Source organism: Variovorax sp. H27-G14, from assembly GCF_046156345.1.
Taxonomy (GTDB): Bacteria; Pseudomonadota; Gammaproteobacteria; order Burkholderiales; family Burkholderiaceae_C; genus Variovorax.
Window position 1 is genome coordinate 110844 of record NZ_JAYLVN010000001.1, and the last position, 54850, is coordinate 165693.

Consider the following 54850-nt stretch of genomic DNA (forward strand, 5'->3'; position numbering starts at 1 on the left):
CCTTGTCCACCTTGCCCGCCCTGCTCTTGCACGGCGCCGAACGCCAGCGCCAGCAGGCTGCCCAACTGGTCGCTCAGCAGCTCCGCTGGCAGCGGCGGCCTGGCGGCCACCTGCGGTGTCAGCTGCCGCACGAAGCCGCTCAGCACGCCGCCCCAGCCGGCCTGCCCGTCGATGCGCCGTGCCACCTGATTGCCCGCGTCGGGCAGCCAGGCGTCGAGCCAGGCGGTCGGCAGCTCCAGCGACAGCGTGTCGGCCGATGGCAGAAAGTGAAACTCATAGCGCCGGCGCGAGTCGACCAGCACCACGTCGCCCGGCAGCAGCCGAGCGCAGCGCTCGTCCTGCGCCATCGACCAGGCCGCGTCGGTCTTGCACAGCAGGTAGTAATAGTTGTGACGGCTGTGCGCAATGGCGCGGCCGGTGCGGTACACGTCCTGCGCGCTGCCGCGCACTTGGTTGACCACAAGGGGCCCGAGCGGCGCCGACTCCAGCGTGGCGCCAAAGCTGCCACCCGCCCCACTGGTCACGTCCATCTCCAGAAAGCCCTCGCAGACCGCGCCCACCCAGTAGTCCAGCCGCTGCGCGGGCGGCACGGCGTCGGTGGACCAGCGTTGAATGGTGTGCGTCATGCGCGTCAACATACCCAAGCCGAACCTGCTTGCCAAGCGGGAATAGCCCCTCTCCCACGGCGCGCGGCGCCCGACACCGGCAGAATGGCTCGCGAACCAACCCGTGCGCGGGGCATTCCGGCGCACGCACATGAAAGAAGGGTAAGACGGGTCATGAGCAACCAAAGCGATTTCGGATTGATCGGCCTGGCCGTGATGGGCCAGAACCTTGTGCTGAACGTGGAGAGCCGCGGCTTCCAGGTCAGCGTCTACAACCGCACCGAAGCCACCACAGAAGCCTTCGTGGCGGCCAACCCCGGCAAGAAGCTGGTGGGCGCCAAGACGCTGGAGGAGTTTGTGCAGAGCCTGTCCAAGCCGCGCAAGATCCAGATCATGGTGAAGGCCGGCGCACCGGTCGACCAGGTCATCGAGCAACTCATTCCGCTGCTGGACAAGGACGACATCGTCATCGACGGCGGCAACAGCCTCTACACAGACACCGAGCGCCGCGACGCCTACCTGAGCAGCAAGGGCCTGCGCTTCATTGGCGCCGGCGTGTCCGGCGGTGAAGAAGGCGCGCGCAAGGGCCCGTCGATCATGCCGGGCGGACCGCTGTCGACCTGGGAGGTGATGAAGCCGATTTTCGAGAGCATCGCGGCCAAGGTGGACGGCGAGCCCTGCGTCATTCACATCGGCCCCGGCGGCGCCGGCCACTACGTGAAGATGGTGCACAACGGCATCGAGTACGGCGACATGCAGCTCATCTGCGAGGCCTACAGCCTGTTCAAGGCGGCCGGCTTCAGCACCGACGAGATGGCCGCCATCTTCAACGAGTGGAACGAAGGCGAACTGCAGAGCTACCTGATCCAGATCACCGCCAAGGCGCTGGAGCAGAAGGACCCCGAGACTGGCAAACCCATCGTCGACGTCATTCTGGACAAGGCCGGCCAGAAGGGCACGGGCCAGTGGACGCTGATCAACGCGGCCGAGAACGCGGTGGTCATCAGCACCATCAACGCCGCCGTGGAAGCGCGCGTGCTGTCTTCGCAGAAGAAGGCACGCGTGGGTGCCAGCAAGGTGCTGCAGGGCCCGAAGATCGAACTCTCGCTCGACAAGAAAGCGCTGGTGGCCAAGGTGCACGACGCGCTGTATGCCTCCAAGGTCATCAGCTACACGCAGGGCTTCGACCTCATCAAGACGATGGGCGACAAGAAGGAATGGAAGCTAGACCTGGGCGGCATTGCATCGATCTGGCGCGGCGGCTGCATCATTCGCGCACGTTTTCTGAACCGCATCACAGACGCTTTCCGCACCGACCCGGCGCTGAACAACCTGATGCTCGACCCCTTCTTCAAGGACCTGCTGAACCGCACGCAGCAGAACTGGCGCGAGGTGGTGGCGCTGGCGGTGAGCAACGGCATTCCGGTGCCGGCGTTCAGCGCGTCGCTGGCCTACTACGACAGCTACCGCACCGAGCGTCTGCCGGCGAACCTGTTGCAGGCGCAGCGCGACTTTTTTGGCGCGCACACCTACGAGCGCACCGACAAGCCCGAAGGCCAGTTCTTCCACACCGACTGGCCCGAGGTGATCGGCTGACCAGCCGACGGGCTGTGCAGTGCCATGCCGGCCCTCGACTACCCCAGCCACCTGGTCGAGGACTGGCAACTGAGTGACGGCACGCCGGTGCGGATCCGCCCGATCCGCGCCGACGACCTGGCCCTTCACACTGCTTTTGTGGCGGACCTGTCGAACGAGACGGGCTACCGCCGGCTGCTGTCCCCGCGCAAGCCCCAGCCCGACGAGCTGCGGCACATGACCGACATCGACTACCACCACGAGCTTGCGCTGATCGCGACGACCGAGGTCGACGGCAACGAACTCCAACTGGGCGTGGTGCGTTACGTGCGCGGCGAGACGCCCGAGACAGTGGATATTGCCGAATTTGCGGTGGTCATCGCCGACGCATGGCAACACCACGGCATAGCGGCCCGGCTCATGCACAAGCTGATCGACGCAGCCAGGCAGGCGGGCGTGAAGCAGTTGGCGGACATCACGCTCTATGACAACCTTGGCATGCTGGGCCTGGCGCGCAAGCTGGGGTTCAGGGTGCAGCGGGATCCGGGGAATGCCAACGTCACGCGGCTGAACTTGGATTTGCCTGCGCGCTGAGGCTGTTTCTGTTTAGGGCGACGCTCACGCCGACGGGGTGCCTTGCTCCGCGAATGTCCTCCGGCCTGCGGCCTCCCCCTTTATTTCGCTGCGCAAGGCACCCCATCGGCGTGAGCGTTGCACAAAGCAGTGGTTGATCGTGCGATCACCCAGAGCGTGCCCAGGTGCACAGGGCGTCGGGTGCTCCCCGCAGCGAAATAAAGGAGGAGGGGCGAAGCCCCGGGGGACATTCGCGGAGGGGAGCACCCGGCGGCCTGTGCACACGCCCTGAACAAAGTGCCCAGAACGACAGAACCCAGAACTGCGGCAAGCAATCAGCCAGCAGCAAGCCACGCCTCGACCTGAGACACGGCAGACCCCAACGGTGCAGTCGCATCGACCTCCAACACCCCCACCTCCCCGACAGGCGACTCCAGCGTAGCGAACTGATTGGCGACCAGGCTGGCCGGAAACATGTGCTCCCCCGCCCCAGCCCGCGCCGCCACCCGGCGCTCAGACTCCGCCCGCTCGATTGCCATGAACACGAAACGCAGCCCCGGCGCCGCCGCGCGCAACTGGTCGCGGTACAGCCGCTTGAGCGCCGAACAGGTCAGCACCGCGCCCTGTGGTGCATCGGCCAGCGCGCGGCCCAGCGTGGCCAGCCAACCGGCGCGGTCGGCATCGGTCAACGCAATGCCATGGCTCATCTTCTCGACGTTGCCCGCCGGATGGTGGTCGTCGCCTTCTATCAACGGCACCCCGAGGGCTGCAGCCAGCGCCGCGCCCAGACTCGACTTGCCGCAACCCGACACCCCCATCACCACCAGCCTGACCCTGTCCATATGCACCCTTTTGGTAAAGCACCACACCGTGTTTCACGGCACCAGCAAACTTAAATCTACTTCCTTATGATGCGAAACCTTTTTCCGTCGGAAGCAGAGAGCCCGCGCCATGGTCCAGCTTGCGTTGCGTCGCCCGTACACCTTCATCGTCATGGCGATGCTGATCGTGCTGGCCACGCCTTTTGTCCTGGCGCGCATGGCCACCGACATCTTCCCGGAAATCAACATTCCGGTGGTCAGCGTCATCTGGAACTACACCGGCCTGCCGGCCCAGGAAATGGGCCAGCGCATCTCGGGCCAGGTGGAGCGCGGCCTCACCACCACGGTGAGCGACATCGAACACATCGAGTCGCAGTCGCTCGCGGGCGTGTCGATCATCAAGGTGTTCTTCCAGCCCACCGCCAACATCGAAATGGCCATCTCGCAGGTGGTGGCCTCCATGCAGGCGCAGGTGCGCCAGCTGCCGCCGGGCATCACGCCGCCGCTGGTCATCAAGTATTCGGCCTCCAGCGTGCCGGTGATCCAGCTGGCGCTTTCCAGCCCCACGCGCTCTGAAAACTCGCTGTTCGACGCCACCGTCAACCAGCTGCGCCCGCAGCTCATCACCGTGCCGGGCGCGGCCATTCCGTTTCCGTACGGTGGCAAGAACCGGCTGATTTCGGTCGACCTCGACACCCAGGCGCTGCAGGCGCGCGGCCTCTCCCCGGCCGACGTGGTGAACGCGGTGAACACGCAGAACCTGATTCTTCCCTCGGGCACGGCCAAGTTCGGCGGTACCGAATACAACGTGAAGATGAACGGCTCGCCCGACGCCATCTCGGGCCTGAACGACCTGCCGGTGCGCACCGTGAACGGCGCCACCACCTACCTGCGCGACGTGGCCTACGTGCGCGACGGCTTCTCCCCGCAGACCAACGTGGTGCGCCAGGACGGCGTGCGCGGCGTGCTGCTGTCGGTGCTGAAGAACGGCGGGGCGTCCACGCTGGACATCGTGTCGAACATTCGCGCCATGCTGCCCATCGCCGCGCAGACGATGCCGGAAGACATCAAGATCACGCCGCTGTTCGACCAGTCGGTGTTCGTGAAGGCGGCGGTGAAGGGCGTGGTGTTCGAAGCCATTCTGGCCGCCGCGCTCACCGCCGCCATGGTGCTGCTGTTTCTGGGCAACTGGCGCAGCACGCTGATCATTGCGCTGACCATTCCGCTGTCGATTCTGGCGTCGATTCTGGTGCTGTATTCGCTGGGCGAAACGCTCAACCTCATGACGCTGGGCGGGCTGGCGCTGTCGGTGGGCATTCTGGTCGACCAGGCGATCGTGACCATCGAGAACATCGAGAGGCACCTGCACATGGGCACGCCGCTGAAAGAGGCGATAGAGGTGGGCGCGGGCGAGATCGGCTCGGCGGCCTTTGTGTCCACGCTGTGCATCTGCATCGTGTTCGTGCCGATGTTCTTTCTGTCGGGCGTGGCGCGCTTTCTGTTCGTGCCGCTGGCCGAGGCGGTGGTGTTTGCCATGCTGGCCTCCTACCTGCTCTCGCGCACGCTGGTGCCCACGCTGGTGATGCTGCTGATGAGCGGCTCGCACGGCCAGCAGGCACCGCCGGCCGACGCAAAGCCGAGCGCCCTGCAGCGCCTGTACCGCGCTTTCGACCGCCGCTTCGAGCGCGTGCGCCGGGCCTACACGCTGGTGCTGTCGGCGGTGCTGTCGAAGCGGGCCGGCTTCATCGGCCTGTTCCTGGGCTTTTGCCTGCTGTCGTGCCTGCTGTACCCGGCGCTGGGCCGCGACTTCTTCCCGACGGTGGACGCGGGCCAGATTCGCCTGCACCTGCGCGCGCCCACCGGCACGCGCATCGAGGAAACCGCGCGCCTCACCGACCAGGTGGAAGCCGCCATCCGCGAGCTGGTGCCGCCAGACCAGCTCGAGACCATTCTGGACAACCTGGGCGTGCCCAACAGCGGCATCAACCTGTCGTACAGCAACGCCGGCACCATCGGCACCTTCGACGGCGAGCTGCTGCTGTCCTTGAAAGAAGGCCACAAGCCGACCGAGCACTTCGTGTCGATCCTGCGCGCGGAGCTGCCCAAGCGCTTTGCGGGCATCGAGTTCTTCTTTCAGCCCGCGGACATCGTCACGCAAATCCTGAACTTCGGCCTGCCCGCGGCCATCGACGTGCAGTTCAGCGGCAACGACATGGCCGGCAACGCGGTGCGCGCGGCCGAGCTGACCAAGGCCATTCGGCAGATTCCGGGCGCGGTCGACGCCCATGTGCACCAGCGCCTGGACGGCCCCGCGCTCAGCCTGCAGATGGACCGCTCGCGGCTGCAGCAGTACGGGCTGACGGCGGCGAACGTGGGGCAGAACGTGCTCATCGCGTTGTCGGGCAGCTCGCAGACGGCGCCGGCCTTCTGGCTCAACCCGGTGAACGGCGTGGTCTACAGCATTGCGGTGCAGTCGCCGCAGTACGTGGTCGACTCGCTCGACGCGCTGCTGAACATTCCGGTAGGCGCGGGCACCGCGGCGGCCGGCGGTACCGCGTCGCAGCAGCTGCTGGGCAACCTGGTGGACGCGCAGGCCGCGCGCCAGCCGGCCGTGATGTCGCGCTACAACATCGCGCCCGTCATCGACGTGTACGTGAGCGTGCAGGGCACCGACCTGGCCAGCGTGGCCTCCAAGGTGCAGAAGCTGGTCGACGACATGCGCCCCAAGCTGTCGCGCGGCAGCCGGGTCGAGGTGCGCGGGCAGGTGCAGACCATGCAGTCGTCGTTCATCGGCCTGGGCGTGGGGCTGGCGATGGCCATCGTGCTGGTGTACCTGCTGATCGTGGTCACCTTTCAGTCGTGGCTCGATGCCGCCATCATCATCACCGCGCTGCCGGCCGCGCTGGCGGGCATTGCGTGGATGCTGTTCATCACCGGCACCACGCTGAGCGTGCCGGCGCTCACGGGCGCCATCATGACCATGGGCGTGGCCACGGCCAATTCCATTCTGCTGGTGTCGTTTGCGCGCGAGCGTCTGCAGGCGGGCATTCCGCCGCTGTCGGCCGCGCTGGAGGCCGGCGCCACCCGCATCCGCCCGGTGCTGATGACGGCGCTGGCCATGGTGATCGGCATGATCCCGATGGCGCTGGGCCTGGGCGAAGGCGCCGAGCAGAACGCGCCGCTGGGCCGCGCGGTGATCGGTGGCCTGATCTTTGCCACGGTGTCGACATTGTTTTTTGTGCCCGCGGTGTTCGCCGGGGTGCACAGTCGGCTTGCGCACCGCCGGGCGGCGCGTGAAGCCTTGCAGCCGCAGCCACCCACGCAACACCCACCCGCCGGCGCCACGCCCCAGGAGAACTGATTCCATGACGGAGCAACGCCATTCGGCATTGGCCATCCACCCCATCGCCGCTGAAGAGGGCGAAGGCGAGCTGATGCGCCGCCGCCAGATCGTGCGGCGCACGCGCTGGCTGGTGCTGGTCGTTCTGGTGCTGTTGGCGCTGGGCGCCGCACGCACCGTGTTCGTGCGCATGGCCAACGCCCGGGCGCTTGAAACGGGCACCAGCGAGCGCGCCAAACAGTACGTGCAGACCGCCCTGCCCCGCACGCCCACCGCCGGCCAGACGCTGGCGCTGCCGGGCACGCTGCAGGGCTTTGTGCAGTCGCCCATCTCGGCGCGCGCCAGCGGCTACCTGAAGCGCTGGACCAAGGACATCGGCAGCCGCGTCGAAAAGGGCGAGCTGCTCGCCGAAATAGAAACGCCCGAAATCGACCAGCAGCTCACGCAGGCCGTGGCCGCGCGCGCGCAGGCCGCCTCAGGCCTGGACCTGGCACGCAGCACCGCCGAGCGCTGGGAAGCGCTGCGCAAGAAGGACGTGGTTTCGCAGCAGGACCTGGACGAACGCCGCAGCGCCGTGGCGCAGGCCACCTCGAACGTGGCGGCGGCCGATGCCAACGTGCAGCGGCTGAAGCAGACCGAAGGCTTCAAGCGCGTGGTGGCGCCGTTCGCGGGGGTGATCACGCGGCGCAACGTCGACACCGGCGACCTGATCGACGCGGGTGCAGGCGGCGGTGCCGGGCGCGCGCTGTTCATGCTGGCGCAGACCGATCCGCTGCGCGTGTACATCAACGTGCCGCAGGCCTACGCGCAGCTTGTGAAGACGGGCCAGCCGGTGGTGGTGACGCAGGCCGAGCTGCGCGGCCAGACCTTCAAGGGCCAGGTGGCGCGCACGTCGGGTGCCATCGACACGACCACGCGGATGATGCAGGTCGAGGTGTCGCTGCCCAACAAGGACGGTGCGCTGCTGCCCGGCGCCTATGTGCAGGTGTCGCTGCCGCTGGCGGCCAGCCGCACGCTGACCGTGCCGTCGAACGCGCTGCTGTTCCGGGCCGAGGGCACGCGCATTGCGGTGGTCGACGCGCAGGGCCGCATTGCGCTGCGCCCCGTGACGCTGGGCCGCAACTACGGCGAGAACGTGGAAGTGGTCGACGGGCTCGAAGGCACCGACCGCATGGTGCTGAACCCCTCGGACTCGCTGGCTGAAGGCGACGTGGTGGCCGTGGCGCCCGACGCCCCGCCGCCAGCCGCAAACGGTGGCCCCGGCACCACGGGCCCCAAGGCTGCCGCGCCGAAGAAGGACCCGGCGTGAGACTTCGACGTCCGGCAGCGGCCGCCGCCGTCGCAGTGCTGGCGCTTGTTGCTGGCTGCGCCGTCGGCCCCGACTATAAGGCACCCGACACCCCCCTGCCCGTCAGCTGGAAGCCCGAGGCGCCCTGGCGCCTGAGCACGCCCAGCGACAGCGCCGACAAGGGCCCGTGGTGGAAACGCTTCGACGACGCCCAGCTCAACGCGCTGCAAGACCAAGCGCTGGCCGGCAGCCCCACGCTGGCGATCGCCACCGCGCGGCTGGCCCAGGCCCGTGCCGCGCTGGCGTCGAACGCCGCCAGCCAGTACCCGCAGCTGGGCCTGGGCACGCGCGCCTCGCGCCTGAAGATTTCCGCCAACCGCCCGCTCACCAACTATGCGAGCGCCAATGCATCGACCGTGCAGAAGGACTTTGCGCTGTCGCTCAACGCCAGCTACGAGCTCGACCTGGCAGGGCGCGTGCAGCGCACCGTCGAAGGCGCCACGGCGTCGGCCGAACAGTCGGCCGCCGACCTGGCCAACACGCGGCTGCTGCTGAGCGCCGACGTGGCCAGCAGCTACTTCAACCTGCGCTCGAGCGACGTGGAGCTCGACGTGATCACGCGCTCCATCGGCCTGCAGCGCCGTGCGCTGGAGCTGGTGACGGCGCGCCACGACCTGGGTGCCGTGTCGGGCCTGGACGTGGCGCAGCAGCAGGCGCTGCTGGAGACCACGCTCACGCAGGTCGACGTGCTGAAAAAGCAGCGCGCGCAGTACGAGCACGCGCTGGCCAGCCTCACCGGCACGCCCGCGCCCAGCTTCACGCTGCCCGTGGACCTGCGCGAGATACGCCCGCCCGCCGTGCCGCTGGGCGTGCCTTCCGAGATGCTGCAGCGCCGGCCCGACGTGGCCTCCGCCGAGCGCGCCATGGCCGCGGCCAATGCGCAGATCGGCGTGGCCACCGCGGCCTTCTACCCGAGCGTGCTCATCTCGCCGACCCTGGGCGTGGACAGCCGCATGATCGAGTCGCTGTTCAACGGCCCCAGCCTGCTGTGGTCGGTGGGCGTGTCCGCCACGCAGGTGCTGTTCGACGGCGGGCGCGAGCGTGCCAATGTCGACTTTGCCAAGGCCGGCTACGACGTCACCGTGGGCAACTACCGCCGCACCGTGCTCACGGCCATGCAGGAGGCGGAGGACGGCATCAGCGGGCTCTCCGCGCTGGACAGCGCCACCACGCAGGCGCAGGCCGCCGTCACCGCCGCGCGCCGCGTGCTCGACATGGCCACCAGCCGCTACGAAGGCGGTGCATCGACCTACCTGGACGTGATCACCGCGCAGCAGTCGCTGCTGACGGTGGAGCGCCAGGCCGCCCAACTGCAGGGGCAGCGGCTGCTGACCTCGGTGTTCCTGGTGAAGGCGCTGGGCGGCGACTGGTGCGCGGCCGACGACACGGCCGCCGGCTGCCATGTGCAGGGGATGGTCGGCGTGGCCAGAAGCCAGTAGCATCGCGCCGCCATTCCACCCGCCGCGCGTTCGCTGGTTCACTCCGAAGGCGGCCGCTCACCCAAGGAAGCGACCATGCGCAAACGGATTCTCGGTCTCCTGGCGGTTGCGCTGGTCGCGACCACGGCCTTTGCGCAGAGCCCGGGTGTGCCCGCGTTCCCGCGTGCATTCAAGACGCGGGAGATCACCGTCAGCGGCACCACGCTGCATGTGCGCGTGGGCGGCACGGGCCCGGCCGTGACCCTGCTGCACGGCTTTGGCGAAACCGGCGACATGTGGGCGCCCCTGGCCAACGACCTGGCGCGCGACCACACGGTGGTTGTGCCCGACCTGCGCGGCATGGGCCTGTCGGCACGCGCCACCACGGGCTTCGACAAGAAGACGCAGGGGCAGGACATTGCGCAACTGCTCGACCGGCTGCGCATTGCCCAGACCCAGCTGGTGACACACGACATCGGCAACATGGTCGGCTATGCCTTTGCGGCGCAGTACCGCGACCGCGTGACGGCCTTCGTGCTCATCGACGCGCCGCTGCCGGGCGTGGGCCCGTGGGAAGACATCCTGAAGAGCCCGCTGCTGTGGCACTTCCGCTTTGGCGGGCCCGACATGGAGCGCCTGGTGGCCGGGCGCGAGCGCATCTACCTCGACCGTTTCTGGAACGAGTTTTCCGCCACGCCGTCGCACTTTGGCGAGGCGGCGCGCCAGCACTACGCCAGCCTGTACGCGCGCCCGGGCAACATGCACGCGGGCTTCTCGCAGTTCGCGGCCTTCGACCAGGACGTTGTCGACAACACCGCGTTCATGGCGCAGGGCAAGCTGGAGATGCCCGTGCTGGCGCTGGGCGGCGAGAAGTCGTTCGGGCCGATGATGGCCACCGTGATGCGCGCCACGGCCAGCAACGTGACCGAAGGCATCGTGCCCGCGTCGGGCCACTGGATCATGGAAGAAAACCCGAAGGCGACCACCGACATGGTGGGTGGGTTCCTGCGCAAGAACTAAGGCGCGCCAGAACGCTAGAACAGGCTCCCCTGACCCACCGCGCCCGGCGGTCGAAAGGCGGTGAGGTCCAGCGCAATGCGCTCGCGGTTGAAGCCGATGCGGTTCGTGGCCTTCACGAAGCGCTGGTTGATCAGGTCGGCCCACAGGCCCGAGCCCTTCATGCGCGTGGCGAAGTCGGCGTCGTAGTCCTTGCCGCCGCGCATCTCGTGGATGCGCGCCATGATGCGATCGGCGCGCTGCGGGTAGTGCAGCGCCAGCCATTCCTTGAACAGCGGCGCCACCTCCCACGGCAGCCGCACCACGGTGTAGAAGGCGCTGCGCGCGCCGGCCTCCCAGGCGGCTTCGAGCACCTGCTCCATGTCTTCGTTGACGAACGGAATCTGCGGCGCCACGCTCACGCCCACCGGCACGCCCGCCTCGGCCAGCGTGCGAATGGTGCGCAACCGCCGGTGCGGCGCGGCGGCGCGCGGCTCCAGCTTGCGGGCGAGATCGCCGTCGAGCGTGGTCACGGTGACGTACACGGCGGCCAGGCGCTCGGCGGCCATGGGCGCGATCAGGTCGAGGTCGTGCTCAACGGCGCTCGACTTGGTGATGAGCGCGAACGGATGCCGCGTTTCCCGCAGCAGTTCGATGACCGCGCGCGTGAGCCGCAGCTCGCGCTCGATGGGCTGGTAGCAGTCGGTGGCGGTGCCGATGGCGATGTGGCTCGGCCGATAGCTCTTGCGCCCGATTTCGCCGCGCAGCACCTCCACGATGTTGCGCTTGGCGATGAGCTTGGTCTCGAAGTCCAGGCCGGGCGAGAGGTTGAGATAGCTATGCGTGGGCCGGGCAAAACAATAGATGCAGCCGTGTTCGCAGCCCCGGTACGGGTTGAGCGAGCGGTCGAAGGGAATGTCGGGCGAGTCGTTGTCGTTGAGCACCGACTTCACGTCTTCGAAGCGCACCTCGGTTGCCAGGGGCTGCAGCTCGGCGGCCTCGGCCACGCCCTCTTCGAGCGTGCCCCAGCCGTCGTCGTACGCGCTGCGCTCGTCGTGGGAGAAGCGATGCGCCAGCCGCGTGGCCGCACCTCGGCCCTTGATGGCGTGGATGGGAATGTGGGCAGCGGGCATGGCAACTCCTGGGCAACTCCTGGGCAACTTCCGGGGTGACTTTCTGGACAACAGCCAATTACTGTTTATTCATACAGTATTCCACCAATTCACCGTTGTCACCGGATTTTCCATTTCTCTATTGACAGAAATTTCGTAAATCCTAAACTCGGCGCCATGGAACTCACCGACATTCAACGCAAGTTCGTCCTGCACTGGGGCGAAATGGGCTCCATGTGGGGCGTCAACCGCACCGTCTCGCAGATCCACGCGCTGCTGTTCGCCCATGGCAAGCCCATGAACGCCGAAGAACTGTCCGACACGCTGGGCGTGGCACGCTCCAACATCAGCAACAGCCTGAAAGAGCTGCAGGCGTGGAACCTGGTGCGCATCACCCACACGCTGGGCGACCGCCGCGACTACTTCGAGACCAGCGTGGACGTGTGGGAGCTGTTTCGCACCGTGGTGCGCGAGCGCAAGGAGCGCGAGTTCGACCCCACCGTGCGCGTGCTGCGCGAGCTGGTGTCGAGCCCCGACTTTCAGAAGGAACCCGCCGACGCGCAGGACCGCATCCGCTCCACCATGGAGCTGATGGACAAGCTCGCCACCTGGGCCGACGAAATGCTGCGGCTGTCGCCCGGCACGCTCGACAAGGTGCTGACGCTGGGCGCGAGCGTGCAGAAGTTCGTGCGCGGCGATGCGGCGCCAGCCGGCAAGGATGGCAACAGCGGCAAGGGCGAAGACCCGGACGCACACCACGCCAGCCTTCCCATGATCTGACCCCTTTTTTTGCCCTTCTATTTCTGTTTTGACAGAAATTTCGAGAATCAAGAACACCATGAACGCCAACACCCTGCCCGCCTACCCGCTCACGATCTACTTCGATGCCAGCTGCGCGATCTGCTCGGCCGAAATGAGCCACATGAAGGCGCGCGACACGACGGGCAGGCTGCAACTGGTCGACTGCTCCGCGGCGGCGTTCAGCAGCGGACCCGCGCCGCGCGATGCGCTGATGGCGGCCATCCATGTGTCGGACGCGCAGGGCCGGGTGTTCGTCGGCGTGCCCGCCATCCGGCTTTGCCGCACGGCGGTGGGTTTGCCCAGCGGCGGCTTCCTGCTCGACCTGCCACTCGTCGCGCCGCTGGCCGAGCGCGCCTATGCGCTGCTGGCGCGCAACCGCTACCGCATTCCGCGCTGGCTGGCCGCACGGCTCGCGGGGCGTGTCGCGCCTTCGTGCGACGACGGCAACTGCCGCCTCTGAGAACCAAACGAACCACCCACCGAGGGAACCCATGCCCAGCGTCTTCCAGCCCGACTTCCGCCTGCCGCAAGCGACCCCTGTGCACGAACCCGGCCACGGCGGCGCAGCCGTCACGCCGCAGGACACGCAGCACTACTTCACCGAGGTCGCGGCCGACTACAGCGCCTGGAGCCCGAGCTACAACATGCACTTCGGCTACTGGCGCCTGGGCCTGAACCCGCTGCGGCGCGAAGGCATGCTGGTGGAAATGAACCGCGTGATCGGCCGCGCGCTGCAGCTCAATAGCGCGCCAGCAGATGCGACGCAACGCTGCTGCGTGCTCGACCTGGGCTGCGGCGCTGGCGCCACCGCGCGCACGCTGGTCGGCGACGACCCCTCGCTGTACGCCATCACCGTGACCAACGTGGCCGTGCAGAACCGCATTGCCGCCAAGCTGGACGCCGCGGCCGGCGTGGCCGACCGCATGGCGCACATCGAAGCCGACTACACGCGCACCGGCCTGCCCGCCGCGCAGGCCGACGGCGCCTGGGCCGTAGAGAGCGCCTGCTACGCCGGTGGCACCGACAAGGCCGACTTCATTCGCGAGGCCGCGCGCCTGCTCAAGCCCGGCGCGCGGCTGGCGGTGGTCGACGGCTTCTTGCTGCGGCGCACGCCCGGGCGCATGGCCGGCCGGCTGCACCGCCTGTGGGCCGACAGCTGGGCCGTGCCCACGCTGGCCGTGCGCGACGACTTCATCGCCGCACTGCGCGCGCACGGCTTCGAGGACATCGAGGTGAGGTCGCTGCGCTGGCGCGTGGCGCCTAGCGCGCTGCACATTCCGGTGCTGGCCACGCGCTTCACGCTGGCCGAGCTGTGGAAGGCGCGCGGCAAGCTCGGCCCGTGGCGGCGCAAGCACATCGTGGCCAGCTACTGCGCGCTGGCGCTGGGCATGTTCTGGCGCGACTTCGACTACTGCATGGTCACGGCCACGCGCCGCGCCGGCTGAGCGAACAACACAACATCAAGAGGAGAAGAGGTTTCCCCATGCGCAACGACAACGAAGAAGAAAGCAGGCTCGCGCCAATCGACACCGGCGAGCCGCGCACCAGCACCCCGCACGACGCCCCGCACCCACCCGCGCGCCGCATGCCCTTCGCCTGGTTCTGGCCGATCCTGGCCGGCGCGTTCATCGCGCTGGTGCTGCGCATCTTGTTCAGCGGCGGCCCGGGCCAGCGCTTCTCGCCGATGCTCGGCTCCTTCGTGTACTTCGTGCCCGCGGTGTGCGGTGCGGTCACGGTGTACCTGGCCGAGCGCACCGAGCGCCGCAGCTGGAGCTACTACCTCTGGGCGCCGTGGGTGGCGACCGCGCTGTTCGTCATCGGCACGCTGGCGGTGTTCATCGAGGGGATCATCTGCGCCATCGTCATCGTGCCGCTGTTCGCGGTCATGGGCAGCGTGGGCGGCCTGGCCATGGGCATCGTGTGCCGCATCACCCACTGGCCCAGGCAGGCGGTCTACAGCTTTGCGCTGCTGCCGCTGGTGCTGGGCGCCATCGAGCCGGGCTTGCCGAACCCCGACCAGTTTTCCCACACCTCGCGCACGCTGTTCATTGCCGCGCCCGCCGAGCGCGTGTGGCATTCGCTGAACGAGGCGCGCGACATTCGCCCCAGCGAAGTGAGCGACATGTGGGCCTACCGCATCGGCGTGCCGCTGCCGTTGTCCGGCGTGACGGTCGAAACGCCCGAGGGCCGCGTGCGCCAGGTGCAGTGGGAGAAGAACGTGCACTTCGACGAGATCGTGACCGAGTGGCAGCCCAACCGCCTGCTGAAGTGGCGCTACCGCTACACGCCAGACTCGTTCCCGCCCGGCGCGCTGGACGACCACGTGATGATCGGCGGCCAGTACTTCGACCTGCGCGACACCAGCTACACCCTGACCCCGCGCGAGGGCGGCACCGACCTGCGCATCGACGTGTCGTGGCGGCTGAGCACGCGCTTCAACTGGTACGCGGACCGGGTGTTGCAGGCCCTGCTGGGCAACGGCTCGGAGAACATCCTGCGCTTCTACAAGGCGCGCAGCGAAGCCACGGCCACGGCCGCCGTCATGGCCACGGGCGCCCCATGATGCGCAGCACCCCCGTCTTCCAGCAAGCGCTGGGGCCCGCATGGGAGCAGCTCGGCAACGTCATTCGCCGGCACTACACGATGGCGCCGTTTTCCGACGACTACGTGTGCGTGCGCGGCGCGATGAGCGAGGTCTGGCACGCGCCGTGGGCCGCGCTGCTGATGCCCTTGGGCAGGCTCTTCGGTGCGCTGGTGCCGCACCAGGGCAGCAACGTGCCCATCGAGGTTCACTATCGCTGCCATGCCGACAATGCCCACCTCTACTGGGACCGTGTCTTCCACTTCCCCGGCAAGCCGCCCTTTCACTTTCGCTCGCACATGGAACACGGCGCCGCGCAGGGCGCCGAGGTGATCGAGTACGTGCGCTTCGGCATCGGCATGCGGCTGGCGGTGAGCGCCGAAGACGGAGCGCTGGTGTTCCGCGACCTGGGCTACCTCTGGCGCCTTGCGGGGCTGCGCATTCCGTTGCCGCTGAGCCTGTTGCTGGGCACCGCCTACGTCGAGGAGCGCCCCGACCCGCACGACCCCGACCACTTCACCATGGCGATGCGCCTGCGCCACCGCTGGTTCGGCGATGTGTTTCGCTACCGCGGGCGTTTCAGCCTGCCCGCGCGCTTGGGGCCACAATGAGCGCACCATGCCGCGCCGCCCAGAAAACCTCTACGCCCAGTACCACGCCCACATCTATTTCGCGCCCGCCACGCTGGCGCAGGCGCGCGCCCTGTGCGAGCGCGCGGGGCACGAGCTGATGGTGGTGGTCGGGCGCGTGCATGAGCGGCTGGTGGGGCCGCACCCGCACTGGAGCTGCCAGCTCGCCTTCGACGCCGCCGAGTTCGACCAGGTCATCGGCTGGCTCGACGCCCACCGCGACGGGCTCGACGTGTTCGTGCACGGCGTGACCGGCGACGACTTTGCCGACCACACGGCGCATGCCATGTGGCTGGGCGAAGAAAGCGCGCTCGACCTGCGGATGTTCAGGCACTGAGCGGCCGGCCGCGCCTGCGGCTTCACAGCGCGGCAGCGGCCCTCAGAACTCCGCGTCGAGCTCGTCGATTTCTTCGGGCTCCTTCTTCGCCTCGCTCACCCACTCCTTCATGGCGGGCAGCTCCATCACCCGCTTGCAATAGCCCGCGCACACGCTGTCCAGCGCCACGTCGTAGCTCAGGAAGCGCGTGACCACGGGCGCATACATGGCGTCGGCCATGCCCGGCTGCTTGCCGAACAGGAACGGCCCGCCGTAGGCCTTGATGCATTCGCGCCAGATGGCCACGATGCGGTCGATGTCGGCCTGCGCGCGCGACCACACCTTGAAGTTCTTGAAGCTGGCCTTGATGTTCATCGGCAGCGCGCCGCGCATGGAGCCAAAGCCGGAGTGCATCTCGCCGCAGATGGCGCGGCAGTGGGCGCGCGCGGCCACGTCGTCGGGCAGCAGGCCGGCCTTGGGCTTGATCTCGTTGAGGTACTCGCCAATGGCCAGCGTGTCCCACACCTTCACGCCGCCGTGCTGCAGGGAAGGCACCAGCATGGACGAAGACAGCAGCAGCATCTCGGCCTTCATGGCCGGGTCGTCGGGCGGAATGACCTTCTCGGCAAAGTCCAGCCCGGCCAGCCTGCACATCAGCCAGCCGCGCAGCGACCACGCGCCGTAGTTCTTGCTGCTGATGGTGAGAACGGGTTTGGCCATCGGGTCGCTCCTTGTGGGTAACCCACGGCGTGCAGGCAGTGGGTACCCCACCGCGTGCAAGCGCCATGCCACCCGGCTGGCCCGCAACTTGCCTGCGACAGGTTCATGCTGTACCGGGCCTATCAGAACCAAGCCGACCTGCTCTCACCGCTGCGGCTCACGGCCCAGTACCTGGGAGAGGCCCTGTGGAAAGACGGCACCGAGCGCACCATGCTGCGGCGCATGGCCGCCCAGTTCGAGGTGTTCTCGCGCATGCGGCTCACGCACACGCGCCCGCCCTACGACATTGCCAGCGTGCCGGTCGACGGCGCCGAGGTGGCCGTGCATGAAGAAGTGGCGCTGGTGGCGCCCTTCGGCTCGCTGCTGCATTTCAAGAAGGACATCAAGGCGGTGCACCCACCTGTGCTGCTGGTTGCACCACTCTCGGGCCATTTTGCGACCCTGCTGCGCGAAACCGTGCGTACCTTGCTGCGCGACCACGACGTGTACCTGACCGACTGGCACAACGCGCGCGACGTGCCGCTGTGGCATGGCGGCTTCAGCCTGGACGACTACACGCTGCAGCTCATCAAGTTCATGGAGGCCATCGGCCCCGGCGCGCACATGGTGGCCGTGTGCCAGCCCTGCGTGGCGGCGCTGGCGGCCACCGCGCTCATGTCCGAAGACGACAACCCCGCCACGCCGCGCAGCCTGACGCTCATGGCCGGCCCGGTCGATTGCCGCGTCAACCCGACCGGGGTGAACGTGCTGGCCACCAGCAAGCCCATCGAATGGTTCCGCCGCAACCTCATCAGCCACGTGCCATGGCCGCATGCGGGCGCGATGCGCCGCGTGTACCCCGGCTTTCTGCAGCTGTCGGCCTTCATGAGCATGAACCCCGAGCGGCACAAGAAGCAGTTCCAGGACATGGTCACGCACCTGGTGGAAGGCGACGTCGACAAGGCCCGCACCATCGGCAACTTCTACGACGAGTACCTGGCCGTGAACGACCTGCCGGCCGAGTTCTACCTGGAGACGGTGGAGCGCGTGTTCCAGACCTACGACCTGCCGCGCGGCGTGCTCACCGTGGGCGACCGCACCGTGAACCCCGCCGCCATTCGCCGCACCGCGCTGCTGACGGTGGAAGGCGAGCGCGACGACATCTGCGCCGTGGGCCAGACGGTGGCGGCGCAAGACCTGTGCACCGGCATCCGGCCGTACATGAAGGTGCACCACCTGCAGGCCGGCGTGGGCCACTACGGCGTGTTCAGCGGCAGCAAGTGGAACGCGCAGATCTACCCGCGCGTGCGTGAAACCATTCACGCGGCGGCCGAGCTGCACGGCTGACCCGGCCCCGTCAATCTGGCAAGGGTCGTGAGGCCTTTGATTGCCTTGGTGCGCAAGGCTTCCTACACTCCGGGCCCATGCAACGCCAGGCTTTCATCCGCAGCACATCGCACGCAGTCTTCACTGCGCGGATGACTGCAGGGTCGCACCAGACCCTCGCAGATCTCTGAGCCCGGCGGTCAGCCTCCCCCTTCCCTTTTTTCAGCATTCACATCGACCGCCGGGCCCAAGCCCCGCGCGGTAGCGCGCCCCTTTGGGCACGCCGCGCTTTCCCCAGCTGATTTTTTCGCTTGTCGCCGCCCGCCGCCTCACCGCGTCCGGGGCGGTGGCCGGCTTTGTCATGCGGAAAGAACACGGATGAACATCCAATCGATATTGGCGGTGACGGACCTGTCGGCGCACGGCCTTCGCACGGTGGTGCGTGCCGCGTCCATCGCGGTGGCGCACCGCGCGCTGCTGAAGATCATGTACGCGCCGGCGGCTTTCAATGGCCCCGCCGGCACTGCGGACGGCGATGCGGCGCAAGGCCTTGGGGCCGTGTGCCTCGAGGTGGCGGAGCGCTTCGGCATCCTCGTCAAGAAAATCGACGACACGCGCGGTAGCCTCGACGCCGCCGCGCAGGAGGCGCGGTGGTGCGACCTGGTGGTGATCGGCGACGAGCCCGACCGCTCGCTGTCGGCCTTCTTCCACGGCCAGCCCACCGAGCGGCTGCTGCGCGCCGCGCAGCGCCCCGTGCTGGTGACGCGGCTCGACGCACGGGCGAGCGGCTACGCCCGCATCCTGGTCGCGGTCGATCTCATGAACGAGTCGCGCCCGCTGGTCGACCTGGCCTGCGCCTTCGACAGCGCGGCGGAGATCGAGCTGTTCCATGCCTTCAGCGCGATGCACAAAGGCAAGCTGCGTTATGCCGACGTGTCTGCGCATGTCATCGACGCCTACCGCCATGCCTGCGCCCGGCACGCACGCGAACGCATGCTGTGGCTGTCGGACGACGCGAGCGCGCGGCGCAACCGCGTGGTGTCGTCCATCGGGCGCGGCGACCCGGCGCGCCAGGCGGCCGTGCAGCAGCAGTACACCAACGCCGACCTGCTGGTGGTGGGCAAGCGCCCGCGCACGGCGTTGATGGACTTTGTGTTCGGCAGCGTGGCGCTGCGCGTGCTGCGCTGGTCCACGGGCGACGTGCTCGTGGTGCCCCATGGCACGCTCGCAGAGCGGCAGGGGCGCCGTGCGGAGGTGCTGGCACCATGACGCCAGGAATGAGGCCAGGAATGACGCTGCCACAGCCCTTCTTTCGCATGCTGCCGACGTGGCTGCTCGCGCCTGTCGAACTACGCATCGACGTCGACCCCCGCAAGGCCGGCCCCACCGACGCGCTCGCGCCGGTGCAGGAGCGCATGCGCGCCATGCAAGACCGGCTGCGCGAGATGCCGCACCTCGGGCTCGGCGACCCCGGCCTGCGCGCGCGCTTTCGTGAGGCCGACGGCGAGCTGTACATCTACATCGAGCACGTGCGCAGCCACCGCCTGGTCGGCTACACGGTGTTCAACCGCCTCATCGAGCTCGACCGACGGGCCGACCGCCACATTCGCGCGCCGCATTCGCAATACGACCCGGCGTACCAGCGGCGCGGGCTGGCCTCGGCCGTGTACCGCTGGGCGCTCGACCAAGGCATCTGCCTCATGAGCGGAGCGCGGCAGTCGCCTGGCGCGCATGCGCTGTGGCTGCGGCTGTCGCGCGATCACGAAGCGGGCTTTGTCGACTTGCGGTGCAAGCGGCTGAGCTACCTCGGCCGCGAGGTCGCGGCCTGCACGCTGGCCGATCTGCACACGCGCATGTTCCTGCTGGGCGACGGGTGGACGCTGGAACGCTTCAGGCGCGATGCGCACATGGCCTGAGCCGTCAGCGCCGCGCGCGTGTGCTCTTGCTGCTCACGCGCCGAACCTTCGCCTCACCGGCCTCACTCGCTTGCGGCAGCTTGTCTCGCAGAAAGGCAATGAGCGCCTGCGCCTCCACGTTGCGCATCGGCCCCGGTAGGTAGGCCAGCACCACGCGACGCTCGATGCGCGGCTTCAGCAGCGGCAGCACCACCAGCTCGGGGTCGCGCAGCGACGAGGTGTACAGCCGCGGCATCAGCCCCAGCGCCTGGCCGCTGCGCACCAGCGCATACAGCGTTTCGGAATAGCTCACGCGGTAGGGCTCGGCGCCCTGCGCAAACTGCGCGCGCGCCGGGTTGCCCAGCGCCGGCATGCTGCCGCTCTCGAACAGCACCAGCCGCTCCTTGCCGATGGCCTCCCAGTGGGCGCCGCCGGTCGCCGCCAATGCATGGTCGCGCCGCACCACCAGCACCAGCGGGTCGCGGAACAGGTCGATGCAGGTGAGCCCGCCCGGCGGCTCGGTGATGGCGGCCACCGCCATGTCGAGCTGGCCGCTGCGCAGCTCGGCCAGCAGGGTGTTGGAGGGCGCGTCGCGCCAGGCCAGCTCCACGTCGCGCGGGCCGGTGGCCAGAAACTCGCTGGCCGCTGCCGCCACCCGCGCGCTGGCCGAGGGAATGACGCCGATGCGCACAAAGGCGCGCCCGCGCTGCACCGTGCTTTCGATGTCGCGCAGCGCCACCTCGAAGGTGTTGACCAGGAAATCGGTGCGCGCCAGCACCTCTGCGCCCACGGGCGTGAGCTCCAGCCGGTGGGTGGAGCGCGTGAGCAGTTCGGTGCCCAGCAGCTTTTCCATCTGCTTGATGGCATTGCTGAGCGCCGGCTGCGTGATGGCCAGCCGCTTGGCCGCGCGGCCGAACTGGCCCTCTTCCACCAGCACCGAGAAAAACTGCAACTGGCGCAGCGTGAGCGCACGCAGGGACAAGGCGGCCATGGGGCAGGTCCTTGGTTATTGATTCAGTGAATCAAATTATAGAAATTCAAAATTTTCTTTATGGCGATGCCGTTACTAGACTGGGCTGCATGAACAGCCTCGCCTCATCCAGCTCGCCCGCGTTCACGCTGGAATCGTTCCTGCGCGCCATCCCCAAGGTCGAGCTGCATTGCCACCTGTTCGGCACGGTGCGCCACCAGACCTTCAAGCAGCTCAACCAGCGCGCCGGTGCGCCGCTGGCGGCCGAAGAAATCGAGGGCTTCTACACGCGCGGCGAAAAGCCGGTCGGCGTGCTGCGGGTGCTGCGCGCGCTGGACGCGCAACTGGTGCGCAGCCCCGGCGACCTCTACCAGCTCACGCTGGAGTACCTGCAGGACGCCGCCTCGCACAACGTGCGCTACGCCGAGTTCAGCTGGAACCCGACCGGCACGGTGCACGGCTCCGGCATCGCCTACACGCTGGCGCAGAGCGCCATCGTGCGCGCCATTCAGGACGCGCAGCAGGAGTTCGGCATCGCCGGGCGCCTCATTGCCGCCATCGACCGCGAAGCCAGCCCCCAGGCGGCGGTGGAGATGGTCGAGTGGGTGAAGGCGCACCGTTGCGACGAGGTGATCGGCATCGGCATCGACTACCGCGAGAACGACCGCCCGCCCGAGCTGTTCACCCAGGCCTATGCCGCCGCGAAGAAGGCCGGTCTGAAGACCACCGCGCATGCGGGCGAGTTCGGCATGCCCTGGACCAACGTGCGCACCGCGCTCGACGTGCTGCAGGTCGACCGCATCGACCACGGCTACACGGTGGTCGACCAGCCCGACTTCGCGCGCGAATGCGCCGAGCGCGGCGTGCTCTTCACCGTGGTGCCCACAAACTCCTACTACCTGCGCACGCTGCCACCGGAGCGCTGGGCGCTGGACCACCCGATTCGCCGCATGCCCGGCCTGGGCCTGCGCATTCACCCCAACACCGACGACCCGACGCTGCACCAGGTCACGCCCACGCAGGCCTGGCTGATGATGGTGCGCGACTTTGGCTTCGGCCTGGACGACCTGCGCGGCTTCATGCACAACGGCCTGGACGGCGCATGGATCGACGACACCCAACGCCGCGCATGGCGCAGCGAGTGGAGCGACGCGTTCGACACGCTGCGCGCGCGCCTTCCCGCCGAGCCCACCGCTTCCAACAATCTCAACACTTGATTGCCCCCGCCATGCACACGCCCCGCCGCCTGCTTCTTGCCGCCGCACTCTGCGCGGCCCTGCCTTCCATGGCCTTTGCCCAGGCCTGGCCCGCTGCCAAGCCCATCACGCTGATCGTGCCGTATACCGCAGGGGGCAGCGTGGACGTGAACGCGCGCCTTGTAGCGCAGCGCCTGGGCGAGCGGCTCAAGCAGTCGGTGGTGATAGAGAACGTGAGCGGCGCGGGCGGCGCCATCGGCGTGGCCAAGGCGGTCAACGCCGCGCCCGACGGCTATACGCTGGTGGTGGGGCCCGACAGCGCCATCGCCATCGGCAAGCTGGTCAACCCGACGGCCTTCAGATTCGACCCGCTGAAAGACCTGGCACCGGTCGGCCTGCTGAACACCGCGCCCATGGTGCTGGTGGCACGCCCCGGCCTGGAGGCCCAGACCTTCACCGACTTCGTGAAGCTGGCCAAGGCCAAGCCCGGCAAGTACAACTACGCCACCTCGGGCGTGGGCACGGTGCTGCAGCTGGCCATGGAACTGCTGAAGGAGCGCAGCGGCATCTTCGTCACGCATGTGCCCTACCGCGGCGGCGCGCAGATTGCCACCGACGTGATCGGCGAGCAGGTCGACCTGGCGATGCTGGTGAGCACCAGCGCCATTCCGCATGTGAACGGCAAGCGCCTGAAGGCGCTGGGCATCACCAGCAGCAAACGGCTGGCCGCGCTGCCCAATGTGCCCACCTTCGACGAAATGCCGGGCCTGAAGGGCTTCGACATGGTGAGCTGGACGGGCATCTTCGCGCCCGCGAAAACGCCGCCGGCCGTGGTGGCGCAGATCAACCAGGAGCTGACCGCGGTGCTGCAGGAAGAAGGGGTGCGCTCCAAGCTGATGGAGCAAGGCGCGCTGCCGGGCAGCGGCACGCCGGAGGCGTTCGGGAAGTTCGTGCAGGCGGAGTACGCCCGCAATCAAAAAATCGTGCAGACCGCCAACATCAAAGAGTGATGTCGCCTGCGGCCGGCTGGGCCGAGCCGCAGGGTCAGCCGGTCTTGCTCTCGTCTTCGGCTGGCCAGTCGCGGATGTAGGCCTTGAGCATCTTGTTCTCGAAGTTCTGGCTGTCGACCACTGCCTTGGCCACGTCGTAGAAGCTGATCACGCCCATGAGCATGCGCTTGTCCATCACGGGCATGTAGCGCGCATGGCGCTCCAGCATGATGCGGCGAATTTCGTCGAGGTCGGTTTCCAGCGTGCAGGTGACCGGCGCGTCGTCCATGGCCTTGCGCACGAGCGTGGTGCCGATCTGGCCGCCGTTGTTGACCACGGCCACGATCACCTCGCGGAAGGTCAGCATGCCGACCAGGTCGCCATGCTCCATGACCACCAGCGAACCGATGTCCTTTTCCGCCATGGTGTTGGCGGCTTCCGCCAGCTGGTCGTCTGGTGTGATGGTGAAGAGCGTATTGCCCTTCACGCGAAGGATGTCGCTGACTTTCATCGTGTGCTCCTCTCGGGACTCAATCTCGGCTGTCTGGGGATGTGGGCGGGCGTGCCGTTTTTGAATATAGCCCACAATCGGCGCCGACCTGCACGCCCCTGTCGCGCATGCATGAATTGCAGACGTAACGGGGCTTTGCGAAGCGACCTCAGAGACAACAGAAAGACCCGCCCATGCCTGGCTATTCCGACCCCGGTTTCGACACCCTCGCGCTGCACGCCGGCGCCTCGCCCGACCCCGCCACCGGCGCGCGGGCGGTGCCCATTCACCTCACCACCTCCTTCGTCTTCGAGTCGAGCGACCACGCCGCCGCCCTGTTCAACCTGGAGCGTGCCGGCCACGTGTATTCGCGCATCAGCAACCCGACCAACGCGGTGCTCGAGCAGCGCGTGTCGGCGCTGGAAGGCGGCATTGGCGCCATCGCCACCGCCAGCGGCCAGGCCGCGCTGCACCTGTCGGTGGCCACGCTGATGGGCGCGGGCTCGCACATCGTGGCCAGCACGGCCCTGTACGGCGGCTCGCAGAACCTGCTGCACTACACGATGCGCCGCTTCGGCATCGAGACCACCTTCGTGAAGCCCGGCGACTTCGACGGCTGGCGCGCCGCGGTGCGCCCCGAAACCAAGCTGTTCTTCGGCGAGACCGTCGGCAACCCCGGCCTGGACGTGCTCGACATTCCGGCGGTGAGCGACATTGCGCACGAAGCCGGCGTGCCGTTGCTGGTCGACTCGACGCTGACCTCGCCCTACCTGATCAAGCCCTTCGACTGGGGCGCCGACCTGGTCTATCACTCGGCCACCAAGTTTCTGTCGGGCCACGGCACGGTGATCGGCGGCATCGTGGTGGACGGCGGCAGTTTCGACTGGGAAAAGTCGGGCAAGTTCGCCGAGCTGACGCAGGCGTACGACGGCTTTCACAACATGGTGTTCAGCGAGGAAAGCACCGTGGGTGCATTTTTGCTGCGCGCGCGTCGCGAAGGTTTGCGCGACTTTGGCGCATCGATGAGCCCGCACACGGCGTGGCTGATCTTGCAGGGCATCGAGACCTTGCCGTTGCGCATGGAGCGCCACATCGACAACACGCAGAAGGTGGTCGAATTTCTGGCGACGCATCCGTTCGTTTCGCGTGTGGGGCATCCGTTGATGGAGTCGCACCCGAGCCATGTGCTTGCGCAGAAGTTGTTGCGTCATGGCGCGCGCGGTGCGGGTGCGGTGTTCAGTTTCGACATCAAGGGCAGCCGTGCGCAGGGCAAGGCGTTCATCGAGGCGCTCAAGCTGTTCAGCCACTTGGCCAACGTGGGCGACTGCCGCAGTCTGGTGATTCACCCGGCCAGCACCACGCACTTCCGTATGACCGACGAGGCGCTGGCCGGTGCGGGCATTTCGCAGGGCACGATTCGTCTGTCGATCGGGCTGGAAGACCCGGCCGACCTTATCGACGATCTGAAGCGTGCTTTGAAGGCTGCTGAAAAAGCAGTTGGCTGAGATGCCTGGTTTCTGGATTCGTTGCGCTGCAAGGCATTCGGGGCGCGCTCAGGAGGGCGGGGTACCTTGCTCCGCGAATGTCCCCCGGGCTTCGCCCTCCTCCTTTATTTCGCTGCGCAAGGCACCCCACCCTCCTGAGCGTTATGCGGAGCGGTCGTTGATCGCGCGAGCACTCAGAGCGTGCCCTGGTGCACAGGGCGTCGGGTGCTCCCCGCAGCGAAATAAAGGAGGAGGCCGCAGGCCGGGGGACATTCGCGGAGGGGAGCACCCGGCGGCCTGTGCATCCGCCCTGAACAACAGCTCCCCGAACAGCTACGTAAAAAACAAGAGACACAACCAGCAGTAGAGAGAACTGAACAATGAACTACCAAGTCAACGGCCACACCACCTACTGCTACACCGGCGGCAAGCCATTCGACACGGCCAAGCCCACCGTCGTTTTCATTCACGGCGTGCTGAACGACCACAGCGTGTGGATCCTGCAAAGCCGCTGGTTCGCCAACCACGGCTGGAACGTGCTTGCCATCGACCTCCCCGGCCACTGCAAAAGCGAAGGCCCACCCCCCGCCAGCGTCGAAGACGCCGCCCAGTTCGTCATTGCACTGCTCGACGCCGCCGGCGTGCAACAGGCCATGCTCATAGGCCACAGCTTCGGCTCGCTCATTGCGCTCGAAACCGCCGCGCGCGCACCCGAACGCATCACCCACCTCGCAATGGTCGGCACCGCCTACCCCATGGTCGTGTCGGACGCGCTGCTGGAAAGCTCGGTCAGCGATCCGCAGCGCGCCATTGCCATGGTCAACACCTTCTCGCACTCGCTGCTCGCGCCGCCGCCCTCCTCGCTCGGCCCCGGCACCTGGCTGTACGGCAGCTCGCGGGCGCTCATGCGCCGCGTGCTGGCCAGCAACCGGGAGGCCAATGTGTTCCACATCGGCTTCAAGGCCTGCAACGACTACGCCAACGGCGAAGCCGCGATGGACAAGGTGCAGTGCCCGGTGCTGTTCCTGCTGGGCGACGCCGACCAGATGACCCCGCCGCGCGCCACCAAACTGCTGGTGGGCAAGGCCCGCAACGCCAAGGTGGTGACCGTGCACGCCGGCCATTCGCTGATGAACGAGGCACCCGACGCTGTGCTGTTCGCGCTGCGCGACTTCGCGGGGGGCTGAGCCGGGCCGGGCGGGCCGGGCGGGCCGGGCGGGCCGGGACTGCGCGGCTTCAAGGCATCACGCTTCAGTCGACCGTGATGCCCGCCCGGTGGGCCTGCATGCGGTAGCGCGAAATTTCGCTGTCCGCCTCCTTGCGAAAGGCCTCCGCGCCCACGGCCACGGGCGCCATGCCCTGGGCGCGCAAGCTCGCCCGCACTTCCGCGTCGGCCATCGTGGCGACCACGGCGCGCGAGATCCGGGCGAGCACCGCCGGGGGCGTTTGCGCCGGCGCGGCAAGGCCGAACCAGGCCTCGAATGTGGCCTCGCCCAGGCCCTGCTCGGCCATCGTGCGCACTTCGGGCAGCATGCTCGAATGGTCCTGGCCCAGGATGGCGAGCGCGCGCATCCTGCCCGCGCGCACCTGCGGGGCGAGGGTGCCGGCCACGTCGATGCCCATCTCCACCTCGCCCACGCCCAGCGCCACCATCAGCTGCCCGGAGCTGCGGTAGGGCACGTCCTGCAGTTCGATGCCCGCGGCCATCGCGAACATTTCGCCGGCCAGGTGCGGGCCCGAGCCCGGGCCGAAGGTGCCGTAGCGAATGCGCCCGGGCTGGGTCTTGGCATCCGCAATCACCTCCTGCAGCGACTGCCACGGCGTGCCCTCGCCCACCACCAGCGCGAGCGAGGTGCGCGCCACGATGGCAATGGGCGCGAGGTCGCGCGTCGGGTCGTAGGGCAGTGTCTTGCGCAGCGCGGCGTTGACGCTGAAGCTGGTGGAGCCCGACAGCAGCAGCGTGTAGCCGTCGGGCGCGGCCCTGACGACCGCGTCGGTGCCTATCACGGTGGCGGCACCCGGCTTGTTGTCGATGTAGACCGGCTGCCCGAGCCGCTTCGACAGCCCCTGCAACAGCACGCGGGCCACGGTGTCGCTGCCGCCGCCGGCGGGGAACGGCACCACCACACGGATCGGCTTGCGCGGCCAGCCGTTCTGCGGAACGCCCTGGGCGTGCGCGTCAAGCGACCACGGGCCCAGCAAAAGGCCGAGCAACAGGGTGAGGCGCAGACCGAGCAGAGCGGGGTAGACCGGGCAGGCCCGGCAACACCCCACGGAAGGCACGCGCAGTGCGCAGATGGATCGTTTTCATGACGTCGGCAGGCGAGCGGGCCGCGAGTGTGCCCCAGCCCGGCGCTCCGTGCAGCGCGCGGGCCGGCCTTCGCGCTCCCGTCCTACTCGGGGGCAATGCCCGCGCGGTGGGCGAGCGCGCGGTAGCGCGAGATTTCGCCCTCCATCTGGGCACGGAACGCCGCCGCGCCGATCACCACCGGCTCCATGCCCTGCGCGCGCAGTTGCGCCTGCAACGCAGGGTTGCCCATGGTCGCGGTGACCGCGCGGGTGAGCTTGTCGAGCACCGGCGCCGGGGTGCGCGCCGGCGCGGCAAAGCCGTACCAGGCGTCGAAGGTGGCGTCGGGCAGGCCTTGCTCGGCCAGGGTGCGCACGTCGGGCAGCATGCTGGAGCGCGTGGCGCCCACGATGCCCAGCGCGCGCAGCTTGCCCGAGCGCACATGCGGCGCCACGGCGGCCACGGTGTCGATGCCCACCTCGATCTCCCCGCCGATCACGGCCATCGCGCTCTGGCTGCTGCCCTTGTACGGAATGTCCTGCAGCTGGATGCCGGCGGCCAGCGCCAGCAGTTCGCCCGCCAGGTGCGGGCCCGAGCCCGCGCCGAAGGTGGCGTAGCGAATGCTCTTGGGCTTGGCCTTGGCCGCCGCGATCAGCTCTTGCACCGAATGCCACGGCGTGCCCTTGCCCACCACCAGCACCAGCGGCGTGCGCGCCACGATGGCAATGGGGGCCAGGTCGCGCACCGGGTCGTAGGGCAGCCTGGCGCGCAAGGCCGGGTTGACGCTGAAGCTGGTGGAGCCCGAGAGCAGCAGCGTGTAGCCGTCGGGCACGGCCTTGGCGACGGCGTCGGTGCCGATGATGGTGGAGGCGCCGGGCTTATTGTCGACCACGATGGGCTGGCCCAGCCGCTCCGACAGGGTCTGCGCCATCGCGCGTGCCACGATGTCGGTGCCGCCGCCCGGCGGGAAGGGCACGACCAGCTTGACGGGCCGTTCGGGCCAGGCGTCCTGCGCGAAGGCAGGGACAGGTGCTTGCAGGCCGAGCAAGGCCGAGGCGCCGAGCAGCAGGCCGAAAGTGCGGCGGGAGGCGGTGAGTTTCATGGTGGCGTGTCAGGAGAGAAAGAAGAAGCTCAGGCGGAAGGGATGGCAGCGGCGCCGGCAGTCTGCGAGAGCCGTCCGGCGGCCCACGGCGCGAGCCCCGGCTCTCCCAGGTCCCAGTACAGGCCGGCCATGATCCGCAGGCCCTCACGCGCCAGCGGCGCGAGCAGGTGCTCGTTGGGCGCGTGCTGCGCGCAGGCGGGGTACGAATGCGGCACCCACAGGGTCGGCAGGCCCAGCAGATCGGCGAACACGTCGTTGGGCAGCGAGCCCGCGAGGTTGGGCAGCAGGTCCAGCCGCTGGCCGCTGCTGTGCTCGATCGACTGGCGCGCCCAGCCGACCCAGGGGTTCTCCACGTCGAGCCGGGTGGCGGCGCCGGTCAGCGTGACATTCACTTCCACCTGATCAAATCCGTGGGCGTCGAGGTGCGCGCGCACGATCTGCTGAAGGTCTTGCCACGGCGTGCCGACCACGAAGCGCAGCTGGCAATGCGCCACGGCCTCCGAAGGAATGGCGTTGACCGGCCGCGTTGCGGAGCCCGCGCCCAGCGCCAGCACCTCGATGGTGTTCCAGGCCACCAGCCGTTCGGCCGGGCTCAGGCCCGGCTCGCCCCAGCCTTCGTCGACCGTGGGGTCGTCGGCGCCGCCACCGATGGCGATGTCGGCCAGCGCATTGCGCACCGCCTGCGTCACCGGCGGCGGGCGCAAAGCGTCGACCAGAATGCGCCCGCGCGCGTCCACCAGCGAGGCCACTGCATGGCTGAGCACCGTGCCCGGGTTGACCAGCACGCCGCCCCAGTTGCCCGAGTGGTAGCCGCGGGGCCGCGCGCGCAGCCGCAGGCTGAAGTTGACCGCACCGCGCGAACCGAGGAACAGCGTGGGCCGCTGGGCGCTCACGCGCGGCCCGTCGCTGGCGATGAACAGGTCGGCGCGCAGCGCGTCGCGATGCTGCGCGCACACCGCGTGAAGACCGGGCGATGCGGCCTCTTCGCCCATCTCCACGAGCCAGGTCATGTTGTAGCCCAGGCGACCGCCGCGGGCTTTCAGCGCCGCCGCCAGGCCGCCCAGGTTGATGCTGTGCTGGCCCTTGTTGTCGGCCGTGCCGCGCCCATACCAGCGCTCGCCGCGCACGGTGAGCGCCCAGGGGGCGAGGCCTTCGTCCCATTGCGCGTCCTGGCCGCTCACCACGTCGCCGTGGCCGTAGGTCATGACCGTGGGCAGCAGCGGATCTTCGACGCGGCGCGCAATGAGGAACGGCCCGCCGCCGGGCACCGGATTGGCGACCACCTCGCAGGCAAAGCCGAGCGCCGAAAGCGGCGGCATCATCTCTTCGCGCAGGTAGGCCTCCAGCGCGGGCGTGGCGGCGCCGGTGTCGCTTTCGGTGCGAAAGGCGACGCGGCGCTCCAGGTCGGTGAAGAAGCCGCCGCCGTCGAAATAGGCGGTGGCAGCGGCCAGGCTGTCGGTGCGTTGCATGTGGGGGTGTCCTTGTCGGTCCATCGGGTGCAGCAAGTACAAGGCCTGAACGCCGATGCTTCCAGCATCGTTTAGGCACGCTACCATTGCTTTCAAGGCAACACCCATCGGCGCGCATGACCCTTCCGCTTCTCAGCATCCCCATGCGCCACTTTCTCGAAGTGGCGCGCAGCGGCTCGGTCAATCAGGCCGCGGCGCGGCTGTTCGTGGCGCCGTCGGCGGTGAGCCGGCAGATCGCCAAGCTGGAAGACAGCCTGGGCACGGCACTGTTCGAGCGGCATGCGCGCGGCATGGCGCTCACGGCGGCCGGCGAGCGGCTGGCGGCACACCTGGGCCATGCGCAACGCGACATCGAGCAGGTCATCGAACAGGTGCGCGACCTGGGCGGGCAAGGCGCGCGGCGCATCCGCATGGCGTGCACCGAGGGCTTTGCGGGGCACTTCATGCCGCTGGTGATGCGCAGCTTCGAGACCGCCCACCCGGGCTGCCAGCTCGAGCTGCACGTGGGCTCGCCCGACGGCGTGAGCGCGCTGCTGGCGCGCGGCGACACCGACATTGCGCTGAAGTACGTGGTGGCGCCGGAGCCAGGCCTGAAGATCGAACACTCGGCCACCGCGCCGGTGTACGCCGTGCTGCGGCCCGACCATCCGCTGGCACGCCAGCGCGTGGTGTCGGTGGCCGAGGCGGTGCGCTACCCGCTGGCCGTGGGCGACAAGGGCGTCACCGCGCGCCAGCTGTTCGACCAGGCGTGCAGCCTGCAGGGGCTGCGCTACCACGCGATCTTCGTGAGCAACTTTTCGTCGGTGCTGCTGCCGCTGCTGCGCACGCCCGACGTGATGCTGTCGGGCTACCTCACGGTGATGCACCTGATAGACGCAGGCACGGTGGTGGCGCGGCCCTTTGCCGAAGCGCCGCTGCAGCAGCGCCAGCTGCAGGTGCTGGCGCTGGAAGGCCGCACGCTGCCGCCGCTGGCGCAGGACTTCGTGAAGCACCTGGTGGGCGCGATCACCAGCGCGGGGCGGCGCAAGCTGGGGCGGGCGCGGGCGGCAGCCTGAAAGCCGGCCTGAAGAAGCTCAGCCCAGCGCGTTGATGTCCGCCGGGTCTAGCAGCACCTTCGGCGCGCCGTTGCGGGCCACGGCCAGCATGGCGCGGCCGACCTTCTCGGTGGTCGTCACCTTGTTCGGCCACCAGCGGTAGGCCAGCCCCAGCACGGGCTTGAGCACGAAGATGGCGGCGTCGTACAGCGGCGTCTTGGAGCGCACGCCGTGCAGCGGCTGAATCATGCCGGGGCGGAACATGTAGGCCGCCTTGAACGGCAGGCGCAGCAAGGCGTTTTCGGTCGCGCCCTTCACGCGCGCCCACATGCTGGTGCCGCGCTCGCTGCTGTCGGTGCCGGCGCCCGTCACGTAGGTGAAGGTCATGCCGGGGTTGAGCCGCGCGAGCACGGTGGCCGCGGCCAGCGTGAGGTCGTAGCTGATGCGCTTGTACGCGGGCTCCTTCATGCCGACCGACGACACGCCCAGGCAGAAGAAGCAGGCGTCGAAGCCCTGCAGCTGCGGCTCGATGGCGCTGTAGTCGTACATGTCCTTGTGGACCAGGTCGCGCAGCCTGGCGTGCTGCTGGCCCGTGGGGTTGCGGCCGATGGCGACCACGCGCTCCACGTCGGGTGCCAGCAGGCACTCGCGCAGCACGCCCTGCCCCACCATGCCGGTGGCGCCAAAAATCAGGATCTTCATGAGGGTTCCGCGGGAAGTGGAGGGTCAGACCGTGAAGACGGCCGGCTTCTTGTTCAGCACCGCCAGCAGCAGGTCGACGTCGAGGCTCGAGGGCTTGGGCGGCTGCAGCGCTGAAAGCATGCGCGAGAGGGTTTCGGCGTGCGGCAGCAGCGGGCCCAGAAAGCGGGTGCCGTCGGCGCCCGCGACCAGCAAGGTGGGGAAGGTCTCGACGTCGAAGGCGTCGGCAAGCTCGGCGTGGTCCTCGATGTCGACCCAGGCAAAGCGCAGCTGCGGGTGCGCCAGCGCAACCTGTTCGAGCAGCGGGCGGTAGTCGCGGCAGGTGCCGCACCATTCGGCGCACAGGCACACGACCCAGAGCGCATCGCTGGCGGGCTCGGTGGATTCGGAGGTGCTCAAGGGTGCGCTCAAGGTGGGTCCTTCGGCGGGCGGAAAGGAGGGAAGGAATGACCGGATGGTGCCATCTCAAGGCCGTGGCTATTATGAACAAGCCCTCCCCACGGGGCACAGGAGACTCGCACGATGAACACCACGACCGCCCCCGCATCTGCCGTCGATCCGCGCCGTTTCAAGCGCTTTGCGGAGTTCTATCCGTTCTACCTGACCGAGCACGCCAACCGCACCTGCCGGCGGCTGCACTTCGTGGGCTCCACGCTGTCGCTGCTGTGCCTGGTGGCATTGGTGGTCACGCGCAACCCGTGGTGGCTGCTGGCCGGGCTGGTGGCGGGCTACGGCTTTGCCTGGGTCGGGCACTTCGGGTTCGAGAAGAACCGGCCGGCTTCCTTCAAACGACCGCTGTATTCCTTCATGGGCGACTGGGCGATGTACCGCGACATCTGGCTTGGCCGGGTGAAGATGTAGCCGCCCCGCGGCCACCCGCGCTGGCTGCTAGATCAGCAGCACATCACCCAGGCGCAGCGAGCGCAACGGACCTTTTTGCCACAGGTCTTCGAGCGGCTCGGCCCGGGGCATCAACAGTTGCGCGAGCAGCGGCTCGATGGGTGTCGACGGGTCGGCCAGTAGCACGAAGCGCGGGTCCTGGTCATCGGGCTCTTCGGCCAGCGGGGCGATCCAGTCGAGCGCCACCAGGGTTTCGAGCACGGGCGCGAGCTGCAGCGCGTCGACCCGCATGCGCGTCACCAACTCGGTCGCGCCCATGCCCTTGCCCGGTGTGGCCCGCGCGCGGGCCAGGTGCTGCAGGGTTTCCATGGCCAGCTGCAGCGGCCAGCCCGCCGCGCCGCCGGGCCGGGCCACGCCCATCAGCAGGCTGGGCAGGTAGGCCGCAATGACCGCGCCCAGCAGCACGATCACCCAGGCCACATAGATCCAGACCAGCAAGATGGGAAAGGTGGCGAACGCGCCGTACAGCACCGAATAGGTCGGCACCAGGCTCAGGTAGTAGCCCAGCACGCGCTTGGCAATCTCGATGGCCGCGGCCACGAAGATGCCGCCGGCCCACGCATGCGACCAGCGCACGTTGGTGTTGGGCACGTAGTGGTACAGCGAGGCCATGCCCACCGCGAGCAGCGCAAATTCGAAGGTGTCGAAGAACAGCTTCACCATGCCGCGCCCCACCACGTCGCTGGTGGCCGACACCACGTACGAGGTGGTCGAAAGGCTCACCGCCAAGATGACCGGGCCCAGCGTGATGGCCGCCCAGTAAATGAGCACCCGCTGCGCGAAGGGCCGCGGCGTGCGCACGCGCCAGATGTTGTTGAGCGTCTTGTCGATCGTGAGAATCAGCGCAATGGCCGTGATCAGCAGCACGATCAGGCCCGCAATGCCCAGGCCGCTGGCCTTGCTCGCAAACTGGTTGAGGTAGCCGAGCACCTGGCGCGAAATGTTCTCGGGAATCAGGCTCTCGATGAGCCAGCGCTGCAGGCGGCCCTGCATCTTGGCGAACATCGGGAACACCGTGAACAGCGCCAGCGCCACAGTGAAGAACGGCACCATGGCAATGGTGGTGGTGAAGGTCAGGCTGCTGGCCGTCAGGCCGAGCTTGTCCTCGCGAAAACGCTCGCCCAGCACCGCTGCGGTGTTGCGCCACGGAAAGCGCGAAAGATCCCTCCAAAGCTGCCGACGATTCATGGCCGGTATCATAGGAGCTGACCACTCCCCCAGCCTCCGCGCACTTCGTGTCGCTGCGCCAACCCCCTCGCCGGGGGCGATACCAGCGGCCCGGCGAAGCCGGTTCCGCGGTATCCCGCACATGAATGCCAATCAGCCGCTCCCGCCCTCCTCCGTTCGCGCCACCCGCTGGGCCGCCGTGGGCAGCGTCGTCGGTCTCATCGTGCTGGGCCTGGCCTGGGAACTGTGGCTCGCGCCCTTGCGCCCCGGCGGCTCGCTGCTGGCGCTGAAGGTGCTGCCGCTGGTCATTCCGCTTGCGGGTCTGTGGAAGAACCGCATGTACACCTACCGCTGGGTCAGCCTGATGGTCTGGCTCTATTTCACCGAGGGCGTGGTGCGCGCCTGGAGCGACATGAACGGCGTGGGGCAAGTGCTCGCGCTGATCGAGGTGCTGCTGTGCCTTGTGCTCTTCGCGGCCTGCGCCTGGCATGTGCGGCTGCGGCTGCGCCACGCCAAGGCCACCGCGGCCACCGCCGCCCGCCAACTGGAAGCTTCCGTCCCATGACCACGTCTCCCCTCATCGACCAACTGCGCGCCATCGTCGGCGCCGCCCATGTGCTGAACGAGGGCGACCTCACCGCCTACGAGCAGGACTGGCGCAAGCGCGCGCGCGGCAAGTCGCTGGCCGTGGTGCGCCCCGGCACCACGCAGCAGGTGGCCGACGTGGTGAAGGCCTGCGCGGCGGCCGGCACGGCCATCATTCCGCAAGGCGGCAACACTGGCCTGGCGGTCGGCTCCATCCCGGACGACAGCGGCACGCAGGTGGTGCTGAGCCTGCAGCGCCTGAACGCCGTGCGCGCCATCGACGGCGCCAACCTCACCATGACCATCGAGGCCGGCTGCATCCTGCAGACGCTGCAGGACGCCGCCGAGAAGGCGGGCTTTCTGTTTCCGCTGAGCCTGGCCGCGGAAGGCAGCTGCACCATCGGCGGCAACCTGGCCACCAACGCGGGCGGCACGCAGGTGGTGCGCTACGGCAACACGCGCGACCTGTGCCTGGGCCTGGAAGTGGTCACGCCGCAGGGCGAGATCTGGGAAGGCACCAGCGGCCTGCGCAAGGACAACACCGGCTACGACCTGCGCGACCTGGTCATCGGCAGCGAAGGCACGCTGGGCATCATCACCGCGGCCACCATGAAGCTCTACCCGCTGCCCGCCGCGCAGCTCACCGCCTGGGCCGCCGTGCCCTCGCTCGACCATGCGGTCACGCTGCTGGGCCTGGCGCACAAGCACCTGGGCTCGGGCCTCACCGGCTTCGAGGTCATGGGCAAATTTGCGCTGAGCCTGGTCGACAAGCACATGAAGCAATTGCGCGTGCCGTTCATCGACGACGACGCGGTGCCGTATTGCGTGCTGCTCGAAAACTCCGACAGCGAGTCGGAAGACCATGCCCGTGCGCGCTTCGAGGCGCTGCTGGAAACCGCCTTCGAAGACGGCTGCGTCACCGACGCGGTGGTGGCCGAAAACCTCACGCAGGCGCATCAGCTCTGGCACATCCGCGAAAGCATTCCGCTCGCGCAGGCCGAGGAAGGGTTGAACATCAAGCACGACATCTCGATTCCGGTGTCGCGCATTCCGGCCTTCGTGGAAGAGACCGACGCGCTGCTCAGGCGCGAGATCGACGGCGTGCGCCTGGTCAACTTCGGCCACCTGGGCGACGGCAACCTGCACTACAACGTGCAGGCGCCGGAGCACGTCGATATGAAGGCCTTTCTGAAGAACGAGGAAGAGCGCATCAACACGCTGGTGTACGACGCGGTAGAGAAGTTTGGCGGCTCGTTCTCGGCCGAGCACGGCGTGGGGTCGCTGAAGGTCGACAAGCTGGAGAAGCACAAGTCGCCGGTGGCACTGGAGATGATGCGGGCGATCAAGCGCGGGCTGGACCCGAAGAACATTCTGAATCCGGGGCGGGTGATCCGGGTCTAGGTTTCTGGGGGGAGCTCGGGTCTTGCTCCCTCCCCTCCCGGGGGAGGGTTGGGGTGGGGGCACGACGGCCTTCAACGAACCGAGGCGCTCGTTGGGCGCTTGCCCCCATCCCAGCCTTCCCGCAGAGGGGGAAGGAGCAACACAAGAGCTACACGCTCAGGCCGGAAAGTCTTCCCCGCGCAGCGCGATCGGCTCGCCATGCGGCGTGCGGTCGGCCGCGTGGTCCCAGGCATGGCGGTAGCGCGCGAGTTCGTCGTGCGAACTCGCGCCCTTGCGGGCCACCAGCGTCTCCAGCGCGGCGAGCCAGTGGCGGTAGTAGGTTTCGCCGGTGTCCGGATCGCCCGCGGCCTGTGCTGCAGCAATCTGCGCGGCCAGCGTCTCCGCCCATTCAGGCCACGTGAACAACCCGCCCTCATGCAGCGCCAGCGCCATCGCAAAGGCCTGCGCCTCCCACGGGGCGCTGAACACAGGCCCGTCGGCATCGCGCGGCATGCCGGGCGACAAGGGCATGCGGTTGCCGCTCACGCTGCAGCCTCCAGGTAGCTTTCCCACGCATCGACCGACACCGCCAGGTTCTGCCGTGGTGCTGCTTCACCCCACAACTCGGCCTCGTCGAACGCCACTGTGTAAAGCCACTGCGGCTGCTCGCCGAGCCCTTGTGCGTTGGTGTCCGCGAACACATGCGCGCCATGCAGATGCACCACGGTGCCGCGCTTGCCCTGCACATAGCCGGGCAGCCGCGTGTGATGGTCGACCTTGCCCCGATGCATGCGCACCTGCTGGCCGAGAGTGAAGCGCGCAGGGGCCGGCGCGGGGCGTGCTGTGGGCGAGCCTTTGGCAAGCACGGCCTGCACGTTGGCCGCCTGCAGCACGCGGGCCACGGGCGCGGCCGGGTGATGCATCGCGCCGTCGGCAATTTCGTCGGCAAAGACCTGCCCGCGCTGCAGCATCAGCTGCTCCAGCGCGCTGAGCCATATCTGGTAGTAGCTCAGGTTGCGGTAGTCCGGCAGCGTCTCGCGCACGGCCCGGCTCGCATCAATGTTCCACGAACCGGTCGCGCCCATGGCCAGCACCAGCGCGAGCGTGCGCGGCTCCCAGTCGGCATGGAACAGCTCGCCTTCGGCCTCCGGCACGACCTGGCCGAAACCCGGCTGGCCGCCAAGGTCGGCCTGCGTGTCGTAGCTCATGCCGGGCTCCCCGCTTGCACCGGTGCTTCGACCAGGCGCGTGCCGATCATCGAATCGCGCGAGACCAGCGCGGCGAGTTCGTCTTCGCTCAGACTTTCGGTGCCCGCAGGACGTTGCGGAATGACGAGGTAGCGCACCTCGGCGGTCGAGTCCCACACGCGGATGCGGGTGGCTTCGGGCAGCGCAACGCCAAAGTCGGCGAGCACGCCACGCGGGTCTTTCACCACGCGGGAGCGGTATGGCGCGCTCTTGTACCAGGTGGGCGGCAGGCCCAGCACCGGCCACGGATAGCAGCTGCACAGCGTGCACACCACCATGTGGTGCAACGCATCGGTGTTCTCCACCGCCACCATGTGTTCGCCCTGGCGGCCGGTGTAGCCCAGCGAAGCGATGGCCGCCGTGGCGTCGGCCAGCAGCCACGTGCGAAAGGCTGGGTCGACCCAGGCCCGCGCCACCACCCGCGCGCCGTTGCGCGGGCCGACGCGGGTCTGGTAGGTGTCGATCAGCGCGTCGAGCGCGGCAGGGTCGATGTAGCCCTTTTGCGTGAGCACGCTCTCTAGCGCGCGCACGCGCAGGTCCATCTCGCCGAGCGCGCCGTGATCATGTGGATGATCGTGTGGATCGTCGCTCGGATGGTCGTGGGCGTGGTCATGTCCGGTCATCGGCCCATGCTAGCGCCGGACCGTAAAATTCCCAACATGACCTCGCCCGCCCGCCCCATCCGCTCCCAATACGAAGACTTCATGCGCCATGTCGACACGCACGGCGTGTTCAAGAGCGACCGCACGGGCACCGGCACCAAGAGCGTGTTCGGGCACCAGATGCGCTTCGACCTGAATGAAGGCTTTCCGCTGGTCACCACGAAGAAGGTGCACCTGAAGTCCATCATTCAGGAGCTGCTGTGGTTCCTGACCGGCTCCAGCAACAACAACTGGCTGAAGGAGCGCGGCGTCAGCATCTGGGACGAATGGGCGCGCGAAGACGGCGACCTGGGCCCGGTGTATGGCGTGCAATGGCGCAGCTGGCCCACGCCCGACGGCGGCCACATCGACCAGATTGCCGACGTCATCAAGACGCTGAAAAGCAACCCCAATTCGCGCCGCATCATCGTGAGCGCATGGAACGTGGCAGAGCTGTCGAAGATGGCGCTCATGCCCTGCCATGCGTTCTTCCAGTTCTACGTGGCGCCGCCGCAAGCAGAAGGCGAACGCGGCAGGCTCAGCTGCCAGCTCTACCAGCGCAGCGCCGACATCTTTCTGGGCGTGCCCTTCAACATTGCCAGCTACGCGCTGCTCACACACATGGTGGCGCAGCAGTGCGACCTGGACGTGGGCGACTTCGTCTGGACCGGCGGCGACTGCCACATCTACAGCAACCACGCCGAGCAGGTGGCGCTGCAACTCAGCCGCACGCCCTACCCCTACCCCACGCTGAACATCAAGCGCAAGCCGGACTCGATCTTCGACTACCAGTACGAAGACTTCGAGGTGCTCGACTACCGGCACGGCGACCCGATCAAGGCGCCCGTGGCGGTGTGATGGGGTTCACTGCATGAGCCCGCCCCGCATCAACCTGATCTTCGCGCGCGCCGCCAACGGCGTGATCGGCGCGAACAACACCATCCCCTGGCACCTGCCGGAGGACATGGCGCATTTCAAGCAGCAGACCGCCGGCGCGCCGGTGGTGATGGGCCGCAAGACCTGGGACTCGCTGCCGCCGCGCTTTCGTCCGCTGCCGGGCCGGCAGAACATCGTGGTGACGCGCCAGGCCGACTGGCAGGCCGAAGGCGCGCACCGCGTCGGCAGCCTGCAGGAGGCCTTTGCGCTGTGCGAGCAGCATCAGCCGGCGAACGTGTGGGTGATCGGCGGCGCGCAGATCTACGCCGAGGCCGAGCCCCTTGCGCACCGCGCCGTCGTCACCGTGCTCGAGCGCGACTACGAAGGCGATGCATACGCGCCTGAACTCGACCCCACCGTGTGGCACGAAACGCAGCGCGCATCGCATGTCTCGGCCAAGGAAGGCATCGCCTTCAGCTTCGTGACCTTCGAGCGCGCGGCCGCCCCCAGCGGCGAATGAACGACAGCAGCCCGCGCCACGCACCTGCCCCGGCACTGCGGCGCCGGTCCGTCGTGATGGGCGCGGCACTGCTCGCCGGCCTTGCGCCGCTGCGCGCCGTGCAGGCGGCGCCCGAGCCCCTGGCGCCCGACGAAGAAGCCCTGTTCATGACCGGCACCGCGCGGCCCACCGCCGACGGCCGGCTCGAGGTCGACATTCACAGCTGGATCTTCGAGCGCGAGCACCGCTGGGGCCTGAACACCGCGCTGGCGCGCTACCTCGGCCTCAACCTGAAGCAGCTCTCCCCCGCCGCGCGGCTGCGCTTCAACCAGCGCACCGCGCTGTTCCATGCGGAGTCGGAAGAAGACAAGGTCATCGACATCGCCTTCGACGGCAGCCCGACGCGCGTCACCCTGCCGCCCTCGGGCAAGGACGGCCGCTGCAACTTGCGCGTGGTGATCGACATGCCGCGCGCCACGCTGCTGTCGCCGCAGGCTGCGTCGCAGGAGTGGGTGCACTTTCATGGCGTGACGGGGCCGGGCGAGCTGCTGCACCGCTTTCGCGGTCAGGCGCAGATCGTGCCGGCGCAGGGTGTGTCGGTGATCTCGGACATCGACGACACCATCAAGCGCACGCAGGTGCGCGAGCGGCGCGAGATGCTGCTCAACACCTTCTCGCGCCGCTTCGAGGCCACGCCCCGCATGGCGGCCTGGTATCGCGCGCTGGCTCAGGTGAGCGACACGCGCTTTCACTACCTGTCGTCCAGCCCGGTGCAGCTCTACCCGCCGCTTGCGGATTTCATTCACGCCGCCGACTTTCCCGCGGGCAGCATGCACCTGCGCGAAAGCACCACGTGGCGCACGCTGATTCCCGGCGCCGAAGACTCACGCGCCCACAAGCTCGGCGTGATCGAGCGGCTGCTGGCCGAGTTTCCGCAGCGCCGCTTCGTGCTGGTCGGCGACTCTGGCGAGGCCGACCCGGAGATCTACGCGCAAACCTTTCGCGCGCATGCGCAGCGCATCGACGCCATCGTGATTCGCGACGTGACGGGCGAAGGCCGCCTTTCGCAGCGCTACCGCGCGACCTTCGAGGGCATCGACCCGGCGTACTGGCACCTGGTGATGCCAGACACGACAGCCTGGCCGGTGCAGGCCCGCAATTAGGTCTTCGGTACACACGATAGGCCTGCCTCCGGCAGGGTCTACACAGCGCTAATTGTTTGTGCGCACAATCGCCCTCGGTCCCCAGCCACAAGCCCTCAACCTTCAAGGAGACGGCCCATGTCCATGGAATTTCTTCGGGTGCTCGCGGAGCAGAAATTGCCATTCGTGCTGTACACGCCCGCAGACATCGACAGGCTGCGCGTGCTGCATGCGGCGCAGTTGGTGACGGCCTTCATTCCGCCGTCGGGCCGCGCGAGCGATTCGCGCGCAATCCGTCAGCTGGCCCAGGTCGAATCGATCACCGTCAAGGGCCGGCTGGCGCTCAACAAAGCCACCTCGGCGTTCATCGAGCTCTGAGCACCAGCGCCTCAGCGCATCGGGCGGGGCGAGTCGTCAGACGACGCCCTGCGCCAGCATCGCATCCGCCACGCGCACGAAGCCGGCAATGTTGGCGCCGTCGACGTAGCTCACGCGCTTCTCCTTGCCTTCGCCGTAGTGCATGCACGAGGCATGAATGCCTTGCATGATCTGCAGCAGCCGGCCGTCTACCTCTTCGCGCGTCCAGGACAGGCGCGACGCGTTCTGGCTCATCTCCAGGCCCGACGTGGCCACCCCGCCCGCGTTGCTCGCCTTGCCCGGCGCGTACAGCACGCCGTGGCCTTCGAACACTTTCACGGCCTCCATGGTCGAAGGCATGTTGGCGCCTTCGGCCACGCAGACCACGCCGTTCTTCACCAGCGTGCGCGCGTCCTGCTCGTTCAGCTCGTTCTGCGTGGCGCTTGGCAGCGCCACGTCGACCTTTACGTGCCAGGGCGTCGCGCCCGCCACAAAGCGCGCGCCGGTGCGCTCGGCGTAGTCGCTCACGCGGCCGTAGAGGTGGTTCTTCACGTCCATCAGCACCGCGAGCTTCTCGGGCGTGAAGCCGTCTTCGTCGATCACCGTGCCGCTGGAGTCCGACACCGTGACCACCTTGGCGCCCAGCGCCATGGCTTTTTCGACCGTGTACTGCGCCACGTTGCCCGCGCCCGAGACGCTGACGCGCAGGCCTTCGAAGCCCAGGCCCTTGCGCTTGAGCATTTCCTGCGCGAAGTAGACGTTGCCGTAGCCGGTGGCCTCGGGGCGGATCAGCGAGCCGCCGAAGCTCAGGCCCTTGCCGGTGAACACGCAGTCCGCGCGGTTGGTGAGCTTCTTGACCATGCCGGCCATGAAGCCGATCTCTCGCCCGCCCACGCCCACGTCGCCCGCGGGCACGTCGGTGTCGGCGCCAATGTGGCGAAACAGCTCGCTCGCAAAGGCCTGGCAGAAGCGCATCACCTCGCCCTGGCTCTTGCCCTTGGGGTCGAAGTCGGCGCCGCCCTTGCCGCCGCCCATGGGCAGCGTGGTCAGCGCGTTCTTCAGCGTCTGCTCGAAAGCCAGGAACTTGAGGATCGACAAATTCACCGATGGATGAAAGCGCAGGCCGCCCTTGTAAGGGCCGATGGCCAGGCTGTGCTGGATGCGAAAGCCGCGGTTGACCTGCACCTCGCCGTGGTCGTCCACCCAGGACACGCGAAACATCAGCACCCGCTCGGGCTCGACCAGGCGCTCCAGCAGGCTGTGGGCGGTGTACTTCGGGTGCTGCGCGATGTACGGCCACAGGCTTTCCATGACCTCGGTCACGGCCTGCAGGTACTCGGGCTGTCCGGGGTTGCGCTGGGCGACATGGGCCAGAAAACCCTCGGCGGATGCGTGCTTCATTCCAATCCTTCTATTTGCCAAATCGGTGCATAACCTTATGCGGATCTTGCATTTTGCCGGATTGGAGACCCAAATTAAGGCGTAAAGCCCCATTACGGTGCGGACAAAGCAGCGCCCAAGCGCCGCGTTGCCCAATAAGAAGAAAAATCCTCAGTCGTCGGCCAGCACCAATGTCAGATCGACGCCGTCCGCTTGCGGCGGACGCTGCGCGATCCACGCTGCCAGACTGGCCGCCGGCATCGGCTTGGCGATGAGGTAGCCCTGCAGCTCGTCGCAATGCGCGGCGCGCAGGGTCTGCGCCTCCTCTTGCCGCTCGACCCCTTCGGCCACCACCCGCAGCCCAAGGGTGTGGCCCAGCCCGATGATGGCGCGCGCAATGGCCATGTCGGTCGGGTCGCCGAGCATCTTGTGCACGAAGGAGCGGTCGATCTTCAGCTTGTCGATGGGAAAGCGGTTGAGGTAGTTCAGGCTCGAATAGCCGGTGCCGAAGTCGTCGATCGACAGCATCACGCCCAGCGACTTCAGCGCATGCAGCTGCACCAGCGTCTGCTCGGCGCCGTCCATCAGGGTCGATTCGGTGAGTTCGATCTCCAGGTCGCCCGGCGGCACGCCGTGCAAGGCCATGGCGTTGCGCAGCACGTCGACCAGATCGCCGTCGCGCAACTGCAGCGCCGACATGTTGATCGACACGCGGATCGCGCCCAGCCCCTCGCGGCGCCAGGCGGCGTGCTGCGCGCAGGCCTGCGCGATGACCCACGCGCCAATGGCCACGATCTGGCCCGACTCCTCCGCAATGGGGATGAACTCCGCCGGCGGCACCGGCCCCAGTTCGGCGCTGTGCCAGCGCAGCAGCGCCTCCACGCAGATCAGCTCGCCGCCATGAGCGTCGATGCGCGGCTGGTAGTGCAGGCTGAGTTCATTGCGCTCGATGGCGTGGCGCAGGCTGGACTCGCGCTGCAGCCGCTGCTGGGCGCGCTCGTTCATCTCGGGCGTGAAAAAGCGCGCGGTGTCGCGCCCGCTCGCCTTGCTCTGGTACATGGCCACGTCGGCATGCCGCATGAGGGCGTCGATGTCCTGCGCATCGTCGGGGTAGACCGCAATGCCCACGCTGCACGACACATGAATTTCAGCGCCGTCGATGTCGTGCGGCTGGCGAATCAGCGCAATCAGCCGGCGCTCGACCAGCGAGAGAATTTCCGCGCTGTCGGCCACGTCGTTGAGCACCACCACAAACTCGTCGCCGCCCAGCCGGCTCACGGTGTCGCCCGGGCGCACCGCCTGGCTCATGCGGGCGGCCACCGAGCGCAGCAGCGCGTCGCCCACATGGTGGCCCAGCGAGTCGTTGATGTTCTTGAAGCGGTCCAGGTCGATGAACAGCACGCCCACGCGCTGGCCCTTGCGCTGCGCGTTGTGCAGCGCAACCCCCAGGCGCTCGATGCACAGCGAGCGGTTGGGCAGCTCGGTCAGCACGTCGTGGTGCGCCAGGAAGCGGATGCGCGCCTCGCTGCGCTTGCGGTCGCTCACATCGATGGACGTGAAGATGTAGTGCGAAATGCGCTCCGGCCCGTCGCGCACCACGCTGGCGACCAGCCACGCGGGGTACACGTCGCCGTTGCGCCGGCGCACGCTGACCTCGCCCTGCCAGCTGCCGCGCTGGTCGAGCACCGGCCACAGGTCGGCAAAGCTGGAGGTGTCTCCGCTCATGAGCCGCTCGGGCGACTCGCCCACCAGGTCGGCCAGGTCATGGCCCGTGAGGCGGCACAGCGCGCGGTTCACCGTGAGCACGCGGTGCTCTCCGTCGATGATCAGGATGCCTTCGGACGAGGCCTCGAACACCTTGGCCCAGAGCATCAGGCGCTGCTCCATCAGCTTCAGGTGGTTGATGGGCGTGAAGGCGGTCAGCAGCGCGTCCTGCCCCTGGTAGACCAGGCGCCGCGCCGACAGCACGGCCCACGAAGGCTCCGCGCCGCCGAGCCAACGCACCTCGAACTCGTCGACGGCGCCGCGGTCGGCCAGTTGCTGGAAGAAGCGCGAACGCACATTGGGCGCCACGCCCAGCGCCCACGGGTCGCGCGTCACGCCGCCCAGCCAGGCCTGCGCGCTGGGGTTGGCGTTGAGCACTTCGTGGTTGGGAATGGACGTGACCATCAGCGGAATGGGAATGGCCGCGACCAGGTCGCGCTGCGCCTCGGCCGCGCGGGCGCTGGCGGCCAGCTCCTGCTGGGCCTGGCGCTGGCGGTCGAGCTGCGCCAGCATGTCGTTGAAGCCGAGCACCAGCGAGCCGATTTCGTCGCCGCTGTCCCAGTGCGCGCGCAGGCTGTGGTCGCCGGTGCGGCGCACGGTGTCGACCACGCCGGAGAGCCGCCGCAGCGGCAGCGAGATCTGGCGCGCCACATAGAACACCGCCGTGAGGATCATCAGCAGCAGAAACAGCGCCGTGCCCAGGTGCATCCACATGCGCGCGAAGAAACCTTTTTCGCGCGCGGTGAGCATGGCGTCGAGCTCGCCGATGGCACCCGACCACGCACCGTCGAGCTCGCCGAACAGCGCCTGCTGCGCCGCGTCGAAGGCCACCAGGCCGCGGCTGTTGCCGCTGTTGTCGCTGCTGTCGCTGGAGGCCAGCACGCTGCGCGAGGCGGCGCGAAAGGCCTCGATGCTGGCCAGCAGGCGGGCGCGCGAAGGCGCCAGGCGCGCCTGCAGCGGCCCCTTGGCGGCGGCAAAGGCTTCTGCGTAGTCGCTCTTGATGCTGGCTGCGATGGCGTCGATGCGCCCCTCCAGAATGAAGTACTGCGTGCGCGCCTCGGTTGCCGCGAGCGCTTTCGCACCAGGGGCGTGCAGCCGCGCGGCCATGTCGGAGCCCAGCTCCAGCAGCTCTGGAAAACGCAACAGCACCAGCGACATGGTGTAGTAGCTGTCGAGGTCGGGGTCGAGGATCAGGTTCGACTGGTTGCCGATGCGCGTGACCAGCGCGCGGCCCTGCTCCAGCGCCGCGCGCGCGGTCGGCTCGCGGCCTGCGCGGTCGGCGTTCTGCATGGACACCAGCGCGGTCTGAAAACCGCCGCTGAGCTCGGCGCTCTGCATGCCGTCGCCGTAGCGTTCTTCCAGCTGCGCCACCGCTTGCGGCGGCGCGCTCTGGGCGCCGTGCCAGCCCGCGGTGGCCAGCAGGGTGGGCCGCAGGCGGTCGATGTAGGCGGCGCCCGCCATCTCCTTGCGGCCGAAGTCGATTGCAATGAACTTCTCGTTGATGAGAATGCCGCTGATGAAGATGACGGCGCTCAGGTCGAGCAGGTAGATGACCAGCAGCTTGCGGCCCACGCTCAGCCGGCTCAGCCGCCGGGTAATGTGCCCGGTAATTAATTGCACCATATCCCTCCAGGATCGGTCTTATGTATGCAATCTTTAGGCCTCTTTCGCGCGGGTTGCCAAGCGCATGAGCAGCCGCGGTTTTCCATCGACGGCCACCGCCTTTGCTAAGCTGTCCGCCAACGCCTCCCCACTCAACGAACCGTGTGTTGTCCGAAACGATAGACACACCGCCAGCCCCATGAAAATTGCCACCTGGAATGTCAACTCCCTCACCGCGCGCCTGCAGCACGTGCTCGACTGGCTGGCCGCCAATCCGGTCGACGTGCTCTGCCTGCAGGAGCTGAAGATGACCGACGACAAGTTTCCGCTCGAGGTGCTCAAGGCCGCCGGCTACGAGGCCGCTGTGTTCGGCCAGAAGACCTACAACGGCGTGGCCATCCTGAGCCTCGCGCCAATGCGCGACGTGGTCAAGAACATCACCGGCTTCACCGACGAGCAGTCGCGCGTGATTGCAGCCACCGTCGACACACCGTCGGGCCCGCTGCGCGTGGTCAATTGCTACTTTGTGAATGGCCAGGCGCCGGGCTCGGAAAAGTTCGCCTACAAGATGAAATGGCTGGACGCGCTGCATGAGCTGCTGCGCCAGGAGATGGCCGCGCACCCGAACCTGGTGCTGCTGGGCGACTTCAACGTCACGCCCGAAGACCGCGACAGCTTCGACCCCGTGGGCCTGAAGGAAACCATTCACCACACCACGGAAGAGCGCAACCATTTCAAGGCGCTGCTCGAGCTGGGCCTGACAGACAGCTTTCGCATGTTCGATCAGCCCGAGAAAAGCTACTCGTGGTGGGACTACCGCATGCTGGGCTACCAGAAGAACCGCGGCCTGCGCATCGACCACGTGCTGGTGAGCGCGCCGCTGGTGCCGCGCGTGAAGGGCTGCGTCATCGACCGCGTGCCGCGCAAATGGGAAAAGCCCAGCGACCATGCGCCCGTGGTGCTCGACCTCGACCAGGCGGCCTGAGCCCATGCAGGCGCCCTCGCGCACCACGCGCACCAAACGCACCAAACGCAGCGTGGGCCGACTCACCCTGCTGGCGGCGGCTGTCGCCCTGTCCGCCTGCTCGCTGCTGAAGCCCGGCGACAAGGCCGCGGAAAGCGGCGCAGGCGCCAGCGCCACGTCGCCCGCCGACGAAGCCGCGCCTGGCAGCCGGGACGTTTCCACGGTTCGGTTGATCACCGCGCAGACGCCGGCTGTGCGAACGTATCGCAAGATCGGCGCGCGCCACATCTACAACAAGTACGCCAGCCGCATCTACAAGGGCAAGATTCCGCCGCTGGTGTATGCGGTGGTGGTGGTCGAGACCGACATCGACGCCAACGGCAAGGTGATGAACGTGTTCTTCAGCCGCACGCCGAGCCATGCGCCCGAGGTGGCGCCGATGATTGCCGAGCTGATCAAGGCCACCTCACCGCTGCCCAGCCCGGGCAAGCTGGGCGCCCACACGTACGTGGACACGTGGCTCTGGGACAAGAGCGGCAACTTTCAGATCGACTCGCTGACGCTGGGCCAGCGCAGCAGGTAGGGCCCACCCCCACCCCCGAGGCCTCGCGCGCCTGCGTCGCGGGGCCGGTGGGCTCGCGCTACTCGATGCCGAGTTCCTGAATCTTGCGGGTGATGGTGTTGCGACCGATGCCCAGCTTTTGCGCCGCCTCGATGCGGCGCCCCCGGGTATTGGTCAGCGCCGTGAGGATGAGGCGCGACTCGAACCGGCGCGAGAGCACGTCCCACACGTCGGTACGGCCCGCCGCCAGCAGCGCCTGGGCTTCGATCTCCAGGCCGCCCTCCCAGCTGCTGACGCCGGTTGCCGCCACCTCGGCGGCGTGATCTGTAGACGCCGCCGGCGCATGTGCGGTGTCGCGCTCCGCGCCCGCCATGGGCGCAGCCAGTGCCGTGGCCGCAGGGGCAACGTGCGAAGCCGCGGCTTCCTGGGCATGCGCATGGGCATGGGCCTGCGCAGGCTCCACACTTGCCACGGCCATCACTTCAGGCGGCAGGTCTTTCGACTCGATGAGCTGGGCCGGCGCCATCACCGTGAGCCAGTGGCAGATGTTCTCGAGCTGGCGCACGTTGCCCGGAAAGCCGAAGGCCGCCAGCTTGGCCAGCGCCGGATCGGAAATGCGCTTGGGCTCCACGCCCAGCTGCCGTGCGCTCACCTGCAGGAAGTGGCGCGTGAGCGCGGGCACGTCCTCGCCGCGTTCGCGCAGCGCCGGCAGGCGCAGGCGGATCACGTTGAGGCGGTGGAACAAGTCTTCGCGGAAGCCGCCGATCTTGACGCGCTGCTCCAAGTCCTGGTGGGTCGCCGCAATGACGCGCACATTGGCCTTGACCGAGTTGTGCCCGCCCACACGGTAGAAATGGCCGTCGCTCAGCACGCGCAGCAGGCGCGTCTGCAGGTCGAAGGGCATGTCGCCGATTTCGTCGAGAAACAGCGTGCCGCCCTCGGCCTGTTCGAAGCGGCCGCGGCGCATGGTCTGCGCGCCGGTGAAGGCACCGCGCTCATGGCCGAAGAGTTCGCTTTCCAGCAGGTCCTTGGGGATGGCGGCGGTGTTGATGGCCACGAAGGGGCCGTTGGTGCGCGGCGAGTGCTTGTGCAGCGCGCGCGCCACCAGCTCTTTGCCCGAGCCCGATTCACCGGTGATGAGCACCGTGACGTTGCTTTGCGAGAGCCGCCCGATGGCGCGGAACACGTCCTGCATCGCGGGTGCCTGGCCGAGCATTTCGGGCGCGGCAACCATGCGCTCTTCAGCGACTTCCTCGCGCTGGCTTTCGTCGACGGCGCGGCGAATGAGCTCGACCGCGCGCGGCAGGTCAAAGGGCTTGGGCAGGTATTCGAAGGCGCCGCCCTGGAAGGCCGATACGGCGCTGTCGAGGTCGGAGAACGCCGTCATGATGATGACGGGCAGGCCGGGGTACTTGGCCTTGACCTTGTCGAGAAGGTCGAGCCCGGAGCCGCCGGGCATGCGGATGTCACTTACCAGGACTTGCGGTCCTTGCTGTTCGTCGTCGGCGGCTTGCTCGAGTGCCGCGAGCACTTCGCGCGTGTTCGTGAAGCTGCGTGTCGGGAGGTCCTCACGCAGCAGCGCCTTCTCGAGCACAAAGCGAATCGATTGGTCGTCATCAACTATCCAGATCGGCTTCATGCATCTCCTCTGTTGCCGGGGCTGCGCTATGGCAGCGGTATCAATATCTTGAAATCGGTTCGGCCCGGGACGCTGTCGCACTCGATCACACCGTGATGCTGCTGCACAAAGGTTTGTGCGAGCGTCAGTCCCAGCCCGGTTCCGCCTTCCCTGCCCGAGACGAGCGGATAGAAGATGCGGTCCTTGATCGTGTCCGGCACACCCGGTCCATTGTCGATTACATGCAATTCCAGTGCCAGTCGATACCACTGCTTGTTGAAGATCACCTGGCGGGCCACGCGCGTCTTGAAAACGATCTGCGCGTCGCCGGCCGCGCGGCGCTCCGAGAGGGCCTGCGCCGCGTTGTGCGCAATGTTGAGCGTGGCCTGAATGAGCTGCTCGCGGTCACCGCGAAACTCGGGAATGGACACATCGAAGTCGCGCTCGATGTGCAGGTCGCGCGGAAACTCCGCCAGGATGACCGAGCGCACACGCTCGCACACCTCGTGGATGTTCACGTCGCCCACCACGTGCGGACGCCGGTGCGGCGCCAGCAGCCGGTCGACCAGCGTCTGCAGCCGGTCGGCCTCATGAATGATGACCTGGGTGTATTCGATGAGGTCGCGCGACTCGACCTCCATCTGCAGCAACTGCGCCGCGCCACGAATGCCGCCCAGCGGGTTCTTGATTTCGTGGGCAAGGTTGCGAATGAGCTCCTTGTTGGCCTGCGCCTGGTCGATGAGGCGCTCTTCACGGTCCTGGCGCACCTGGTTCTCGAGCGGCGACATCTCGATGATGAGTTCGCCCTTCTTGTCGCCGTGCGCCAGCGTCACCTGCACCGGCATCAGCTCGTGGTTCACGCGGCGCAGAAAGGCCTCGTAGCGCAGCGTGGCAAAGTCGTTGCTGGCGGCGCCGTCGATGGCGGTGCGCAGCACCTGCGGCTCATGGAAACATGCGCCGAACTGCGAGCCCTCCAGGGTGCGTCGCGAGGTGCCCAGTGCGTCTTCGAGGCCTGCGTTGGCAAACAGCACGGAGCCGTTGCTGTTGACCACCGCAATCAGCGTGGACAGCAGGTCGAAGGACTGGAAGCGCGGATTGGCGCCGTTCGCCTTCTTCCCGAACACCATGTTATTGCGGCTGCTTCACGGGCAGTCGGCCAATCTCGCGGCGGATGCCGGCAATGTCGCTCTCGTTGCGCGCCAGCTCGGCCTTCATTTCGGCCACGCGGTCCAGGTACTTCTGGTAGTTCTTGGCCTCGCTGCCCTGCTTCTCGGGCTCCCCGTTGTTGTAGTCCTTCTGCAGTTCGGCCTGGCGGGACTCTGCCTTTCTGAGCTCCGACTCGAGCACCGAGCGGGCCTCGCCGTCGCGGGCGCGCTGGTCGACACCCTCGACGCGCGGGCTGCCGGCTGGCGCACGTGCAGCCGAGGAGCCCGATGACGCAGAGCCGCCGCCCGACGCCTTCGTGCCCTGCACGACGGTGACGTTGCCGCCTTCCAGGACCTTGCAACCCTTTTGCTGGGCCACGGTCGCGTTGTTGGTGTATTCGTTGCCGCAACGCCAGACGCGTTCTTGCGCCAGTGCGGGGAGCGCGATCAATGAACCGGCCAGGAAAATGAGGGGAGCAGTCTTCATGTGTATCGGTTGGAGGGCGCGAGAAAGGCGCATTTTCATGCAATTCGACGCCCGGAGTGACCAGATGTTCCGCAGCAAGACAAAAGGACGGCCGAGGCCGTCCTTTTGTCTTACTTCCCTCGGCGGACCGAGGGAAAAGGCTGCTTGCCGACGAGCGATTACAGCGAGTAGTACATGTCGAACTCGACCGGGTGCGTCGCCATGCGGAAGCGCGTGACTTCCTGCATCTTCAGCTCGATGTACGCATCGATGTACGAGTCGGTGAACACGCCACCCTTGGTGAGGAACGCACGGTCCTTGTCGAGGTATTCCAGAGCCTGGTCGAGGCTGTGGCACACGGTCGGGATCAGCGCGTCTTCTTCCGGCGGCAGGTGGTACAGGTCCTTGCTGGCGGCTTCGCCCGGATGGATCTTGTTTTCCACGCCGTCCAGGCCGGCCATCAGCAGCGCGGCAAAGCCCAGGTACGGGTTCATCAGCGGATCGGGGAAGCGCGCTTCCACGCGGCGGCCCTTCGGGTTGGCGACGAACGGAATGCGGATCGAGGCCGAACGGTTCTTGGCCGAGTAGGCCAGCTTCACCGGTGCTTCGAAGCCGGGCACCAGGCGCTTGTAGCTGTTGGTGCCGGGGTTCGTGATGGCGTTCAGGGCACGTGCGTGCTTGATGATGCCGCCGATGTAGTGCAGAGCGAAGTCGCTCAGGCCGGCGTAGCCGTCGCCTGCGAACAGGTTCTTGCCGTCCTTCCAGACCGACTGGTGCACGTGCATGCCGGAACCGTTGTCACCAACGATGGGCTTGGGCATGAAGGTGGCGGTCTTGCCGTAGGCGTGGGCCACGTTGTGGATCACGTACTTTTGCAGCTGAACCCAGTCGGCGCGCTGAACCAGCGTGCTGAACTTGGTGCCGAGTTCCATCTGGCCGGCGTTGGCCACTTCATGGTGATGCACTTCGACCGGGATGCCGAGCGATTCGAGCACCAGGCACATTTCCGAGCGCATGTCCTGGAAGCTGTCGACCGGGGGAACCGGAAAGTAGCCGCCCTTGACTGCCGGACGATGGCCGGTGTTGCCGTGTTCGTATTCCTTGTCGGTGTTCCACGAGGCTTCTTCGGAGTCGATCTTCACGAAGCAGCCCGACATGTCGTTCTTCCAGCGAACGCCGTCGAACACGAAGAATTCGGGTTCCGGCCCGAAGAAAGCCGTGTCGCCCAGGCCCGAGGCCTTCATGTAGGCTTCCGCGCGCTTGGCGAGCGAGCGCGGGTCGCGCTCGTAGGCCTTGCCGTCAGCCGGGTCGATCACGTCGCACGTCAGGATCATCGTCGTCTCTTCGAAGAACGGATCGATGTTGGCGGTGTTCGGGTCGGGCATGAGCTGCATGTCCGAAGCTTCGATCCCCTTCCAGCCGGCGATGGACGAGCCGTCGAATGCGTGGCCCGAGGTGAATTTGTCTTCATCGAAATGCGACACCGGTACGGTCACGTGCTGCTCTTTGCCACGGGTGTCGGTGAATCGGAAGTCGACGAACTTGACCTCGTTTTCCTTGACGAGCTTGAGTACATCGGCGACGGTCTTTGCCATCAGTTTCTCCTGAGTTGGATGGTGGTTAGGAATACAGGGACGAGGGATGCAGTTTCTGTGCCATTGTCACCTCAGCCGATACGGCTTTGATGACCGCTGCAAACCCCAAATAAAGGCGGGAATTCACCAATTCGGTGCCGTATACATTAACGCACCAATTCGGGACCAAGCTTGGCATCAAAACCGTGCAGGCCCTCGATCAGTTGCGCATAGGCCGCGCCGAGCAGGCCGGGCTCACCCTTCACGCCCAGCTCTATATGACGCCCGTACTGGGGGTGATCGACGCTCGGCAGGCTGAACACCTTGACGCCGGCGTGCTGGTCCTCGATGGCCTGCATGAGCGGGGTGAGCGTGGCTTCCATGGCACCGAAAACGATCACCGACTTCTCGGCGACCGCGTTCAGCGTGAACAGATCGGCGTAGCGAGCGTCCAGCACCGATTCGACCATCGGCCACGCCATGACCGGGAAACCCGGCACGAAATGAACGTCGGCCACGCTGAAGCCGGGGATCTTGTTGTACGGGTTGTGGATGAGTGTGGCGCCCTGCGGGAACACGCCCATGTTGAGCCGGTGCACGTTGTCGGAGCGGTCGGGCTGGTAGGGCACGCCCTGCTCGCGCGCGGTGTCCTGCATGCGTTCGCGGATCAGCAGCTCGGCTTCGGGGTGCAGCGCAAGCGGCACGCCCAGCGCCTTGGCCGCGCACTGGCGGGTGTGGTCGTCGGGCGTGGCGCCGATGCCGCCGGTCGAGAAGACGATGTCGCCCGACGCAAAGGCGCGCGCAAGCGCGGCGGTGATGCGCGCGGGCTCGTCGCCCACGTACTCGGCCCAGCTGAGCTGCAGGCCGCGCGCGGCGAGCAGTTCGATGACCTTGGCCATGTGCTTGTCGGCGCGTTTGCCGGAAAGAATCTCGTCGCCGACGACGATGAGACCGAATGCGCGTGTCATGGTGAACCCCATTGAGAAAGAGCAGCCTTGTTGGCTTCGGCGACCTGGGCGGCTTCCAGGGCGGGCATGCCGCTGGCGGTTGACGCCGAGCTTGCCGCAGCCACCGCGCGCTGGGCCCGCAACTGCCCGAGCGCGTCAAGGCAATAGTGAGCGAACCAGAGCGCCGAAAAGGCGAAGACCAGTGTGTAGATCCAGATGGCGATCGGCACCAGCACGAAGAAAGCAGCGGCGAACAGCAGGCCCGACGCCCACACGATGCTCGGTGCCGCGCCCAGGTAGCCGCACAGCACGCCGATGCACAGCAGTGGCAGCCGGTGCGCGCGCAGCAGGGCAGCGCGCTCTTCGGGGCTGGCGTGTTCGGCGAGCGCGTCGAAGCTCATCACGCGGTACGTGAGCCAGCCCCAGATGAGCGGCGGAAGAATGAGCACCAGCGGCGGAATGAGCCACAGCGGCATCGACACCACCAGGGCCACCAGCGCAAGCACCGTCACGCCCAGCGAGCGCATCACGCTGCCAAAGAAAGAGGCGCCCTTCTTCTGCTCGAGCGAGGGAAAGCGCCGCTCGGCCACCAGCTTGGTGAGCGCCGGCGCCATGAAGCCGGCCACGATGAGCAGGCACACCACCACGATCAGCGGCGTGGCGGCCAGCACCACGATCAGGGGCGCCAGCATGCCGGTGACATCGCCCGAGAACAGCCGGCCGATCCAGGCCCAGAAGCTCGACAGCAGCGGCCAGGCGTCGAGTGCGCCGTGCGTCCAGGCCACAGCCGCTTCCCAGTAGAAATAGCCGAACACCGCTGCCAGCACCACCATCAAACCCAATGGCAACAACGACAGCACGATCACGCGCGGCAGCATGCAATAGGCGACCGCGCGCCAGAAGGAGTCGAGGAGCAGGCGCATGAGGCAGCGAGGATAACGCCTCGGGCGAGGCTTTCAGGGGCCGGAGCCCCTCAGCCGCGCCCGACCATTCGCTTCAGGCCGAGCCACTGCTGCACCCAGAAGCCGCGCCCGTAGTCGCGCACGTGGCCGTCGGCAGCGGGCTCGACCTGGTCGCGGATGCCCGTGGGGTCGTAGCGGTTCTCGAAGTTGGCGGTGCCGAACATCATGTCCCACCACGGCAGCAGCACGCCGAAGTTGTGGCCGCCCAGCGTGCTCTTGCCGTTCGACTCGTGGCCCAGGCCGATGCTGTGGTGCAGGCGATGAAAGCGCGGGCTGATCCACAGCCGCTCGCCCAGCCTGCCGAAGCTCAGCCGCAGGTTGGCGTGCTGCAGGCTCTCGCTGAGCTGCGTGAACGCCACGAAGGCAATGAACTGCCCCGGCGCCACCCCAATCAGCTGCGCCACGACCACGATGAGCGTGTCGTGCACGATGTCGTCGAGCAGGTGGTTGCGGTCGTCGCTCCACATGGTCATCTGGCGCTGCGAGTGGTGCAGCGAATGCAGCCCCCACCACCAGTTGAACTGGTGCTGGCCGCGGTGGATCCAGTAGCCCACAAAGTCGAGCACCACCAGGTAGATCGCAAACGCGAAGACCGGCACGTCGGTCACGCCCGGCCACACCTCGTCCAGGTGAAAGGTGCCCCACCCCGCCGTGCGCAGGCTGCCCATGGCGTCGTCGAAGAAGGGCTGCAGCGTGAAGAAGATGGCCAGGCGGAACAGGCCCAGCCGGTGGATCAGCGTGTACAGCACGTCGATGCGGATGGCCTGCCGATCGACCACCGGCTCCACCGCGCGCCAGCGCTGCAGCGGCCCGATGATCGCGATCAGCACCACGATCTGAATGGCGCCCACCAGCAGCCAGCCGGTGGCGTCGAAGGCGTCCTCGGTCCAGCCGCCCAGGCCCACGGCGAATACCAGAGGCTGAACCACGGCTTCGAAGAACCAGCCCTGCAGCGTCGAAAAAATGTCCGTCAACCACTCGATCACGACAAGAACCTCAAGGCTGGGATGCGATCCAGGCACGAAAGTCGGGGTGCTGGCGCAGGGTTTCGAAGCAGAAGCCCTTGGCCTTCAGGCCGACGATCAGCGGTTCTAGGTTGGCGGGCGCCCACGGGTCTTTTCGTGACCAGATGCCCAGGTGCGCCAGCAGGATGTCGCCGGGGCGAATGGTGTCCAGCGCCTGCGTCAGCAGCCTGGCGTTGCTGAATTTTTCGCTCGGCAGCTCGTCGCCCAGGAAGCCGGCCGGGGCCCAGGCCACGTACTTGTAGCCGCAACCCTCGGCGGCGGCCAGCAGCGCGGGAGAGGTCTTGCCGCCCGG

The 54850-nt window shown here is 67.7% G+C and carries 54 protein-coding genes (2 of these 54 only partly in view); 29 read left to right on the forward strand and 25 right to left on the reverse strand.

Features of this window, described 5'->3' with window-relative positions; genetic code table 11:
• Positions 1 to 626 carry the 5' portion of a helix-turn-helix domain-containing protein gene (locus tag VLK31_RS00565; RefSeq protein ID WP_409166425.1) on the reverse strand. 385 nt of this gene lie to the left of the window's left edge, so the window shows 626 of its 1011 coding nt (coding positions 1-626); the start codon lies at positions 624 to 626; its stop codon lies beyond the left edge, outside the window.
• A 153-nt stretch (positions 627 to 779) separates the two neighbouring features.
• Between VLK31_RS00565 and gnd the strand changes: the two genes are divergently transcribed.
• Together gnd and VLK31_RS00575 are read left to right on the forward strand one after the other, a co-directional pair.
• Complete coding sequence (gene gnd, locus VLK31_RS00570; RefSeq protein WP_409166426.1) at positions 780 to 2201, forward strand: decarboxylating NADP(+)-dependent phosphogluconate dehydrogenase; 1422 nt, start codon at positions 780 to 782, stop codon at positions 2199 to 2201.
• A 24-nt stretch (positions 2202 to 2225) separates the two neighbouring features.
• Positions 2226 to 2774 (forward strand): GNAT family N-acetyltransferase, encoded by a 549-nt coding sequence (locus VLK31_RS00575; protein ID WP_409166427.1) that lies wholly within the window; start codon positions 2226 to 2228, stop codon positions 2772 to 2774.
• A gap of 314 nt (positions 2775 to 3088) precedes the next feature.
• Here VLK31_RS00575 and VLK31_RS00580 read toward each other — a convergent pair whose 3' ends face one another.
• Complete coding sequence (locus VLK31_RS00580; RefSeq protein ID WP_409166428.1) at positions 3089 to 3595, reverse strand: gluconokinase; 507 nt, start codon at positions 3593 to 3595, stop codon at positions 3089 to 3091.
• A gap of 109 nt (positions 3596 to 3704) precedes the next feature.
• On the opposite strand from VLK31_RS00580, the gene VLK31_RS00585 reads away from it, so the two are divergent.
• From VLK31_RS00585 to VLK31_RS00600, 4 genes are all read left to right on the forward strand, one after another.
• Positions 3705 to 6935, forward strand: a complete 3231-nt coding sequence (locus VLK31_RS00585; RefSeq protein WP_409166429.1) for an efflux RND transporter permease subunit — start codon at positions 3705 to 3707, stop codon at positions 6933 to 6935.
• Between the two features lie 4 nt (positions 6936 to 6939).
• Positions 6940 to 8223: an efflux RND transporter periplasmic adaptor subunit gene (locus VLK31_RS00590; RefSeq protein WP_409166430.1), complete on the forward strand. Its 1284-nt coding sequence runs from the start codon at positions 6940 to 6942 to the stop codon at positions 8221 to 8223.
• The gene (locus tag VLK31_RS00595) at positions 8220 to 9701 is read left to right on the forward strand and encodes an efflux transporter outer membrane subunit (RefSeq protein ID WP_409166431.1); all 1482 of its coding nucleotides are present in this window, start codon (positions 8220 to 8222) and stop codon (positions 9699 to 9701) included. The genes VLK31_RS00590 and VLK31_RS00595 overlap by 4 nt, the downstream gene beginning before the upstream one ends.
• 75 nt (positions 9702 to 9776) lie before the next feature.
• Positions 9777 to 10700, forward strand: a complete 924-nt coding sequence (locus VLK31_RS00600; protein WP_409166432.1) for an alpha/beta fold hydrolase — start codon at positions 9777 to 9779, stop codon at positions 10698 to 10700.
• Positions 10701 to 10714: 14 nt separating this feature from the next.
• Here VLK31_RS00600 and VLK31_RS00605 read toward each other — a convergent pair whose 3' ends face one another.
• Positions 10715 to 11809, reverse strand: coding sequence for a PA0069 family radical SAM protein (locus VLK31_RS00605; RefSeq protein ID WP_409166433.1), 1095 nt, complete (start codon positions 11807 to 11809; stop codon positions 10715 to 10717).
• 156 nt (positions 11810 to 11965) lie between these two features.
• On the opposite strand from VLK31_RS00605, the gene VLK31_RS00610 reads away from it, so the two are divergent.
• Genes VLK31_RS00610 through VLK31_RS00635 form a run of 6 tightly spaced genes read left to right on the forward strand, consistent with a single transcriptional unit; the run spans position 11966 to position 16136 of the window.
• Positions 11966 to 12568, forward strand: a complete 603-nt coding sequence (locus tag VLK31_RS00610) for a GbsR/MarR family transcriptional regulator (protein WP_409166434.1) — start codon at positions 11966 to 11968, stop codon at positions 12566 to 12568.
• Between the two features lie 58 nt (positions 12569 to 12626).
• Positions 12627 to 13049 (forward strand): thiol-disulfide oxidoreductase DCC family protein, encoded by a 423-nt coding sequence (locus VLK31_RS00615; RefSeq protein WP_409166435.1) that lies wholly within the window; start codon positions 12627 to 12629, stop codon positions 13047 to 13049.
• A gap of 31 nt (positions 13050 to 13080) precedes the next feature.
• Positions 13081 to 14034 (forward strand): SAM-dependent methyltransferase, encoded by a 954-nt coding sequence (locus tag VLK31_RS00620; protein ID WP_409166436.1) that lies wholly within the window; start codon positions 13081 to 13083, stop codon positions 14032 to 14034.
• Between the two features lie 38 nt (positions 14035 to 14072).
• Positions 14073 to 15152, forward strand: a complete 1080-nt coding sequence (locus VLK31_RS00625) for an SRPBCC domain-containing protein (protein ID WP_409166437.1) — start codon at positions 14073 to 14075, stop codon at positions 15150 to 15152.
• A complete protein-coding gene (locus VLK31_RS00630) occupies positions 15149 to 15781 on the forward strand; it encodes a DUF4166 domain-containing protein (protein WP_409166438.1) in 633 nt (210 codons plus the stop codon). The genes VLK31_RS00625 and VLK31_RS00630 overlap by 4 nt, the downstream gene beginning before the upstream one ends.
• A 7-nt stretch (positions 15782 to 15788) precedes the next feature.
• A complete protein-coding gene (locus VLK31_RS00635) occupies positions 15789 to 16136 on the forward strand; it encodes a DOPA 4,5-dioxygenase family protein (protein WP_409166439.1) in 348 nt (115 codons plus the stop codon).
• Positions 16137 to 16178: 42 nt separating this feature from the next.
• On the opposite strand, the gene VLK31_RS00640 is transcribed toward VLK31_RS00635, so the two are convergent.
• Entirely contained in the window at positions 16179 to 16835 is a 657-nt protein-coding gene (locus VLK31_RS00640; protein ID WP_409166440.1) for a glutathione S-transferase family protein, read from the reverse strand.
• 105 nt (positions 16836 to 16940) lie between these two features.
• On the opposite strand from VLK31_RS00640, the gene VLK31_RS00645 reads away from it, so the two are divergent.
• The 3 genes from VLK31_RS00645 to VLK31_RS00655 all read left to right on the forward strand — a co-directional run bounded on the left by VLK31_RS00645 (position 16941) and on the right by VLK31_RS00655 (position 20056).
• Positions 16941 to 18161 carry a polyhydroxyalkanoate depolymerase gene (locus VLK31_RS00645; RefSeq protein WP_409166441.1) on the forward strand — a complete coding sequence of 407 codons (1221 nt, stop codon included), beginning with the start codon at positions 16941 to 16943 and terminating at the stop codon, positions 18159 to 18161.
• Between the two features lie 357 nt (positions 18162 to 18518).
• Positions 18519 to 19409 (forward strand): universal stress protein, encoded by an 891-nt coding sequence (locus VLK31_RS00650; RefSeq protein WP_409166442.1) that lies wholly within the window; start codon positions 18519 to 18521, stop codon positions 19407 to 19409.
• 20 nt (positions 19410 to 19429) lie between these two features.
• Complete coding sequence (locus VLK31_RS00655) at positions 19430 to 20056, forward strand: N-acetyltransferase (protein WP_409166443.1); 627 nt, start codon at positions 19430 to 19432, stop codon at positions 20054 to 20056.
• Positions 20057 to 20060: 4 nt separating this feature from the next.
• On the opposite strand, the gene VLK31_RS00660 is transcribed toward VLK31_RS00655, so the two are convergent.
• Positions 20061 to 21026, reverse strand: a complete 966-nt coding sequence (locus VLK31_RS00660) for a LysR family transcriptional regulator (protein WP_409166444.1) — start codon at positions 21024 to 21026, stop codon at positions 20061 to 20063.
• 89 nt (positions 21027 to 21115) lie between these two features.
• On the opposite strand from VLK31_RS00660, the gene VLK31_RS00665 reads away from it, so the two are divergent.
• A complete protein-coding gene (locus VLK31_RS00665; RefSeq protein ID WP_409166445.1) occupies positions 21116 to 22222 on the forward strand; it encodes an adenosine deaminase in 1107 nt (368 codons plus the stop codon).
• Between the two features lie 11 nt (positions 22223 to 22233).
• A complete protein-coding gene (locus VLK31_RS00670) occupies positions 22234 to 23211 on the forward strand; it encodes a Bug family tripartite tricarboxylate transporter substrate binding protein (protein ID WP_409166446.1) in 978 nt (325 codons plus the stop codon).
• 34 nt (positions 23212 to 23245) lie between these two features.
• Here the strand turns inward: VLK31_RS00670 and VLK31_RS00675 are convergent, their stop codons facing one another.
• Positions 23246 to 23701, reverse strand: coding sequence for a CBS domain-containing protein (locus VLK31_RS00675; RefSeq protein ID WP_409166447.1), 456 nt, complete (start codon positions 23699 to 23701; stop codon positions 23246 to 23248).
• A 173-nt stretch (positions 23702 to 23874) separates the two neighbouring features.
• On the opposite strand from VLK31_RS00675, the gene VLK31_RS00680 reads away from it, so the two are divergent.
• Together VLK31_RS00680 and VLK31_RS00685 are read left to right on the forward strand one after the other, a co-directional pair.
• Entirely contained in the window at positions 23875 to 25185 is a 1311-nt protein-coding gene (locus VLK31_RS00680) for an O-acetylhomoserine aminocarboxypropyltransferase (RefSeq protein ID WP_409166448.1), read from the forward strand.
• A 359-nt stretch (positions 25186 to 25544) separates the two neighbouring features.
• Positions 25545 to 26351 (forward strand): alpha/beta fold hydrolase, encoded by an 807-nt coding sequence (locus VLK31_RS00685; protein WP_409166449.1) that lies wholly within the window; start codon positions 25545 to 25547, stop codon positions 26349 to 26351.
• A 64-nt stretch (positions 26352 to 26415) separates the two neighbouring features.
• Here VLK31_RS00685 and VLK31_RS00690 read toward each other — a convergent pair whose 3' ends face one another.
• The 3 genes from VLK31_RS00690 to VLK31_RS00700 all read right to left on the reverse strand — a co-directional run bounded on the left by VLK31_RS00690 (position 26416) and on the right by VLK31_RS00700 (position 30022).
• Complete coding sequence (locus VLK31_RS00690; RefSeq protein ID WP_409166450.1) at positions 26416 to 27378, reverse strand: Bug family tripartite tricarboxylate transporter substrate binding protein; 963 nt, start codon at positions 27376 to 27378, stop codon at positions 26416 to 26418.
• A gap of 179 nt (positions 27379 to 27557) precedes the next feature.
• Positions 27558 to 28553 (reverse strand): Bug family tripartite tricarboxylate transporter substrate binding protein, encoded by a 996-nt coding sequence (locus tag VLK31_RS00695; RefSeq protein ID WP_409166451.1) that lies wholly within the window; start codon positions 28551 to 28553, stop codon positions 27558 to 27560.
• Between the two features lie 29 nt (positions 28554 to 28582).
• Positions 28583 to 30022: a M20 family metallopeptidase gene (locus VLK31_RS00700; RefSeq protein ID WP_409166452.1), complete on the reverse strand. Its 1440-nt coding sequence runs from the start codon at positions 30020 to 30022 to the stop codon at positions 28583 to 28585.
• A 116-nt stretch (positions 30023 to 30138) separates the two neighbouring features.
• Between VLK31_RS00700 and VLK31_RS00705 the strand changes: the two genes are divergently transcribed.
• The gene (locus VLK31_RS00705) at positions 30139 to 31077 is read left to right on the forward strand and encodes a LysR family transcriptional regulator (RefSeq protein WP_409166453.1); all 939 of its coding nucleotides are present in this window, start codon (positions 30139 to 30141) and stop codon (positions 31075 to 31077) included.
• Between the two features lie 18 nt (positions 31078 to 31095).
• Here VLK31_RS00705 and VLK31_RS00710 read toward each other — a convergent pair whose 3' ends face one another.
• The gene (locus VLK31_RS00710; protein ID WP_409166454.1) at positions 31096 to 31758 is read right to left on the reverse strand and encodes an NAD-dependent epimerase/dehydratase family protein; all 663 of its coding nucleotides are present in this window, start codon (positions 31756 to 31758) and stop codon (positions 31096 to 31098) included.
• A gap of 24 nt (positions 31759 to 31782) precedes the next feature.
• A complete protein-coding gene (locus VLK31_RS00715; RefSeq protein ID WP_409166455.1) occupies positions 31783 to 32166 on the reverse strand; it encodes a thioredoxin family protein in 384 nt (127 codons plus the stop codon).
• A 111-nt stretch (positions 32167 to 32277) separates the two neighbouring features.
• Between VLK31_RS00715 and VLK31_RS00720 the strand changes: the two genes are divergently transcribed.
• Complete coding sequence (locus tag VLK31_RS00720) at positions 32278 to 32616, forward strand: Mpo1-like protein (RefSeq protein ID WP_409166456.1); 339 nt, start codon at positions 32278 to 32280, stop codon at positions 32614 to 32616.
• A gap of 27 nt (positions 32617 to 32643) precedes the next feature.
• On the opposite strand, the gene VLK31_RS00725 is transcribed toward VLK31_RS00720, so the two are convergent.
• Complete coding sequence (locus VLK31_RS00725) at positions 32644 to 33855, reverse strand: YihY family inner membrane protein (protein WP_409166457.1); 1212 nt, start codon at positions 33853 to 33855, stop codon at positions 32644 to 32646.
• 109 nt (positions 33856 to 33964) lie between these two features.
• Between VLK31_RS00725 and VLK31_RS00730 the strand changes: the two genes are divergently transcribed.
• Complete coding sequence (locus VLK31_RS00730; protein ID WP_409166458.1) at positions 33965 to 34387, forward strand: DUF2069 domain-containing protein; 423 nt, start codon at positions 33965 to 33967, stop codon at positions 34385 to 34387.
• Positions 34384 to 35808 (forward strand): FAD-binding oxidoreductase, encoded by a 1425-nt coding sequence (locus tag VLK31_RS00735; RefSeq protein WP_409166459.1) that lies wholly within the window; start codon positions 34384 to 34386, stop codon positions 35806 to 35808. Before VLK31_RS00730 ends, VLK31_RS00735 begins: the two co-directional genes overlap by 4 nt.
• 156 nt (positions 35809 to 35964) lie before the next feature.
• On the opposite strand, the gene VLK31_RS00740 is transcribed toward VLK31_RS00735, so the two are convergent.
• From VLK31_RS00740 to nthA, 3 genes are read right to left on the reverse strand one after another with little or no spacing between them, the layout of a single operon-like run.
• On the reverse strand, positions 35965 to 36333 hold the full coding sequence (locus VLK31_RS00740; RefSeq protein WP_409166460.1) for a nitrile hydratase accessory protein: 369 nt from the start codon (positions 36331 to 36333) through the stop codon (positions 35965 to 35967).
• Complete coding sequence (nthB, locus tag VLK31_RS00745; protein ID WP_409166461.1) at positions 36330 to 36995, reverse strand: nitrile hydratase subunit beta; 666 nt, start codon at positions 36993 to 36995, stop codon at positions 36330 to 36332. The genes VLK31_RS00740 and nthB overlap by 4 nt, the downstream gene beginning before the upstream one ends.
• Positions 36992 to 37657 carry a nitrile hydratase subunit alpha gene (gene nthA, locus VLK31_RS00750; protein ID WP_409166462.1) on the reverse strand — a complete coding sequence of 222 codons (666 nt, stop codon included), beginning with the start codon at positions 37655 to 37657 and terminating at the stop codon, positions 36992 to 36994. Before nthA ends, nthB begins: the two co-directional genes overlap by 4 nt.
• Before the next feature lie 36 nt (positions 37658 to 37693).
• Between nthA and VLK31_RS00755 the strand changes: the two genes are divergently transcribed.
• The 4 genes from VLK31_RS00755 to VLK31_RS00770 all read left to right on the forward strand — a co-directional run bounded on the left by VLK31_RS00755 (position 37694) and on the right by VLK31_RS00770 (position 40570).
• Positions 37694 to 38533 (forward strand): thymidylate synthase, encoded by an 840-nt coding sequence (locus VLK31_RS00755; protein WP_409166463.1) that lies wholly within the window; start codon positions 37694 to 37696, stop codon positions 38531 to 38533.
• A 13-nt stretch (positions 38534 to 38546) separates the two neighbouring features.
• Positions 38547 to 39071 (forward strand): dihydrofolate reductase, encoded by a 525-nt coding sequence (locus VLK31_RS00760; RefSeq protein WP_409166464.1) that lies wholly within the window; start codon positions 38547 to 38549, stop codon positions 39069 to 39071.
• On the forward strand, positions 39068 to 40213 hold the full coding sequence (locus tag VLK31_RS00765) for a phosphatidate phosphatase App1 family protein (RefSeq protein WP_409166465.1): 1146 nt from the start codon (positions 39068 to 39070) through the stop codon (positions 40211 to 40213). The genes VLK31_RS00760 and VLK31_RS00765 overlap by 4 nt, the downstream gene beginning before the upstream one ends.
• A gap of 117 nt (positions 40214 to 40330) precedes the next feature.
• The gene (locus VLK31_RS00770; RefSeq protein ID WP_409166466.1) at positions 40331 to 40570 is read left to right on the forward strand and encodes a hypothetical protein; all 240 of its coding nucleotides are present in this window, start codon (positions 40331 to 40333) and stop codon (positions 40568 to 40570) included.
• A gap of 36 nt (positions 40571 to 40606) precedes the next feature.
• Here VLK31_RS00770 and gdhA read toward each other — a convergent pair whose 3' ends face one another.
• Both gdhA and VLK31_RS00780 read right to left on the reverse strand, forming a co-directional pair.
• Complete coding sequence (gdhA, locus tag VLK31_RS00775) at positions 40607 to 41950, reverse strand: NADP-specific glutamate dehydrogenase (RefSeq protein WP_409166467.1); 1344 nt, start codon at positions 41948 to 41950, stop codon at positions 40607 to 40609.
• A 150-nt stretch (positions 41951 to 42100) separates the two neighbouring features.
• Complete coding sequence (locus VLK31_RS00780; RefSeq protein ID WP_409166468.1) at positions 42101 to 45316, reverse strand: EAL domain-containing protein; 3216 nt, start codon at positions 45314 to 45316, stop codon at positions 42101 to 42103.
• A 178-nt stretch (positions 45317 to 45494) separates the two neighbouring features.
• Here VLK31_RS00780 and xth point away from each other — a divergent pair, with 178 nt between their 5' ends.
• Together xth and VLK31_RS00790 are read left to right on the forward strand one after the other, a co-directional pair.
• On the forward strand, positions 45495 to 46280 hold the full coding sequence (gene xth / locus VLK31_RS00785; protein WP_409166469.1) for an exodeoxyribonuclease III: 786 nt from the start codon (positions 45495 to 45497) through the stop codon (positions 46278 to 46280).
• Positions 46281 to 46284: 4 nt separating this feature from the next.
• Complete coding sequence (locus VLK31_RS00790) at positions 46285 to 46842, forward strand: hypothetical protein (RefSeq protein ID WP_409166470.1); 558 nt, start codon at positions 46285 to 46287, stop codon at positions 46840 to 46842.
• 58 nt (positions 46843 to 46900) lie between these two features.
• Here the strand turns inward: VLK31_RS00790 and ntrC are convergent, their stop codons facing one another.
• The 8 genes from ntrC to VLK31_RS00830 all read right to left on the reverse strand — a co-directional run.
• The gene (ntrC, locus tag VLK31_RS00795) at positions 46901 to 48460 is read right to left on the reverse strand and encodes a nitrogen regulation protein NR(I) (protein ID WP_409166471.1); all 1560 of its coding nucleotides are present in this window, start codon (positions 48458 to 48460) and stop codon (positions 46901 to 46903) included.
• Between the two features lie 26 nt (positions 48461 to 48486).
• Positions 48487 to 49566 (reverse strand): nitrogen regulation protein NR(II), encoded by a 1080-nt coding sequence (gene glnL / locus VLK31_RS00800; protein WP_409166472.1) that lies wholly within the window; start codon positions 49564 to 49566, stop codon positions 48487 to 48489.
• A gap of 1 nt (position 49567) precedes the next feature.
• A complete protein-coding gene (locus VLK31_RS00805) occupies positions 49568 to 50071 on the reverse strand; it encodes a hypothetical protein (RefSeq protein WP_409166473.1) in 504 nt (167 codons plus the stop codon).
• Between the two features lie 158 nt (positions 50072 to 50229).
• On the reverse strand, positions 50230 to 51645 hold the full coding sequence (glnA, locus tag VLK31_RS00810; protein ID WP_409166474.1) for a type I glutamate--ammonia ligase: 1416 nt from the start codon (positions 51643 to 51645) through the stop codon (positions 50230 to 50232).
• A 146-nt stretch (positions 51646 to 51791) separates the two neighbouring features.
• Entirely contained in the window at positions 51792 to 52592 is an 801-nt protein-coding gene (locus tag VLK31_RS00815; RefSeq protein ID WP_409166475.1) for a competence/damage-inducible protein A, read from the reverse strand.
• Positions 52589 to 53494: an EI24 domain-containing protein gene (locus tag VLK31_RS00820; protein ID WP_409166476.1), complete on the reverse strand. Its 906-nt coding sequence runs from the start codon at positions 53492 to 53494 to the stop codon at positions 52589 to 52591. Before VLK31_RS00820 ends, VLK31_RS00815 begins: the two co-directional genes overlap by 4 nt.
• Positions 53495 to 53544: 50 nt before the next feature.
• Positions 53545 to 54519, reverse strand: a complete 975-nt coding sequence (locus VLK31_RS00825; RefSeq protein ID WP_409166477.1) for a sterol desaturase family protein — start codon at positions 54517 to 54519, stop codon at positions 53545 to 53547.
• A 10-nt stretch (positions 54520 to 54529) separates the two neighbouring features.
• Positions 54530 to 54850, reverse strand: partial view of a polysaccharide deacetylase family protein gene (locus VLK31_RS00830; protein ID WP_409166478.1) — the final stretch only. Its footprint extends 492 nt past the window's final position; the window shows 321 of its 813 coding nt (coding positions 493-813); the start codon falls outside the window, past its right edge; it ends in the stop codon at positions 54530 to 54532.

What these genes read in the sequence shown, in the direction of transcription:
- VLK31_RS00765 (WP_409166465.1), top strand. Translation starts at nt 39,068, where the DNA reads ATGAACGACAGCAGCCCGCGCCACGCACCTGCCCCGGCACTGCGGCGC.
- VLK31_RS00580 (WP_409166428.1), bottom strand. Translation starts at nt 3,595, where the DNA reads ATGGACAGGGTCAGGCTGGTGGTGATGGGGGTGTCGGGTTGCGGCAAG.
- VLK31_RS00605 (WP_409166433.1), bottom strand. Translation starts at nt 11,809, where the DNA reads ATGCCCGCTGCCCACATTCCCATCCACGCCATCAAGGGCCGAGGTGCG.
- VLK31_RS00725 (WP_409166457.1), bottom strand. Translation starts at nt 33,855, where the DNA reads ATGATACCGGCCATGAATCGTCGGCAGCTTTGGAGGGATCTTTCGCGC.
- VLK31_RS00615 (WP_409166435.1), top strand. Translation starts at nt 12,627, where the DNA reads ATGAACGCCAACACCCTGCCCGCCTACCCGCTCACGATCTACTTCGAT.
- VLK31_RS00675 (WP_409166447.1), bottom strand. Translation starts at nt 23,701, where the DNA reads ATGAAAGTCAGCGACATCCTTCGCGTGAAGGGCAATACGCTCTTCACC.
- gnd (WP_409166426.1), top strand. Translation starts at nt 780, where the DNA reads ATGAGCAACCAAAGCGATTTCGGATTGATCGGCCTGGCCGTGATGGGC.
- VLK31_RS00640 (WP_409166440.1), bottom strand. Translation starts at nt 16,835, where the DNA reads ATGGCCAAACCCGTTCTCACCATCAGCAGCAAGAACTACGGCGCGTGG.
- VLK31_RS00635 (WP_409166439.1), top strand. Translation starts at nt 15,789, where the DNA reads ATGCCGCGCCGCCCAGAAAACCTCTACGCCCAGTACCACGCCCACATC.
- VLK31_RS00760 (WP_409166464.1), top strand. Translation starts at nt 38,547, where the DNA reads ATGAGCCCGCCCCGCATCAACCTGATCTTCGCGCGCGCCGCCAACGGC.
- glnA (WP_409166474.1), bottom strand. Translation starts at nt 51,645, where the DNA reads ATGGCAAAGACCGTCGCCGATGTACTCAAGCTCGTCAAGGAAAACGAG.
- xth (WP_409166469.1), top strand. Translation starts at nt 45,495, where the DNA reads ATGAAAATTGCCACCTGGAATGTCAACTCCCTCACCGCGCGCCTGCAG.
- VLK31_RS00700 (WP_409166452.1), bottom strand. Translation starts at nt 30,022, where the DNA reads ATGCAACGCACCGACAGCCTGGCCGCTGCCACCGCCTATTTCGACGGC.
- VLK31_RS00670 (WP_409166446.1), top strand. Translation starts at nt 22,234, where the DNA reads ATGCACACGCCCCGCCGCCTGCTTCTTGCCGCCGCACTCTGCGCGGCC.
- VLK31_RS00680 (WP_409166448.1), top strand. Translation starts at nt 23,875, where the DNA reads ATGCCTGGCTATTCCGACCCCGGTTTCGACACCCTCGCGCTGCACGCC.
- VLK31_RS00575 (WP_409166427.1), top strand. Translation starts at nt 2,226, where the DNA reads ATGCCGGCCCTCGACTACCCCAGCCACCTGGTCGAGGACTGGCAACTG.
- VLK31_RS00805 (WP_409166473.1), bottom strand. Translation starts at nt 50,071, where the DNA reads ATGAAGACTGCTCCCCTCATTTTCCTGGCCGGTTCATTGATCGCGCTC.
- nthA (WP_409166462.1), bottom strand. Translation starts at nt 37,657, where the DNA reads ATGACCGGACATGACCACGCCCACGACCATCCGAGCGACGATCCACAC.
- VLK31_RS00600 (WP_409166432.1), top strand. Translation starts at nt 9,777, where the DNA reads ATGCGCAAACGGATTCTCGGTCTCCTGGCGGTTGCGCTGGTCGCGACC.
- VLK31_RS00625 (WP_409166437.1), top strand. Translation starts at nt 14,073, where the DNA reads ATGCGCAACGACAACGAAGAAGAAAGCAGGCTCGCGCCAATCGACACC.
- glnL (WP_409166472.1), bottom strand. Translation starts at nt 49,566, where the DNA reads ATGGTGTTCGGGAAGAAGGCGAACGGCGCCAATCCGCGCTTCCAGTCC.
- VLK31_RS00735 (WP_409166459.1), top strand. Translation starts at nt 34,384, where the DNA reads ATGACCACGTCTCCCCTCATCGACCAACTGCGCGCCATCGTCGGCGCC.
- VLK31_RS00630 (WP_409166438.1), top strand. Translation starts at nt 15,149, where the DNA reads ATGATGCGCAGCACCCCCGTCTTCCAGCAAGCGCTGGGGCCCGCATGG.
- VLK31_RS00590 (WP_409166430.1), top strand. Translation starts at nt 6,940, where the DNA reads ATGACGGAGCAACGCCATTCGGCATTGGCCATCCACCCCATCGCCGCT.
- VLK31_RS00610 (WP_409166434.1), top strand. Translation starts at nt 11,966, where the DNA reads ATGGAACTCACCGACATTCAACGCAAGTTCGTCCTGCACTGGGGCGAA.
- VLK31_RS00655 (WP_409166443.1), top strand. Translation starts at nt 19,430, where the DNA reads ATGACGCTGCCACAGCCCTTCTTTCGCATGCTGCCGACGTGGCTGCTC.
- VLK31_RS00660 (WP_409166444.1), bottom strand. Translation starts at nt 21,026, where the DNA reads ATGGCCGCCTTGTCCCTGCGTGCGCTCACGCTGCGCCAGTTGCAGTTT.
- nthB (WP_409166461.1), bottom strand. Translation starts at nt 36,995, where the DNA reads ATGAGCTACGACACGCAGGCCGACCTTGGCGGCCAGCCGGGTTTCGGC.
- gdhA (WP_409166467.1), bottom strand. Translation starts at nt 41,950, where the DNA reads ATGAAGCACGCATCCGCCGAGGGTTTTCTGGCCCATGTCGCCCAGCGC.
- VLK31_RS00585 (WP_409166429.1), top strand. Translation starts at nt 3,705, where the DNA reads ATGGTCCAGCTTGCGTTGCGTCGCCCGTACACCTTCATCGTCATGGCG.
- VLK31_RS00695 (WP_409166451.1), bottom strand. Translation starts at nt 28,553, where the DNA reads ATGAAACTCACCGCCTCCCGCCGCACTTTCGGCCTGCTGCTCGGCGCC.
- VLK31_RS00710 (WP_409166454.1), bottom strand. Translation starts at nt 31,758, where the DNA reads ATGAAGATCCTGATTTTTGGCGCCACCGGCATGGTGGGGCAGGGCGTG.
- VLK31_RS00720 (WP_409166456.1), top strand. Translation starts at nt 32,278, where the DNA reads ATGAACACCACGACCGCCCCCGCATCTGCCGTCGATCCGCGCCGTTTC.
- VLK31_RS00650 (WP_409166442.1), top strand. Translation starts at nt 18,519, where the DNA reads ATGAACATCCAATCGATATTGGCGGTGACGGACCTGTCGGCGCACGGC.
- VLK31_RS00665 (WP_409166445.1), top strand. Translation starts at nt 21,116, where the DNA reads ATGAACAGCCTCGCCTCATCCAGCTCGCCCGCGTTCACGCTGGAATCG.
- VLK31_RS00705 (WP_409166453.1), top strand. Translation starts at nt 30,139, where the DNA reads ATGACCCTTCCGCTTCTCAGCATCCCCATGCGCCACTTTCTCGAAGTG.
- VLK31_RS00770 (WP_409166466.1), top strand. Translation starts at nt 40,331, where the DNA reads ATGTCCATGGAATTTCTTCGGGTGCTCGCGGAGCAGAAATTGCCATTC.
- VLK31_RS00820 (WP_409166476.1), bottom strand. Translation starts at nt 53,494, where the DNA reads ATGCGCCTGCTCCTCGACTCCTTCTGGCGCGCGGTCGCCTATTGCATG.
- VLK31_RS00815 (WP_409166475.1), bottom strand. Translation starts at nt 52,592, where the DNA reads ATGACACGCGCATTCGGTCTCATCGTCGTCGGCGACGAGATTCTTTCC.
- VLK31_RS00620 (WP_409166436.1), top strand. Translation starts at nt 13,081, where the DNA reads ATGCCCAGCGTCTTCCAGCCCGACTTCCGCCTGCCGCAAGCGACCCCT.
- ntrC (WP_409166471.1), bottom strand. Translation starts at nt 48,460, where the DNA reads ATGAAGCCGATCTGGATAGTTGATGACGACCAATCGATTCGCTTTGTG.
- VLK31_RS00780 (WP_409166468.1), bottom strand. Translation starts at nt 45,316, where the DNA reads ATGGTGCAATTAATTACCGGGCACATTACCCGGCGGCTGAGCCGGCTG.
- VLK31_RS00645 (WP_409166441.1), top strand. Translation starts at nt 16,941, where the DNA reads ATGCTGTACCGGGCCTATCAGAACCAAGCCGACCTGCTCTCACCGCTG.
- VLK31_RS00730 (WP_409166458.1), top strand. Translation starts at nt 33,965, where the DNA reads ATGAATGCCAATCAGCCGCTCCCGCCCTCCTCCGTTCGCGCCACCCGC.
- VLK31_RS00685 (WP_409166449.1), top strand. Translation starts at nt 25,545, where the DNA reads ATGAACTACCAAGTCAACGGCCACACCACCTACTGCTACACCGGCGGC.
- VLK31_RS00790 (WP_409166470.1), top strand. Translation starts at nt 46,285, where the DNA reads ATGCAGGCGCCCTCGCGCACCACGCGCACCAAACGCACCAAACGCAGC.
- VLK31_RS00755 (WP_409166463.1), top strand. Translation starts at nt 37,694, where the DNA reads ATGACCTCGCCCGCCCGCCCCATCCGCTCCCAATACGAAGACTTCATG.